The sequence below is a fragment of the Limobrevibacterium gyesilva genome (assembly GCF_025989185.1).
In the GTDB taxonomy this organism is placed as follows: Bacteria; Pseudomonadota; Alphaproteobacteria; order Acetobacterales; family Acetobacteraceae; genus Limobrevibacterium; species Limobrevibacterium gyesilva.
In genome coordinates this window covers 731,857-788,097 of sequence record NZ_JAPDNT010000001.1, presented here as the reverse complement: position 1 = coordinate 788,097, position 56,241 = coordinate 731,857, and the positions used below count along the sequence as shown (strand labels likewise).

Here is a 56,241-nt window from a genome sequence, read left to right as displayed (position 1 = left end):
TTATCGGTCTCTCTGGGTGTTCGGCAGCCCGGACGCGCGGTGGCAGCGGGCCGCAGGCCAGACGATGGCGAGTGCATAGGACGAAGCGCCTGCGGTATAAGCGCCGCGGCGGCACGCCTTCGCGACACATCTGCTGGCGGAGGATGCGGATCTGCGCTCGATCCAGGAACCTGCTGGGGCATACGGGCCTTTCCACCACGCAACGCTCCACGTCGATGGAGACGGAGCAGTTGATGGTGGTTTGGCGGAAGACACATCCGCGAGGGTAACGTCAGCGGCTTTGTCTGATGGCCGCTTCGGGTAACCAGACACTCCAGGGCTGTCGCTGCCTGATCGAGGGTAGTCCGGTCAGCGATAACGAAATCACGAACAATGCACCGCCGATGCGGGCTGTTGGTCAGGCTATTGGGGGAGTACGGACATTGGCTTCGTTTCGACTTGCTCGGACGTACGACCGGTAATCCATGCTTGCCGTGCCACGCCAATCGCAACAGCAGCTACACCGAAGAGCATAATCTGATCTGCTATGCTTGGCATTCGGTCCGCGAACCTTCCACAGAGGAACAGAGCGGATGCACTCAACACCAGAGCCTTACGTGGTAGCGACGTTCGCTCACTGCGCGGTACCCTGAAGAGTGATGCCACAACCACAATGCCGATGACCGAGAGTGCCAACGCCTCGTATTGCAGGATCATCATCGCTGCCTCTTCTGTGCAACGATACCATGACGAAACAGATAGTCCCGTGCAACGTCTCGTGAGGGTTGGACAGGACCTCTGACCGTTGCTTACGCCCGTGCCTTCTGCATCAGGGCCTTCATGTGCTTCACCACCGCGTCCAGCCCGTCGAACACGGCCTGGCCGATGATGAAGTGGCCGATGTTCAGTTCCACCACGTCGGGGATGGCGGCGACGGGGCCGACATTGTCGTAGGTCAGGCCGTGGCCGGCGTGGCATTCCAGGCCCAGCGACGCGGTCAGCCGCGCGGCGGCCTGCAGGCGTTCCAGTTCGCCGGCGGCGCCGTGGGCGTAGGCGCCGGTGTGCAGTTCCACCACCGCGGCGCCGACGGCAGCGCTGGCTTCGAGCTGGGCGGGGTCGGGATCGACGAACATCGACACGCGGATGCCGGCGGCGGACAGCGCGGCCACGGCAGGGCGCAGGGCGGCCTGCTGGCCACGCACGTCCAGGCCGCCTTCGGTGGTCACCTCGGTGCGCTTTTCCGGGACGATGCAGCAGGCATGCGGACGGGTTTCCAGCGCGATGCGCACCATCTCGTCGGTCGCTGCCATTTCGAAGTTCAGCGGCTTGGTGATGGCGGCGCGGATCGCATGCACGTCGGCGTCGCGGATGTGGCGGCGGTCCTCGCGCAGATGGATGGTGATGCCGTCCGCACCGGCGGCGATGGCGGCCTGGGCGGCCAGCAGCGGATCGGGATAGGCGCCGCCGCGGGCGTTGCGCAGGGTGGCGACGTGGTCGACGTTGATGCCCAAACGCTGCGGGATCATGCGGTGGTCTCCTTGCGGGCGGCGAGCTCCGAGGCGAGGTCGATCGAGGCGATCAGGCTGGACGGATCCGCCACGCCCTGGCCGGCGATGGCGAAGGCGGTGCCGTGGTCGGGCGACGTGCGGATGATCGGCAGGCCCAGCGTGACATTCACGCCATGGTGCATGTCCAGCGTCTTCAGCGGGATCAGCGCCTGGTCGTGGTACATGCCCATGGCGACATCGTAGCGGGCGCGCGCGTCCGGCGTGAACATGCTGTCCGCAGCGAGCGGGCCGGTAACGTCCAGGCCCTCGGCGCGCAGCCGCTCGATGGCCGGGGCGATGACGGTGATCTCCTCCTCGCCCATGGTGCCGTCCTCGCCGGCATGCGGGTTGAGCCCGGCGATGGCGATGCGCGGGGCGGCGATGCCCCAATATTCGCGCAGCGCCGCCGCAGTTACGCGGGTGACGGCGATGATGCGCTCGACCGTGATCATCTCCAGCATCCGCCGCAGCGAGGCGTGCACGGTGATCGGCACCACGCGCAGCCCAGGGCTGGCCAGCATCATCACCGGCAGGGGCGTGTGGGTCAGCGCCGCCAGGAACTCGGTATGGCCGGGATAGGCAAAGCCGGCGCCATACAGCGTGGATTTGTGGATCGGGTTGGTCACCACCGCGGCGGTCTCGCCGGCCAGGGTCAGCTTCGTCGCCTGCTCGATCGAGGCGATCACCGCGGCGGCGTTGGCGGGGTCGGCGTGGCCGGGCCGGGCGGGGGCGGCGAGCCGCACCGGAAGCACCGGCAGGGCGTCGCGGAACACGGCGCCGGCGGCCGAAGCGGCATTGACCACGCGCACGGGCACGTCAAGGCCGAGATCACGGGCGATGCCGGCGAGCCTATCGGGATCGTCCAGCGCCACGAACGGCCGGCCGGTGCGCCGCGCCAGCCAGGCGCGGACGGAAAGCTCTCCGCCGATGCCGGCGGGGTCGCCCATCGTCAACGCCAGCGGGCGCGGCGTGTCCACGGCCTAGATGTGCAACGCCCGGCCCTCGACGGCCAGCGCTGCTTCCTTGACGGCTTCGTTCAGGCTCGGGTGGGCGTGGCAGGTGCGGGCCACGTCCTCGGCGCTGGCGCCGAACTCCATGGCGACAGCGAGTTCGGCGATCAGCGTGCCGGCGTCGGGGCCGACGATGTGCGCGCCCAGGATGCGGTCGGTCTTCTTGTCCGCCAGGATCTTCACGAAGCCGTCGGTGTCGCCCATGGCGCGCGCGCGGCCGTTCGCCGTGAACGGGAATTTCCCGACATTGTAGGCAGTGCCTGCGGCTTTCAGCTCTTCCTCGGTCTTGCCCAGGGCGGCGACCTCGGGCCAGGTGTAGACCACGCCGGGGATCACGTCGTAGTTCACGTGCCCGGCCTGGCCGGCCAGAAGCTCGGCCAGCGCCACGCCTTCGTCCTCGGCCTTGTGCGCCAGCATGGGGCCCGCGATCACGTCGCCGATGGCGTAGATGCCCGGCACGTTGGTGGCGTAGTGGCCGTTGGTCTTCACCCGGCCGCGCTCGTCGGTTGCCACGCCCACGTCCTGCAGGCCCAGCGCCTCGGTATAGGCACGCCGGCCGATCGACAGCAGCACGACATCGGCCTTGATCTGCTCGGAGGCGCCGCCCTTGGCCGGCTCGACGGTCAGCGTGACCCCCTCGTTGCCCTTGACCGCGCCGGTCACCTTGGTGGACAGGCGGAACTTCATGCCCTGCTTCGTGAGGATGCGCTGGAAGTGCTTGGCCACCTCGCCGTCATTGCCGGGGATCAGGCGGTCGAGGAACTCGATCACCGTCACCTGCGCCCCCAGGCGGCGCCACACGCTGCCCAGCTCCAGCCCGATCACGCCGCCGCCGATCACCACGAGGTGATCCGGCACCTTGTCCAGCTCCAGCGCGCCGGTCGAGGTGACGATGGTGGTCTCGTCCACATCGACGCCCGGCAGCGGCATGCTCTCGCTGCCGGTGGCGATGACGATGTGCTTCGCCGCGTATTCGGCCCCGTTCACCGCGACCTTGCCGGGCGCGGTGATGCGGCCCGCGCCCTTCAGCCAGGTGACCTTGTTCTTCTTGAACAGGAACTCCACGCCCTTGACATTGGCCTCGACCACTTCGCCCTTGCGCGCCTGCATGCGCGCCAGATCGAGCTTCACGCCGTCGAGCACGATGCCGTGGTCCTTCCAGGCATGCATGGTGGCGTGGAAGTTCTCCGACGACTGCAACAGCGCCTTGCTGGGGATGCAGCCGATGTTCAGGCAGGTGCCGCCCAGGGTCGCGCGCTTTTCCACGCACGCCACCTTCAGGCCCAGCTGGGCGGCGCGCAGGGCGCAGACATAGCCGCCGGGGCCGGACCCGATGACGATGACGTCGAACGTTTCGCTCATGACTACAGGTCCAGCAGGAGGCGGCGGGGATCTTCGACGAATTCCTTGACCCGCACCAGGAACGACACCGCTTCCTTGCCGTCGACGATGCGGTGGTCATAGGACAGGGCCAGGTACATCATCGGCCGGATCTCGATCCTGCCGCCAACCGCCATCGGCCGGTCCTGGATCTTGTGCATGCCCAGAATGGCCGATTGCGGCGGGTTCAGGATCGGCGTGGACATCAGGCTGCCGTACACGCCGCCATTGGTGATGCTGAACGTGCCGCCGGTCAGTTCCTCCAGCTTCAGCTGGCCATCACGGGCGCGGCGGCCGAAATCGCCGATGCTCTTCTCGATCTCGGCGAAGCCCATCCGGTCGGCGTTGCGGATCACCGGCACCACAAGGCCGGCCGAGCCACCGACGGCGATGCCCATATGAACGAAGTGCTTGTAGACGATCTCGTCGCCGTCGATCTCGGCGTTCACCGCCGGGAATTCCTTCAGGGCCACCACGCAGGCGCGCACGAAGAAGGACATGAAGCCCAGGCGCACGCCGCCATGCTTCTTCTCGAAGGCGTCGCGATATTCGGCGCGCAGCGCCATGGCCGCGGACATGTCCACCTCGTTGAAGGTGGTCAGCATCGCCGCGGTGTTCTGGGCTTCCTTCAGGCGGGCGGCAATGGTGCGGCGCAGGCGGGTCATCTTCACCCGCTCCTCGCCGTCCTCCGCGGCGCGCGGCGCCTTAGCCGCCGGGGCGGGTACGGCTGCCGGGGCGGCGGGGCGGCTGAGGAAATCGAGCACGTCGCCCTTGGTGATGCGCCCGTCCTTGCCGCTGCCGGCGCCGATCCGGGCCGCGGACACGCCGCTTTCCTCCAGGATCTTCGCCGCCGACGGCATCGGCGCATGCTGCGCCACATCGACCGGCGGCGTGGCCGGGCGGGCGACCGGGCCGGACGGCGACGGCGGCGGGTTCACGCCCGCGGCGGGGTTGGCGGCGGGGCGCGGCTGCGCCGCAGGGCGCGCCCCGCCAGCGCCATCGGCCACGACGCCCAGCACCGCGCCAACCTCGACCTCGCCGCCCTCGGCGACCGTGATCTCGGCCAGCGTGCCGGCGGACGGGGCGTTCACCTCCACGGTGACCTTGTCGGTCTCAAGCTCCACCACCGGCTCGTCGGCGGCGACGGCATCGCCGGCCTTCTTCAGCCAGCGCGCCACAGTGGCGGTGGTGATGCTCTCGCCCAGAGTGGGCACCTTGATCTCGGTCGCCATGGCGGCAGGTCCAGTCCTTGTTCTGTCTTGAAGGCGGGCTAGCGAAGGCGTGGTCTGTTCGGGTCAGTCGAGCGTGAGCGCCGAGGCGACCAGCGCGGCCTGCTCGGCGGCGTGCGTCTTGGCGAGGCCCGTGGCCGGACTCGCCGCCTCGGGCCGGCCGATATAGGCCGGGCGTTTGGCGCTCACGTCCATCCCGCCCAGCACCGTCTCGAGCCGGCGGTCCATGAACGTCCAGGCGCCCATATTCGCGGGCTCTTCCTGGCACCAGACCACCTGGGCGTTCGGATACGCCGCCAGCACCTTGGGCAGCGAAACGGACGGGAACGGATAAAGCTGCTCCACCCGCACGATCGCCACGTCGTTGACGCCGCGGGCGCGGCGCTCGGCCAGCAGGTCGTAATAGACCTTGCCGGTGCACAGCACGACGCGCTTGACCTGGGCGCCGGCCACCAGTGCGTCGGTCTCCGGTATCACCGTCTGGAACCGGCTGCCCGGCGCGAAATCGGCCAGCGGCGAGAGCGCCAGCTTGTGGCGCAGCAGCGATTTCGGCGTCATCAGCACCAGCGGCTTGCGGAAGTTCCGCTTCATCTGCCGGCGCAGCGCGTGGAAATAGTTCGCAGGCGTGGTCAGGTTGGCCACGATCATGTTCTGCTCGGCGCAGAGCTGCAGATAGCGCTCGGGGCGGGCGGAGGAGTGCTCCGGCCCCTGGCCCTCGTAGCCATGCGGCAGCAGCAGCGTGAGCCCGGACATGCGCAGCCACTTGCTTTCGCCGCTGGCGAGGAACTGGTCGATGATGACCTGGGCGCCGTTGGCGAAGTCGCCGAACTGGCCCTCCCACAACACCAGCGTGCGCGGGTCGGCCAGGGTGTAGCCGTACTCGAAGCCCAGCACGCCCGCTTCCGACAGCAGCGAGTTGTAGATCTCGATCTTGGCCTGCCCCTCGGCGATGTTGTTGAGGGGCACGTATTCGTTCTGGTTGGTCTGGTCGATCAGCACGGCATGGCGCTGGCTGAACGTGCCGCGCTGCACGTCCTCGCCGGACAGCCGCACGCGGTGGCCCTCCAGCAGCAGGCTGCCATAGGCCAGCGCCTCGCCGGTCGCCCAGTCGAGGCCCTCGCCGGTCTCGAACATCGCCCGCTTGGCTTCGAGCTGGCGCGCGATCTTGGGGTTGACGTCGAAATCCCCGGGCACGTGCGAGATGGCCGCGCCGATCCGCTGCAGCGTGGCGCCGTCGACCTCGGTCTTGTCCTCGGTCCACTCCGCTTCGTTGTTGGGCACGGTCAGGCCGGTCCAGTGGCCCTCCAGCCAGTCGGCCTTGTTCGGCTTGTAGGCCTGGGCGGCCTTGTAGGCGTCCTCCAGCGTGGCGGTGAAGGCATCCCACATTGCCTTCGCCTCGTCGGTGGTCGCGACCCCCTCATGCGCCAGCTGCTCCGCATAGAGCTGGCGCGTGGTCGGCCGGTCCTTGATGGCGCGGTACATGATCGGCTGGGTGAAGGCCGGCTCGTCGGTCTCGTTGTGGCCGTGGCGGCGGTAGCAGACGATGTCGAGCACGAAGTCGGTGGCGAATTCCTGACGGAACTCGGCCGCCATCTGCGCGCACCACACCACCGCCTCGGGATCGTCGCCGTTCACGTGCAGGATCGGCGACTGGATCGACTTGGCGACGTCGGTGCAGTACAGCCCGGAATAGGCGTGCGCCGGAACGGTGGTGAACCCGATCTGGTTGTTCACCACCACGTGCACGGTGCCGCCGGTGCGGTAGCCGATGAGCTGGCTCATCGCCAGCGTCTCATAGACCAGCCCCTGGCCGGCGAAGGCCGCGTCGCCGTGCATCAGGATGCCCATCACCGAGCGCCGGGCCTTGGTGTCGCCGGCCATGTCCTGGCGCGCCCGGACCTTGCCGACCACCACGGGATCGACGGCCTCCAGGTGCGAGGGGTTCGGCTGCAGCGACAGGTGCACCAGGTTGCCGTCGATCTCCACGTCGGTGGACGTGCCGAGATGGTATTTCACGTCGCCCGAGCCCTGGACGTCGTCGGGCTTGAAGCTGGCGCCGCCGAACTCGCTGAACAGCGCGGTGTACGGCTTCTTCACGATGTTGACGAGCGTGTTCAGGCGGCCGCGATGCGGCATGCCGATCGCGATCTCGGTCACGCCGGCATTCGCCGCCGTCTGGATGATGGCGTGCAGGGCGGGGATGGTGACCTCGCCGCCTTCGAGCCCGAAGCGCTTGGTGCCGACGAAGCGCTTCTGGCAGAACGCCTCCAGCCCCTCGGCCTCGGTCAGTTGCCGCAGGATCGTCCGCTTCCCGGCCGCGTCGAACGTGGTGCGCCAGGGCGCGCCTTCGACGCGGCGCTGGATCCAGGCCTTCTGGTCGGGGTCCTGGATGTGCATGAACTCGACGCCGACCGGGCCGCAATAGGTCTCGCGCAGGATCTGCAGGATCTGGCGCGGGGTCGCGACCTCCAGGCCCAGCACGTTGTCGATGAACACCGGCCGGTCCATGTCGGCCTCGGTGAAGCCGTAGGTGGCGGGGTCAAGCTCGGGATGCGGCCTGGGCACCTGCAGGCCCAGCGGGTCGAGCTTGGCTTCCAGATGGCCGCGCACGCGATAGGTGCGGATCATCATCAGCGCGCGCAGGCTGTCCTTGGTGGCCGCGCGCACCTGGTCGAGGGTGATGGCGGCCGGCGCCCCGGCGGGCTGGGCCGCCGGCTTCGCGGTGGGCCTGGCCGCTTCCGGCTCGCCGAAATCGTAGCGCCGGGGCGCCCAGGAAGCGCCGGTGGCATCGGTCAGGATCGCCCGCGACTCGTCGTTCAGGGCCGAGAACAGCTCCGCGAAGCTCGGGTCCACCGCGCCCGGGTTCGCCACCCACCGCGCGTACAAATCGGCGATGAACGCCGCGTTGGCGCCATTGAAGGCGGTGGCGAGAATGTCAACGCCTGCCATTTCGGTCCCCTCATCTCAACCCGGGCGGCCATTCAGCACGCCGCCCGCTTAACATAGAACTTGCACCGACACCGCGCAGCGCGGCGAGGGTGCAAGTCCTCTACCTTCAGAATTGCTTCCGCCGCATGGGCGCGGCGGCGTGGATCGGTCCTAGCCGCGCAATGCCTTCACCATCGTGCTGCCCAGCGCCGCCGGACTCTCGGCCACGTGGATGCCGGCCTCGCGCATCGCCTCGAACTTCGCCGCCGCCGTGTCCTTGCCGCCGCTGATCACCGCGCCCGCATGGCCCATGCGCCGGCCCGCGGGGGCGGTGGCGCCGGCGATGAAGCCCACCGTCGGCTTCTTCACGTTGTTGCGGGCCAGGAATTCGGCCGCGTCGATCTCACTCTGGCCGCCGATCTCGCCGATCATGATCACGGCCTCGGTTTCCGGATCGGCCAGGAACATCTCCAGCACCTCGATGAAGTCGGTGCCCTTCACCGGGTCGCCGCCGATGCCCACGCAGCTGCTCTGCCCCAGGCCGGCCGCGGTGGTCTGCGCCACCGCCTCGTAGGTGAGGGTGCCGGAGCGCGAGACAATGCCCACCTTGCCGCGGCGATGGATGTGGCCCGGCATGATGCCGATCTTGCAGGCGTCCGGCGTGATCACGCCCGGGCAGTTCGGCCCGATGAGCCGCGAGGCGGAGCCGGACAGCGCCCGCTTCACCCGCACCATGTCCAGCACCGGGATGCCCTCGGTGATGCACACGATGAGCGGGATCTCGGCTTCGATCGCTTCCAGGATCGCGTCCGCGGCAAAGGCCGGCGGCACGTAGATGGCGCTCGCGTCGGCGCCGGTCTGCGCCACCGCCTCGGCCACCGTGTCGAACACCGGCAGGTCGAGGTGGCGGGCGCCGCCCTTGCCCGGGGTCACGCCGCCGACGACCTTGGTGCCGTAGGCGATGGCCTGCTCGGAATGGAAGGTGCCCTGGGCGCCGGTGAAGCCCTGGGTGATCACGCGGGTGTTGGCGTCGACGAGAATGGCCATTACGCGGCCTCCTTCACGGCCTTGACCACCTTCTCGGCAGCGTCGGCGAGGTTGTCGGCCGAGATGATCGGCAGGCCGGACTTGGCCATGATCTCCTTGCCCAGCTCCACGTTGGTGCCTTCCAGGCGCACCACCAGCGGCACGCTCAGCGACACCTCGCGGGCCGCGGCCACCACGCCCTCGGCGATCACGTCGCAGCGCATGATGCCGCCGAAGATGTTGACCAGGATGCCCTCGACGTTGGGGTCGGACAGGATGATCTTGAACGCGGCGGTCACCCGCTCCTTGGTGGCGCCGCCGCCCACGTCCAGGAAGTTGGCGGGGGAGCCGCCATACAGCTTGATGATGTCCATGGTCGCCATGGCCAGGCCCGCGCCGTTGACCATGCAGCCGATCGAGCCGTCCAGCGCCACGTAGTTGAGGCTGTACTTGGCGGCCTCCAGCTCCTTCGGGTCCTCCTCGGCCTCGTCGCGCAGCTTCTCGACCTCGGGATGGCGGTACAGCGCGCTGTCGTCGAAGCTCATCTTGGCATCGAGCGCGACCACGTCGCCGGCGCCGGTCACGACCAGCGGGTTGATCTCGACGATGGCGCAGTCCAGGTCCAGGAAGGCCTTGTACATGGCGGTGACGAACTTGCCGAACGCCGCGACCTGCTTGCCCTTCAGCCCCAGCGCATAGGCCAGCTTGCGGGCGTGGAACGGCCAGATATCGGCGGCGGGGTCGATCGCCACGCGCAAGATCTTCTCGGGGTGGCGCTCGGCCACCTCCTCGATCTCCATCCCGCCCTCGGTCGAGGCCATGATGGTCACGCGCGAGGTGGCGCGGTCGATCAGCAGCGACAGGTACAGCTCGCGGGCGATGTCGCAGCCGGCTTCGACATAGACGCGGTTGACGCGCCGGCCGGCCGGGCCGGTCTGCTTGGTGACCAAGGTGTGGCCGACCATCGCCTCGGCGGCGGCGCGGACCTCGTCGACCGATTTGGCGATGCGCACGCCGCCCTTGCCGTTGGGGGCATCGGCGAAGCGGCCGGCGCCGCGGCCGCCGGCATGGATCTGCGACTTCACGACATAGACGGGGCCGGGCAGCTTCTGCGCCGCCGCGACCGCTTCCTCGGGCGTCCAGGCAACATGGCCGGGCAGCACGGCGACACCGTACTGCTTCAGCAGCTCCTTTGCCTGGTATTCATGGATATTCATCGACTCAGACGCCCAGCTTCTTGAACGCTTCGATCAGGTCCTTCACCGCGGCGCAGGACTTGTCGAAGGCGGCCTGCTCGTCGGGGTTCAGCTGGATCTCGACGATCTTCTCGACACCGTTCTGGCCGATCACCGCGGGCACGCCGACATAAAGGTCCTTCACGCCGTACTCGCCGCTCAGCTTCACGGCGCAGGGCAGCACCCGGCGCTTGTCCTTCAGATAGGCCTCGGCCATGGCGACGGCGCTGGCGGCCGGGGCGTAGAAGGCGCTGCCGCGCTCCAGCAGCTTCACGATCTCGCCGCCGCCGTTGGCGGTGCGGGTGCAGATGGCGTCGATCCGCTCCTGGGTGGTCCAGCCCATCTTCACCAGGTCGGGCACGGGGATGCCGGCGACGGTGGAGTAGCGGGTCAGCGGCACCATGGTGTCGCCATGGCCGCCGAGCACGAAGGCGGTCACGTCCTCGACCGAGACGTTGAACTCCTGGGCCAGGAACAGGCGGAAGCGGCTGCTGTCCAGAACGCCGGCCATGCCCACCACCTTGTTGGCCGGCAACCCGGATTTCTGCTGCATCACCCACACCATCACGTCCAGCGGGTTGGTGATGACGATGACGAAGGCGTCCGGGCAATGGGTCTTGATGCCCTCGGCCACCTGGGCGATCACGCCGGCATTCTTGGTCAGCAGGTCGTCGCGGCTCATGCCAGGCATGCGCGGGAAGCCGGCGGTGACGATCACCACGTCCGACCCGGCGATGGCCGCGTAGTCGGAGCCGCCGGTCATGAGGCTGTCGAACCCGTCCACCGGGCCGGACTGCATGATGTCCAGCGCCTTGCCGGCGGCCACGCCCCCGAACACGTCGAACAGAACGACGTCCCCAAGCTCCTTGAGGCCGATCAGGTGGGCGAGCGTGCCGCCGATGTTGCCGGCGCCAATGAGGGCGATCTTGTTGCGTGCCATGAAGCGCATCCTTACCGAGGGCCGAGGAGAAAGAGGGGGAGGAGGATCCGTTTCATGGGAAACGGTGCCCGCCGGGCACCCGGCAGCCCGGAAGGCGCCCGTTGCTAGCCCAATGTGCCCAGACCGGCAAGTCGGGGGCGGCAAGTCGGGGGGCAGCAGGTCGGGGGGCAGCAGGTCGGGGGGCGCCCGGCGCGGCTCAGGTCAGATGCGGCAGCGCCAGATAGTCCTGGCTGCGCATCTCCTCCAGCCGCGAGGCCGTGCGCTCGAACGCCTTCGCCCCCTCGCCGCGCTGATAGAGCTGGTCGGGCATGGCCTCGGCCGAGGCCACCAGCTTCACGCGGTGGTCGTACAGCGCATCGATCAGCACGATGAAGCGCCGCGCTTCGTCGTAGTTGTCAGGCGACATGCGGGGAATGCCGTCCAGCACAAGGCTGTGGAAATGGGTGGCCAGGGCCAGGTAGTCGCCGGCGCCCAGGGCGGTGCCGCACAGCGCCTGGAAGTCGAAGCGCGCCACCCCCTCGGCGGCGATCGGCACCTCCAGGGTCCGGCCCATGACGGTCAGCCGCTCCGGGCGCGGCGTGGCGTGGCCGGTCAGCTCGGCGAAAGCGGCATCCAGCGCCCGCTCGGCCCGCCCATCCGGCGGCACATACCAGATGGGCATCCCGCGCAGGCGGGCGCGGCGGAAATCGCGGCCGGTCTCCATCACCAGCACGTCCAGCGAGCGCTTGATCAGGGCGATGAAGGGCAGGAAGGCGTCGCGGCCGGGCTGGCCCTTGAACAGGTCGTCCGGCAGGGTGTTGGAGGTCGCCACCACCACCACGGCGCGGTCGAACAGGGCCTGGAACAGCCGGCCCAGGATCATCGCGTCGGCGATGTCGTTGACCTGGAACTCGTCGAAGCACAGCAGCGCGGCCTCGGCGGCGATGCTGTCGGCCAGCGGCGGGATGGGGTCGTCGCCGTCGGGGTTGGCGCGTTTCCAGGCGAAGATGCGGGCATGCGCGTCCTGCATGAAGCGGTGGAAATGGATGCGCTGCTTGCGCCTGACGGCGGCGGCGGCGAAGAACAGGTCCATCAGCATGGACTTGCCGCGGCCGACCTCGCCGACGAGATACAGTCCGTTCGGCCGCGTCTCGTTGGCGCCCTCGGCCGGCTTGCGGCGCAGGAAGCGGGTCAGCAGCCCGGGGTTGGCGGCGGGCTTCGGCTCAGGGTCGTAGCCGCGCAGCTTCACCCACAGGTCCTGCAGCCGCTCAGCCGCCATCTGCTGGGAAGGGTCGGCCGCCAGCACGCCGCTGGCGACGCGGGCACGATAGGCAGGCAGGGGTCCGCGGGCCAGCTCCGCGGTGTCGATCAGCGCGTCCATGAGGGCGGCGCATAGCGTGCTTTCCGGCCGAGTGGAACTGCCCGGCGTCCCGCTCTATCCTGTGCGGGCCGCTCTGGAGAACCAGAATGATCCGACTTGCCTACGACGCATTCCAGGCCACGCCTGTCGCGACGGACCCGTTCCGCCACGTGGTGGTGCCCGGCTTCGTGCCCGCCGGCGAGCTGGCCGAGGTGGTGCGCGACCTGCCGGCGATGAGCCGCCGCGGCTCGTTCCCCATCGACTCCCTCAGGCTCGGCCCCAAGGCGGCGGCGCTGATGCGCGAGCTGGAGGGCCCGGCCTTCCGCGACGCGGTGGCCGGAAAGTTCGGGCTCGACCTGGCGGGGGCGGCGACCATGGTGACGCTGCGCGGCTGCTCCAGCGAGCGCGACGGCCAGATCCACTGCGATTCCACGGCCAAGCGCGTGACGGTGCTGCTGTACCTGAACCCCGAGCAGGATTCCTGGGCCCGCCAGGAAGGCTGCCTGCGCCTGCTGCGCGGCCCCAAGGACATCGACGACTACGTGGTGGAGGTGCCGCCGGTGAACGGCACGCTGCTGGTCTTTCCCAACGGCGCCGACACGTGGCACGGCCACAAGCGGTATGTGGGCCAACGCTACGTGGTGCAGTTGAACTACATGACCGCGGACAGTGCCGCCCGGTCGGAGCTGCGGCGCCACCGCATCTCCGCCTTCTTCAAGCGGCTGACCACCGCAGCCTGACCGGGATTCGCATGACCGACGCTGAAACGACCATCCGCGCCTATTACGCCGCCTTCAACGCCGGCGACATGGAGGCCTTCCTGGGCCTGATGACCGACGACGTGGCCCACGACATCAGCCAGGGCGGGCGCGAGACGGGGAAGGCCGCGTTCCGCCGTTTCATGGACCACATGAACCGCTGCTACCGCGAACGGATCGCCGACCTCGTGGTGATGACCGACGCCACAGGCACGCGCGCGGCGGCCGAGTTCACCGTGCACGGCACCTATCTCGCCACCGACCCCGGCGTCCCCGCCGGCACGCCCCCGGCCAGCGGCCAGACCTACACGCTGCCTGCCGGCGCGTTCTTCACGCTGCGCGACGGGCGGGTGGCGCGGATTTCGAATCACTATAATCTTGGCGATTGGGTGCGGCAGGTCGGCGGGAAGTAAAACGAACGGCTTCACGCGATGCGGCAGAGCCTCTGCCGGCCATTCTACCTGCGCCCTATCTGATGACCGCTTTGGGTGGAGAGCCGACATGAAGCGCATGTTGGAAGAGAGGCTGCTTTGCGCCCACTCCGGTCATCCAGCCGCCTTGGCCGGCGCCCCAGAAGCGGACATACCCGGCGGGATTGGCGGACGTCGGTTGACCCGGATCAATGACCGCCCGCGTCAGCGCGCGCGAGAAATTGAGGGGGGCGGGGTCTGCGAAGGCGTAAAACAATTAAAACAATAACGAGGAGGCGAGGATGACATCCTCCGGCCCCAACCGCCGCAGCCTCTTGACCGGCATGGCCGCGGTGCCGGCGCTGTCCGCCGCGCTGCTGCCAAGCGTGGCGAACGCGCAGACCCAAAGCGGCGCCTTCTCCTTCGCCGCCTGCGGCGATTCGCGGCCGATGATGTATTTGCCGTACAAGGATGGGCGTCCCGACCTCGTGCGCCTGTTCGTCGAGATGTTCGGCCTCGTCATGCCCGAGCGCGTCGCTGAGGAAGTGGTCAAGCGCGACGTGAAGTTGATGTTCGATCCGGCCACTAACGAACTCACCCAGGTCATCATGCCATTCATGAGCCGCAGCGAGGTGATGACGCTGTCGGTGGACCAGGGCTGGGTGACGCGTGCCACCGTCGAAGACGTCAAATTGCTGCCCGGGGTCCATCGCGAGATCTTCCAACTGCAGGGCGGCGAATGGGTGGCGCGTGAGATCGTGCGGCACGTCCAGGGCGGCCGCGCGAAATTCGTCATCAACAGCGGCGACGTGGTGTGGTGGGGCAACCAAGGCCACCTGATCGACGACAGCCCGTACTGGAAGCGCGTTAACGACACCATGCTCAAGCTGCTGCCGCCGCCGGATGACGAAATGCGCGCGGCCGGGCTGGATGGGCGCTGGTACATTTCCGTTGGTAACCATGAGGTTTGGGGCGATCCCAAGATCGAGGGGACGCTGGCTGCCGTGCCGTACCTCAAGAAATTCGGCGTCACGCCCGAGCGGCTGATCTACACGTTCGATTTCCGAGACGTGCGTTTCATCTTCCTGTGGACGGGAAAATACGATTATCGCTCGCCCTCGCTGTGGGACGGCGACCGGCCGAAATACGCCGAACAGATGGTCCAGATGCAGCGCTGGCTCGACGACGCGAAGGCGAAGGGCATGAAGAAGGCGTTCATTGTCTTCCACTACCCAGTGTTCGGCCGCGCCGGCCTCGGCCCGATCCCCGAGCCGGACAACCCGCACAAGCTCATTGCTGCCTACGCCAAGGACATGGAGGTTGTGGTGTTCAACGGCCACGTTCACACCACCGAGCTGTACGACGTGGACGGTGTCAAATACCTTATGCTCGGCGGCGGCGGCGCCGAACAGGACCCGATCCTGCCCGGCCGCACCAGCATCAAGGTCCCGGCCGACTATCCGCCGGACCTCTACTGGAAAGGCAAGCCGCCGCAGGAGGAGTACAACTACGTCCTCGTCGATGTCGTGCCGAGTGAGAAGACGAGATTCACCCTCAGCCGATTCCGCCCGACCTCGGCGGAGCCGTTCGCGAGCGAGGCGCTGTTCACGTAACCTCGTGATCACGGCACTTCTGATCGTCCACGGTCTGATTGCGGTGGCGCTACTCGGCGCGATCACCCACCAGACGCTGGCGGCATTGGCACCGGCCGGTGCAGGCACGCATTCCTTCTTTGCCCGCTTCCGCCGCGTGCCACCGGCATCTTTCGCGAATGCTTTCGTGGTGCTTTATCTACTTTCGGTGCTGCTGGGGTCGGTCATTTACTTGCAATTCCGGACCGATGTCCGCCCGATTCTGGAACGCGACCGCGAGTGGCAGGCAATCGGCCTGTTCGACCTGAAGGAGCATTTCATCACCATCGGCCTTGGCCTGCTCCCGGTCTACTGGGTGTGCTGGCGCCGGCCGATGCCAAATGACTCCGGCCGCACGCGCACGGCCGTGACTGCGATCTTCGCGTTCATCGTCTGGTGGGGCTTCCTGATGGGCCATGTGCTAAACAACATCTTGGGCTTCGGTGGATGACCTCCGCCCGCGCGTTCCGCCGCTTCGCCTTCACGTTCGGTGGTGTCGTGCCGGTGCTCTACGTCGTCGCCCTGTTCCGGGACATTGCCCTGTTCACCGTCTATCCGTCGCTCGGATTGGTCATGCTCGGCACCCACCACTCGCGCGACGTTGCCGACCCCGCGCTCGGCTTCCTCGCGCCGGAAATGTACTGGTACGGCTGGACAGCCACCGCGACGCTCGGCGGGCTCGCAGCCGGCTTGGCTGCCACGTTAGTTCCCGATCGATGGACGCAGCGACTTGGATCGGTGTGGGTATGGGTGCTCCCATTGCTGGGAATCCTAGGGTGCGTGTACTTCGAACTTCCCTGGTTTCGGCGCTGACGCCGCCTGCGGCAACAGCCGGCAGACGGTCCGGAATCCAATAGCAGGAGTCGATAACATATCCCCGGATGATGTCCGCTTCCGAGCGCCGCCGCGTTGGACCGTAACGAGCTGGACGGGCGCAATCCTGGCGGTGAAGTATCACGGCAACGTCTGCTTTCGGGAGAAGGTCGGTAGCCGCCCGATGACAGACTTGGGTCGGTAGTTGCCGAAGCACTTGCCCTACGTCAGAGTCCGCTTTCCCTCGTTGCGCGCCCGAGAGCGGACAGGCGGCTTCCGGCCAACACCTGACGTCGATCGCGGTCGCCTGCGTGTCCGAGAAGGGTCGAGACCGGCTATTCAATAGGGCCGCTTGGGGCACACAAGCGCGTGCCCTTCGCGAACGTGTCGGAGCGACCCGGCGGCGCGCCGCTTGCGCAACAACGACAAGCCCTCGCCGCCCCTCACGCCGCCCCCCGCTCCACCCGCCCGCGCGCCTCGGCCAGATGGTCGAACCGGCGCCGGAACGTGCCCAGGCCCAGGGTCTGGGAGCGCAGCTCGATGATCAGGTCGTGCAGGTCCGCTTCCGGTACCAGCGCCTCGACATCGTCCCAGCCCGGCCGGTCCGGCGCCTCGGCGTAGCCGAGGATCTGGCCCTTGCGGCCCGTCAGCAGGCGTTGCGCCTTGGCGGTGAACTCGTTGGGGACGGAGATGGTCACGTGGTCGATCGGCTCCAGCAGGATCGGTTCGGCGCGGCCGAGCCCTTCGGACATGGCCAGCCGCGTCGCCGTCTTGAACGCCATGTCGGAGCTGTCCACCGAGTGGAACGTGCCGTCCACCAGGGTCACGGCGATGTCCACCACAGGGAAGCCGAGCGGCCCCTTGCGGGCGGCTTCCTCGGCGGCCTCGCCGACGGCGGGGATGTATTGTTTCGGGATGGCACCGCCGACGATGCGGTCGGTGAACAGGAAGCCTTCGCCGCGGGCGCGCGGCGCGATATCGATCTTCACGTCGGCGAACTGGCCGTGGCCGCCGGTCTGCCGCTTCAGCCTGGCATGCTGGTGCACGGCGTGGCGGATCGTCTCCTTGAACGCCACGCGCGGCGAGGCGGTGGTCACCTTCAGGTTGAACGCCCTGGCGAGCCGATCGACCGCCGCACCCAGATGCATCTCGCCCTGGCCGTGCAGCACGGTCTGGCCCAGTTCCGCGTCCTGGGTCACGCTCAGCGACGGGTCTTCCTCCACCAGCTTCTGCAGCACGCCGGACAGCTTCACGTCGTCGGCGCGGTCGCCGGTGACGATCGCCAGGGAATAGACCGGCGGCGGCGGTTCCGGGGCGGGCAGCGGTGTCGCGGGCGCGCCGCCGGAGACGGTGGCGCCGGTGGGGATGCCTTCCAGCCGCCCCAGCCCGACCAGCTCGCCGGCCTCGGCCTGGGCCACCTTCACCGGCTCGCCGGCGGGCATGCGGAACACCCCGCCGATCCGCGCCCCGTTCAGGCTCGCGCCGTCCCTGGCGGCGCCGCGCCACACCCGCGCATACGACAGCTTGCCGCCATGCCCGGCATGCTGGGTCTTGAACACCTGCACCAGCGTGTCGCCTTCGGCCGGGATGCTGCGGCGCGCGGCGGTCTCGGCGGCATCGGGCGTGTCGTGGCGCAGCGCCTTCCACAGCCGGCGCACGCCGTGGTCGTGCTCGGCCGCCCCCAGCAGCACCTCGACCACGTTCTCCTCGGCCAGGTCCTTGCGCAGCTGGCGATAGATCTCGTCGGTGCCGGGGGCGATGTCCTCGATGATCTTCTCCAGCAGCGCGTCGTCATGATCGGCCAGCGCTTCCAGCAGCGCGCCGCGCGCCTCCTGTCCGCGCGCGCGCATCTCCGCCGGCAGCGTCATCAGCTCGGAGGGCTGGCCGCGGCGGTAGCGGTAGGCGCGCTCGCTGACCACGTCGACATAGCCGGCGACCGTGCCGCCTTCGCGCATCGGCACCTGGCGCAGCACCAGCGGCGCGTGCGCATAGGCCTGCAGCGCCGCCAGCGTGTCGCGCACGCTGCCTTCCAATGTGTCGATCTTGTTGACAAAGACGATGTGCGGCACCCGCTGCTCGGCCAGCGTGCGCAGCAGCGGTGCCACGGTCAGCGCGCGCTGGGGCACCGGCTCGCACACCACCACGGCGAGATCCACCACGGCCAGGGCGCAAGCGGCCTCGTAGGCGAACTCGACCGAGCCGGGGCAATCCAGGATCGACCAGGAATCGCCGAGATAGCTGCAATGGCCCAGCCGCATCTCGGTGCCCATGCGGCGCGTCCGCGGATCGCCGCGCTTGATCGGCACACCGGCCGCGAGCATCAGCGCATCGAACAGCGCCGACTTCCCGCTGCCATACGGGCCGACCAGGGCCACGGAGCGGGGGGCAATGGAACGGGGCCGGTCTTGGCCAACCCCCGATGTGGATGTCGACACGATGACGCCTCCCTTCGGGCCGCTCTGCGGCCTCGTGCTCGGATCGGCGCCTCACGACACCCGGGATGCGCGTCCATAGGGCGCCCGGACCGATGGTAGACGAGAATCGGGGAAGGACGAGTCTTCCTTGATGCCGATGCTCGCATGAACGTGCGGACGGCGCCGCCGCTCTTGCCGTACGAACCCACATCGCGCACACCCGCGTACCATGCTGCACCTGATGAAGCTCTGCGTCGGCATCCGCGACATCGCGCATCTGCGCGAGGTGCAGGCCGCGCGCCTGAAGACCGATCCGCCGCTGCGCCACTACACCCGCAACTTCCCGCGCCGCGCACAGGAAATCGTCGACGGGGGCTCGATGTACTGGGTGGTCGCCGGCGCCATGGTGGTGCGCCAGCGCGTGACCGCGATCGTGGAGGACACGTGGGACGACGGCACCGCCTGCGCCCGGATCGAGCTGCACAAGCAGCTGGTTCCCGTGGCGGGCCGGCCGACCAAGCCGTTCCAGGGCTGGCGCTACCTGGCGGCCGACGCCGCGCCGCCGGACCTCACCCGGTCCGCCCGCGCCAAGGGCGAAGCGGAGCTGCCGGCCGATCTGCAGAAGGAATTGCGCGCGCTCGGATTGCTGTAGCGCCGAGGGCGGGTAGAGTAACGAAATATCTTGCTTTCGACTCGCGGCGTCTGCATAGCTATTTCAGGTAGGTAGCGTTCGTTGCTCGACTCCTGCCTGAGCCGCAACCCCGTGTCCCCCGGAGCGTCCGCCGTGATCCTGAACCGCAGAACCCTGTTGGCGTCCCTCGGCCTCGCGCTGCCGGCCGCCGCCGCTGAAGCCGCCACGTCCGGCAAGAAGAAGAAGCCGGCACACCCGACCCACAACACCAAACCCGTCAGCAGCAAGTCGCGCCGTACCCGCTCGCACCCGGCTCCGGTCAAGCCAAGCTGAGCCGGCGGGCGTCGGAGGAGCGGGAGGCAGGCGGGGATCTCGCCTCCGTCTCTCGTCTTTTCACCGGCTTGACGAGAAACGGGCCTGCCGCCGAGCGGCAGGCCCTTTCTTTGTGCCGGTCGCCGGCGCCTACCGGCGCAGCGGCAGCAGGCAGCCGAGCACCGCGAAGGACACCAGCCCGAGGGCCGCGAACATCCAGCTCGCCGGCACGTTGTCGATCAGCGGCGCCAGCAGGGTGGGGGTCACGGCCTGGGCGACCAGGCTGGGCAGCGCCAGCCGGCCCAGCAGGCTCGCATAGCCCGCCGGCCCGAACACGTGCATCGGCAGCGTGCCGCGGCTGATCGTCAGGATGCCGTTGCTCATGCCATAGGCCAGGGCGAACACCAGCGCCGGTGCGCCGCCGAGCAGCGCGGCCACGCCCAGCGGCAGCAGCGCGGCGCCGAGCCAGCTGGACGTGACCGGGCTGAGATTGCGCGCGAACCGCCAGTCGATCACCCGGCTGGCCACCTGGGCCGGGCCGATCATGGCCGCGGTGAACACGGCCTGCTCCGCGGACAGGCCAATCCCCGCCAGCAGCGTGAGCGCATGCACCGAGATCAGCGAGCTGATGGCCGCCCGCGCGGTGAAGAACACCGCCAGCAGAATGAACGCCGCCCGCAGCTTCACGTCGCCGTCGGCCGCTTGCCTGGCAGGCGAGGGCGGCGCCTCGGCCGGGGCCGGCGGGACGAACAGCAGCACGATCGGCAGGATGGCGACGACCTGCACCGCCGCGAACAGCATGACCGCGATCCGCCAGCCGTATTCGTGCACCAGCCAGCTGCCGGCCGGCCAGCCGATCGTGCTGGCGAAGCCGGCCATCATCGTCACGCCGACGATGGCCGGGCGAGCCTGCGAACCCAGCAGGCGGCCGATGGTGGCGAAGGCCGTGTCGTACAGGCCCAGCGCCATGCCGACGCCCAGAATGGTCCAGGCGAAATACCACATGGGCACGTTGGCCGACGCGGCCAGCGCCAGCAGGCCCGCACAGGTGATGACGGCCCCGGCTGCCAGCACCGGCCGGCCGCCATTGCGGTCGATGAAGCGGCCGATCCGCGGCGCGCACACGCCCGCCACCAGCAGCGACCAGGAGAACCCGCCGAGCAGCACCGTGCGGGAAACCCCGAAGGACTCTGTCGCGGCCGTCACCATCGTGGCGGGGATGTAATAGGTGGTGGCCCATGCCAGCGTCTGCGTGGTGCCCAGGGCCAGGGCCAGGCTTCGGGGAGTGGCACTCATTTGCGCGAGCATGCCCCGGCGCGGCGCGCCAGGACAGCCCTCGGGGCGTTCAGGCGAGCGGAAATCCCGTCGCCACCACCAGGCCTTCGGCAATGCCGGGGGCCGCAGCCATGATCGGGTTGCCTTCGGCCAGGCCGTTGCCGTCCAGGAACGGCGACACCGTGGCACCGGCTTCCTGCAGGATCGCCAGCGCGGCGGCGACGTCCCACAGGTTGATGTGCAGCTCGATATACGCGTCGATCCGCCCGGCCGCGACATCGGCCAGCCCCAGCGCGCCGGAGCCGCCGGCGCGCAGCATCGCGCCGGTTCCCATCACCCCTTCGACCAGCCGGAAATACGCCCCGTTCGGCCGTCGCGGCGACCAGCCGCATTCGACCATGGCGCGCGACAGGTCGGTGGTCGCGGCGGCGCGGATCGGCGCGCCGTTCAGCGTGGCGCCGGCGCCCCGGCGGGCCGCGAAGGTCTCGCCCATCGCCGGCGCCACCAGCACGCCCAGCAGCGGCGTGCGGTCCTCGATCAGCCCCAGCGAGACGCAGAACCGCGCCGAGCCGCGGGCGTAGTTGGAGGTGCCGTCGATGGGATCGACCACCCAGCGCAGCGTGCCCGAGCGTGCCCGGCCGGTTTCCTCGCCCTGGAAGCCGTCCTCGGGGAAGCGCTCGGCCAATTGTCGCGACAGGAACTCCTCGACCGCGCCATCGGCTTCGGTCAGCCAGTCCTGCGCACCCTTCAGGGTGGCGACGGGCGCACCCGGCGGCGGGCGCAGGCGGAGCGCGAGCCGCCCGGCCTCCTCGGCGAGTTGCACGGCAGTGTCGAGGCGACGGGCGAGGGCAGTGCTGGCGAATGCGGTCATCGGATTCCTGCGCGCATGAAACTCTGCACGAACTGCCGCTGGAACAGCAGGAAGGCGATCAGCAGCGGCCCGCTGGTCATCAGCGTCGCCGCCGTGATGATCGACCAGTCGATCCCCTGATCGGTGGAGGCGAAGATCGACAAGCCCACCGTCAGCGGCCGGGTGGTGACGGAGTTGGTGATCACCAGCGGCCACAGGAAGTTGTTCCAGTGATAGCTCACGCTCACCAGCCCATAGGCGATGTAGGTCGGTTTCGCCAGCGGCACGTAGACGCGCCACAGCCGACCCAGCAGCGAGCAGCCTTCCAGCCGGGCGGCGTCGTCAAGCTCCTGCGGCACCATGCGGAAGGTCTGGCGCAGCAGGAAGATGCCGAAGGCGGAGCCGAGATAGGGCAGCGCGATCGCCAGGATGGTGTCGACCAGGCCCAGATGAACCATGGTGCGGTAGTTGCCCACCAGCAGCACGTCCGGCATCACCATGAGCTGCAGCAGCACGATCGCGAACACGAAGTCGCGGCCCGGGAACTCCATCCGTGCGAAGGCGAAGGCGGCGGGGGTGCACAGCACGAATTGCGCCACCAGGATCAGCGTGACGAGGATGGTGGTGTTGAGGAAGTAGCGCGCGAAGGGTGCGGCTTCCCAGGCGAGCTGGATGTTGTGCAGCGTCAGCGGCGCGAACAGGTCGAAGCGCGTGGCGTAGGCAGCGGGATGGAACGCCGTCCACACCGCATAAAGCAGCGGCAGCACCCAGATCAGCCCCAGCATCCAGGCGCCGACGATCTCGAGCCACCGCGTGCCGATGGGGGCCATGCCGATGGCGCGGATACGTGCCGGCTGGAGGCCGATCGCGCGCCCGCTCATCGGTAATGCACCCGGCGGCCAAGCACGCCGAACTGGAAGATCGCCAGCGTGCCGAGCAGGGCCAGCAGCACCACCGTCAAGGTCGCGGCCATCGCGGTATCCCAGAAGCGGAAGCCGGTTTCGTAGATGTAATAGAGCAGCAGCGTCGTTGCGTTGTCGGGGCCGCCGCGCGTCATGACCACGACGTGATCCACCAGGCGGAAGGCGTTGATGACGGCGTTGACCAGCACGAAAAGCGTTGTCGGCATCAGCAACGGCAAGGTCACGCGGCGGAAGAAGTTCCAGCGCGACGAACCTTCCAGCGACGCCGCCTCCTTCAGGTCGGGCGGCATGGCCTGCAGTGCCGCCAGGTAGAAGATCATGAAGAAGCCGGCTTCCTTCCACACCGCGACGGCCATCATCGCCGGCAGCGCGGTGGCGGCGTCGCCCAGCCAGTTGTGCCGCCCCATGCCGAAGACGCCGACGATGCGGTCGAACAGGCCGTAATCCGGCGTGAAGAAGAACAGCCAGATATTGGCCACCGCGATCATCGGCAGCATGGTCGGGGTGAAATACGCCATGCGCAGCAGCGGGCGCCCCGGCAGGGCGGTGTTGACGGCAAGTGCCATCAGCAACGCCAGAACCACCGATGCCGGAATGGTCACCAGCGCGTAGACGGCGTTGTTGTGCAACGCCCTCCAGAACACCGGGTCATCCATCAGCGCGACGTAGTTCTCCACGCCGACGAAGCGTGGCGGGCGGCTGCCCTTCGGCGTGGTGTAGAGGCTGTCCACCAGCGTCGCCACCGCCGGCCAGTGGGTGAACGCCACCAGCAGCACCAGCGCCGGAAGAATCAGCGCCCAGGCCTGCAGGGTTTCGCGCCGCACGCCCGCCATCCGCAAGGTCAGGCCCGCTTGTACGGCTTGAGGATGCGGTCGGCTTCGGCCTGCGTGTCCACCATCGCCTGCGCCGCCGACTTCGCCCCGTTCAGGCAGGCCTGGATGTTGTCGGTCAGCGCCTTGTAGACGCGCTGGTTCTCGAAGGTGGAAAGCTCGCCGACCGCCACCGGCAGGAACCCACGCGCAACGTCGGCGGGCGGGAACTTGGTCACGTATTCCTTCAGCGCCGGCGTCTCGTACGCATCCGGGCGCGTGCCGATATAGCCGGTGCGGATCGACCAGTCGGCGGCGCGCTCGGGCGCACTGAGGAAGCGTGCGAACTTCAGCGCCGCGGCGCGCTCGGCGGCATTGGCCTGCTTGAAGAAATACAGGTTGCCGCCGCCGACGACGGTGCGCGGCCCTTCCTTGCCCGGCAGGCCGGCGACGCCGAACGGGAAGCCGGCTTTGTCGCGGACGTTGGTGAGATTCCCCGTGGTGTGCTGGATGATCGCCGCGTTGCCTTCGAGGAAATCCGGCGAGAGCTGCGGCCAGGCGGAAATGCCTTCCGGCGTCGCCTTGTGCTCGAAAGCCAGCGAGCGCCAGAACGCCATCGCCTCGATCGCTTTCGGATGGTTGAAATAGGTCTCCGTCCCCGCCTCGTTCATCAGGATATGGCCGGCCTGGTTGGCGAGCGCGCCGAAGGTCCACTGCGCGTTGCCGGCGTCGCTGGCCAGCTTCACGCCCCAGCGCACCACGCGCCCGGATGCGTCGCGCTTCGTCAGCTTCGCCGCCGCGGCCGCGAGCTCGGCCCAGGTGCGCGGGAACTTGTCAGGATCGAGGCCGGCTTCCGCGAAGGCGGCCTTGTTGTAGTACATGATGGCGGTGGAGCGCTGGAACGGCACCGACCAGGTCTTGCCGTCCACGCGGCTGTTGGCGAGAAACGCGGGATAGAATCCCTCGACCCATTTCCTGCCCTCGGCATCGAGACCGAGCTCGTCCAGCGACACCAGGATGTCCATGTCCTGCAGGCTGTGCATCTCGGCCGCCAGCAGCACCGCGAGTTGCGGGCCGGTGCCGCCCCTGATGGCCGTCACCGCCTTGGTCATGGTCTCGCCGTAGTTGCCGGCATAGACGGGCGTCACCTCGATGCCGGTCTGCGTCTGGAACTCCTTGCAGTAGCCGTCGATGATGGCCGGGATCGGCCCGCCCACGGCGATCGGATAGTAGATGCTCAGCTTGGTGACGCCCTGCGCCTTCGACACCGCAGGTGCGGCGAGCGCGGCGGCGGAGGTGGCGAGCAGCGTGCGACGACGGATCATTGGCGGTCTCCGTGGTTCGGGGTGTTGCTTATCGGGCGTAGGGGCGCAGCAGGCGGGTGCCCGCGGCCTGGGCGTCGTCCAGTGCGGCCTTCGGCGCCTTGCGGCCGGTGAGCGCGGCCTGCAATTCGTCGTTCAGCGCCTGGGTCACGCGCTGGTTGTCGTGCGTGGACAGCTCCGCCACCGCGAACTCCAGCTGGTCGCGGGCGACGGCGGCGGCGGGGAAGCCCGCCACATACGCCTTCATCGCCTCGGTCTGCCAGGCGTCCGGCCGGGTCGCGACATAGCCGGTGTCGATGCTCCATTGCGCCGCGCGGGCGGGCGACGTCACCCATTTCAGGAAGCGCAGGCAGGCGGCCTGCTGCGCCGGGGTCGCGCCCTTGAACAGATGGAAGTTGCCGCCGCCGGTGGGGCTGCCGCGCCGCTTCTGCGCCGGCAGCATCGCCACCCCGAACGGGAACTTCGCGTTGGCCTTGATGTTGGAAAGGTTGCCGGTGGTGTGCCAGATCATCGCCACCTTGCCTTCCAGGAAGTCGCGTGGCGTGGTGCCCCAATCGACGATCCCCGGCGGATGCGCCTTGTACTTCGCGGTGAGGTCGATCCAGTACTGCAACGCCTCCACGCAGGCGGGATCGTTGTAGTTCACCTTGGTGCCGTTGGCGTTCGCCAGCTCCGCCCCGGCCTCGATCGCCAGCGCCTGGAACAGCCAGTAGGTGAAGCCGGTGCCGGGGATCTGCACGCCCCAGCGCGTGGTGCGGTCGCCCTCGCGCTTCGTCGTCTTCTCGGCGAAGGCGGCGTGCTCGGCCCAGTTCGCGGGTGCCTTGTCGGGATCGAGGCCGGCGTCCTTGAACGCGTCCTTGTTCCAGTACATCACGATGGTGGAGCGCTGGAACGGCACGCCCCAGGTGTGGCCGTCGATCTGCCCGTTGCGCAGGAAGGCGGGGTAGAAACTGTTCAGCCACGCCTTGTCCTCGGCGCCGGTGGCCAGCGTGTCGAACGGCAGGATCAGCTCGTCGTCCACCAGCGTGTAAGCGTCGACCGCCAGCAGCACCGCCATCTGCGGCCCGTTGCCGGCCTTGGTCGCGGTCACCGCCTTGGTCAGCGTATCGACATAGCTGCCGGCATAGATCGGGCGCACCTTCACGTCCGGGTTTTCGCGCATGAAGTCGGCGGCGTAACCATCGACGATCTTCGTGATCGGCCCGCCGACCGCGACGGGGAAATAGAACTCGATCTCGCTCACCGCCTGGGCGCGGGCGATCGCCGGCATGGCCAGCCCGGCGGCGCCGGCCAGAAGGGTGCGTCTCGTCGTCCTCGGTGTGCGCATGGTGGCCCTCGTGTCAGGCGGGTTGCGGGATGCGGTGCCCCGTCGCGGCATCGAACAGATGCAGGTCCGCGGGGCCGAAGTCGAAATGCACAAGCGCGCCGTCGGCGATGGCCACCCGGCCGGGCAGGCGGGCCAGCAGCCTGCCCTCGGCGCCGACGCTGCACACCATCACCGTGTCCGCGCCGAGATACTCGGCATGGGTTACTTCGGCGGGGATACCATGGTCGGACAGGCGCAGCGCCTCCGGCCGGATGCCCGCCAGCGTCGCCGCCGCGCGCGGCGGGCCCAGTACCGGGCCGCCGGTGCCGGGCACCATGCCTTCGTGCGACAGCTTCAGCAGGTTCATCGGCGGCGTGCCGATGAAGCTGGCGGCGAAGCTGGTGGCCGGGCGGGAATACATGTCGGCCGGCGGCGCGTCCTGCTCCACACGGCCGTCGCGCAGCAGCACCACCTGGTCGGCCATGCCCATCGCCTCGGTCTGGTCGTGGGTGACGTAGAGCATGGTGATGCCGAGGCGGCGCTGCAAAGCGAGGATCTCGCGCCGCATCTCCGCGCGCAGCTGGGCGTCGAGGTTCGACAGCGGCTCGTCCATCAGACACACCGGCGCCTCGGCCACGATGGCCCGGCCCAGCGCCACGCGCTGCTGCTGGCCGCCCGAAAGCTGGCCGGGGCGGCGTGCCAGCAAATGGCCGATGCCCAGGATCTCCACCGCACGATCGAGCCGCCTCAGGCGATCGGGCTTGGGCACGCTGCGCGCCTTCAGGCCGAACATGATGTTCTCCGCCACCGTCAGATGCGGGAACAGCGCGTAGGACTGGAACACCATGGCGACCCCGCGCTGCGCCGGCGGCAAGGCGGTCACGTCGCGGCCGCCGATCTCCACCACGCCGGCGCTGGCCTGCTCCAGCCCGGCGACGATGCGCAGGCAGGTGGTCTTGCCGCAGCCGGACGGGCCCAGCAGCACGCAGAAGCTGCCGGCGCGCACATGCAGCGATATGCCGGACAACGCGGTGGTGGCGCCCCAGCTTCGGGCGACCCCATGCAGGCGCACATCGGCGCCCGATTCATTCATTTGGTTTCGGATCGTCATGTCTCCCTGACCATTACCTTCGCACGACCTCGCATGCATGTGACAGTTCTATGCTTGCGGTCCTCGCGCAATTCCGCCCGGGCGCCGGGGGTTGCGCCTGCGCCGGCCGGCATGCTCATTCCCGGACATGCGTGGAAGGGGATGCCCATGGAGGTGATCGGCCTGACCGGCGGCATCGGCATGGGCAAGTCCACCGCCGCCGCCGCGTTCCGCCGCGCCCGCATCCCCGTGTTCGACGCCGACGCGGCCGTGCACGCGCTGCAGGCGCCGGGCGGCCGCGCCCTGCGCGCCATCGGCGCCGCGTTTCCCGGCACGGTGAAGGACAACACGCTCGACCGCGCCGCCCTGCGCAGCGCGGTGCTGGGCCGGCCGGATGCCCTGGCACGGCTGGAAGGCATCATCCACCCCATGGTCCGCGCCGACGAGCGTGCGTTCCTCGCCCGCGCCCGGCGCCGCGGCGCCCGGGCCGCCGTGCTGGACATCCCGCTGCTGCTGGAGACCGGCGGGCAGGCGCGCGTGGATCGCGTGGTCGTGGTTTCCGCCCCCCGCGCGGTGCAGGTCGCCCGCGTGCGCAAGCGCCAACGCATGGATCAGGCGCAGATCGACGCGGTCATCGCCCGGCAGATGCCCGACGCCCGCAAGCGCCGGCTGGCCGACGTGGTGGTGCGAACCGGCCTGTCGCGGCATCATGCACTGCGCACCATCCGCCGCCTTATCCGGGAGCTTCAGGCATGACCCGCTCCGTGCTGTTCGACACCGAGACCACCGGCCTCGACCCGCTGACCGGCGACCGCGTCATCGAGGTCGCGGCCCTGGAGCTGGAGAACGACCTGCCGACAGGCCGGCACTTCCACCGCCTGATCCACCCGCAGCGCGACATTCCCGACGACGCGACGCGAATCCACGGCATCACCCTCGACAAGCTGCGCGACGCGCCGCGGTTCGAGGAAGTGGTCGACGACATCATCGCCTTCCTGGGCGACGGTCCCCTGGTCGCGCACAACGCGCCGTTCGATTTCGGCTTCCTGGACGCCGAGTTCGCCCGCGCCGCCCGCCCTGCCCTCGACCGCGCGCGCATGGTGGACACGCTGGCGCTGGCGAAGAAACGCTTCCCCGGCATGCCCAACAGCCTGGACGCGCTGTGCCGCCGCTTCGGCATCGACCTGTCCGAGCGCACCACCCACAACGCGCTGCTGGATTGCCGCCTGCTGGCGGAAGTCTATGTGGAACTCACCGGCGGCCGGCAGCGCGGCCTGTCGCTGGCCACCGAAGGCCAAAGCGAGATCCCGGTCGCCGTCTACACCGCCTCCGGCCCGCGCACGCCGCGCCCGATGGTGCCGAGCGCGGAGGAACTGGCGGCGCACGCGGCGTTCGTTGCGCGGCTGAAAGAGCCGCTCTGGACCACGCCGTAACGAAAGGGCGGGGCTTTGCCCCGCGCCCCAGCAAAGGCGGAGCCTTTGCAATCCCGGACCCCCTTGGCTGCATCAGCGACCTTCAGTTGATATCAACCGAGGGAAGCTGATGCAGCCAAGAGAGTAACGGGTTTGCAAAGGCCCCCGGCCTTTGCCGAGTCCAGGGCAGAGCCCTGGCCTTCGCTAAGCCGCCTTCAACGCCACCGCCTTCACGTCGTCCCCGACATGCTCGGCGAAGGCATGAAAATTCTTCTCGAAGCGCCCAAGCAGGTCGCGGGCCGTCGCGTCATAGGCGGCCTTGTCCGCCCAGGCCTGGCGCGGGTCCAGCACCTCGGCGGGAACGCCCGGCACGCTTTCCGGGATCATCAGGCCGAAGAACGGGTCGCGGCGGAACGCCACCTTGGCGAGCGAGCCGTCCAGGGCCGCGCGCAGCAGGGCGCGGGTGTGGCGGATCGCCATGCGGCTGCCCACGCCGTATTGGCCGCCGCTCCAGCCGGTGTTGACCAGCCAGCAATCGGCGCCGTGGCGCGCGATCAGGTCGGACAGCATCTGGCCGTAGACTTCCGGCCGGCGCGGCAGGAAGGGCGCGCCGAAGCAGGTGCTGAACGTCGCCTGCGGCTCGGCGCCCATGCCTTTCTCGGTGCCGGCAACACGGGCGGTGTAACCGGAGAGAAAGTGGTACATCGCTTGCGCCGGCGACAGCTTCGCGATCGGCGGCAGCACGCCGAACGCATCGGCCGTCAGCATCACCACGTTGCGCGGCATGCCGCCGCGGCCCGACAGCACGGCGTTCGGGATGAAGTCCACCGGGTAGCAGCTGCGGGTGTTCTCGGTGTGGCGCTTGTCGGCCAGGTCCAGGCGGCCATGCGCGTCGCCCACCACGTTCTCCAGCACTGCGCCGAAGCGATGGCTCGCCGCCCAGATCTCGGGCTCTGCTTCCTGCGACAGGTTGATCACCTTGGCGTAGCAGCCGCCTTCGAAGTTGAAGACGCCGTCGGGCCCCCAGCCATGTTCGTCATCGCCGATCAGCGGGCGTGCGGGGTCGGAGGAGAGCGTCGTCTTGCCGGTGCCGGACAGGCCGAAGAACAGCGCCACATCGCCGTCGGCGCCGATATTGGCGCTGCAATGCATGGGCAGCACGCCGGCGGGCGGCAGCTTCCAGTTCATCACCGTGAAGATCGACTTCTTGATCTCGCCCGCGTACTCGGTGCCGGCGATCACGATCAGCCGCTGCGCGAAGGACAGCGCGATGGCGGTCGAGGTCCGCACGCCGTCGATGGCCGGGTCGGCATGGAACTGCGGCGCGTGCAGGATGACGTAGTCGGGCTCGAAATCCGCCAGCTCAGCTTCCGGCGGGCGAATGAACATGTTGCGGGCGAACAGCGCCGCCCAGGCATAGGTGGTGACCAGGCGCACGCGCACGCGCCGCGCGGGATCGGCGCCGGCATACAGGTCCTGGATGAACAGTTCCTGGCCCTGCAGATAGGCCTGTACCCGCGCCGTCAGCGTGGCGAACTTCTCGGGCGCCAGCTTGCGGTTGATCTTGCCCCACCAGATGTCGTTCGTGGTTTGCGGCTCGTCGGCGATGAACTTGTCCTCCACCGAGCGGCCGGTATGCACGCCGGTGCGGACCATCAGCGCGCCGTCGGCGGACAGCGTGCCCTCGTGCCGGCGCAGTGCCTCCGCGACCAGCGCGGGGGGTGTCAGGTTGGCATGGACCTTCCGCCCGGCACGCACGCCGGTACCGTGCAACGGGTCGGCGTGGTGCGGTTTGGCGATGGCGGAGTCAAAACTCATGGGCACGTTTCCTCGCGTTTGGCGGCCACTCTCGGGTGGATCCGCGCAGTGGCCGGCCGCTCATACTGGGCGCGAGGAAGCCGGTCCAGAGCCTTCCCGGGCATGTTATCATGTTATCGAAATCATGCGCCGCGGCCGGCGCGGGCGAGCGCCATCAGTTCCGCCCGCACGCCGCCCGGCCCGTCCACCGGCGCGGACCAGGCGACGCGCAGCACTGCCTCGCCCTGCGCGAGGTCGCAGCCATCGACATCGACCGCAACCATCCGCCACGCGCCCGGCCGGCCCGCAATCGCCGCCAGCGCGTCGGCGTGGTCGGCGTTGCAATGGCCGATGATCGCGGCCTCGGCCGCGGCGACGGCGGCTACGGCGCCGGGGTCCGGGGCCAGGTCGGCCTGGCGCAACCGGGTGGCACGGGCGAAGCCGCCGACCAGCAGGCCGGCGCGGGGACGGACGCGCCACAGCGAGAAATCGGCGAAGGCCGCATACAGCGCGGCATAGGGATGGATCGCGAGCCAGCGCGCCTTCAGCGCGGGATCAGGATCGGGCTCGGCGATCCCGGTCACGGTCACCCGCGGCGCGGTCTGCGGGTTCGCGGTCTCCGGCGGCCCCGCCACCATCACCGCGCAGCGCGGGTCGGCGCGCAGATGGCGGGTGTGCTCGGACAATCCGGACAGGAACAGCAGCACCGACAGGTCGCCGGCACAGGCCGGCGTCACCAATGAGGCGAGGGGCTGGCCATCGGCCGTGGTGGCCAGCGTGCCGGCGCGGGCGGCGCGCAGCAGCTTGCGTGCCTGCCACGCGGGGGCATCCGGCTCGGCGGTATCGGTTGCGGACGGGGAGCTTGCCATGATTCGTTCACTCTCCATCCCCGGAGGGGTATCCTGGCCGCATTGCGTCACAATGTTGCGCCACAATTGAGAGCCATATACCTCCTGCGCCATCCCCGGCCCCAGGGGATGTCAACCGGAGACGCCACAGATGAAGCAGACAATCGCCCTGGTCGACGATGACCGCAACATCCTGACCAGCGTGTCCATGACCCTTGAGCAGGAGGGCTTCCAGGTCCGCACCTACACCGACGGCGAAAGCGCGCTGCAGGGCATCACCGCGCGCCCCGTGGACCTCGCCGTGCTCGACATCAAGATGCCGCGCATGGACGGGATGGAGCTGCTGCAACGCCTGCGCGCCCGCACCTCTCTGCCGGTGATCTTCCTGACCTCGAAGGACGAGGAAGTGGACGAGTTGATGGGCCTGCGCCTGGGGGCCGACGACTACATCACCAAGCCGTTCAGCCAGCGCCTGCTGATCGAGCGCATCCGCGCTTTGCTCCGCCGCAACGAGACCAGCCGCGCCGAGGGCTCGGGTGCCGCGCCGACCGGCGTGATGGTGCGCGGCGAGCTGGTGCTGGACGAGACCAAGCACCAGTGCATCTGGAAGGGCGAGGACATCCAGCTCACCGTCACCGAGTTCCTGCTGGTGAAGGCGCTGGCGACGCGCCCGGGCATGGTGAAGTCGCGCGACCAGCTGATCGACGCGGCCTACGGCGAGAACATCTATGTCGACGACCGTACAATCGACAGCCATATCAAGCGGGTGCGCAAGAAATTCCGCGCCAGCGATGACGACTTCAACGCCATCGAGACGCTGTACGGCATCGGCTACCGCTACAAGGAAGCCTGAGAGGCAGCGCCATGCCCGATAGCGGCGTCCTGACGGCCGGGCTGCAACCCACCGCGGTGTCGGCCGAGGCGCGGATACGCCCGCGCTGGGTTTCCCCCCTGCTGCGCCGGATCCTGCTGGTCAACGCACTGCCGCTGGCGCTGCTGCTGGCCGCCCTGCTCTATCTCGACCAGTACCAGAACGGGCTGCTGCAGGCCGAGGTCACGACGCTGCGCGAGCAGGCCCGCATCTACGCCGGCGCGCTGGGCGAGGCGGCGGTGCGCGAGGACGACCCCGACAACCCGAAACTGGTGCCCGACCAGGCGCGGCCGTTGCTGCGCCGCCTGACCGAGCCCACGCCGAACGCCCAAGCGCGGCTGTATGCGCCGGACGGCCAGATCGTCGCCGACAGCCGGGTGCGCGAGGGCGCCGGCGGCGCGGTGGCAACCGAGCCGCTGCCGCCCGCCGTCGATCGAGGGTTCCTCCTCGGCACGATCGGGCGGATCTACGACCGCATCCTGTCGTTCCTGCCGCATGGCGGCGAGGTGCCGCTGCTGGACACCGGCCCCTCGGCCGCCGGCCTGGACTGGCAGCCGGACGTGCGCGAGGAATTGCGCCTGACCGGCTCCAACCAGAGCCGCGAGATGCCCCCCTATATCCGGCGCACGCAGGAGAACCGGCTGCTGGTGACGGTGGCCGAGCCGGTGCTGCGCAACCGCCACTCCGTGGGCATCGTGCTGCTGACGCGCGAGGCCCGCGAAGTGGACGACAGCCTGCTGGCCGTGCGCCTGTCCATCCTCGCCTTGTTCACGCTGGCGTTGGGGCTGACCGTGATGCTGTCCTGGTACCTGTCGCTCACCATCGCCCGCCCGATCCTTCGCCTGGCGGGGGCCGCGGCCGGCATGCGCGAAGGCAGCGGGCGCAGCGGCGAAATGCCCGAGGGGCTGCTGGCGCGGCGCGACGAGATCGGCGAGCTGGCGCATGCCTTGTCGGAATCCGCCCGCGCGTTGTGGGCCCGCATGGATGCGATCGAGCGCTTCGCCGCCGACGTGGCGCACGAGATCAAGAACCCGCTCTCGTCCATCCGCAGCGCCATCGAGACGCTGCGCCGGATCGAGGACCCCGAGAAGCAGCGCCGCCTGCTGGCGATCATCGCCGAGGACGTGGGCCGGCTGGACCGCCTGATCAGCGATATCAGCGACGCCTCGCGCATCGACGCCGAGCTGTCGCGCGTCGCCACCGAGCGGGTGGACGTGGCGCCGATCCTGTCCACGCTGGCCGAGATCAACGAGGCCACGCGCGGTGAAAGCGGCCCGCATGTGGAGCTGGCCGCCCCCGACGGCCGGCTGGTCGTGCAAGGGGTGGAAGACCGGCTCGTGCAGGTGCTGCGCAACCTGATCGGCAACGCCCAGTCCTTCTCGCCGCCGAACGGCCGCATCTCCCTGCGCGCCCGGGAAACCGGGAACGTGGTCGAACTCAGTGTCGAGGACGAAGGCCCCGGCATCCCCGAAAGCAAGCTCGAACACATCTTCGACCGCTTCTACTCCGAGCGCCCGCAAGGCGAGCGTTTCGGCCAGCACTCCGGCCTGGGCCTGTCGATCAGCCGGCAGATCGTGGAGGCGCTCAAAGGCCGCATCAGCGCCGAGAACCGCCGCGACGAGCGCGGCCGCGTCATCGGCGCCCGCTTCGTGGTGCGGTTGCCGAAGGGGTAGCGCCCATCGGCCGGCGGGGCGCGAAAGCAGGCAGGACCCGGACCCGCCCCTCACGCCCGCCGGAATTACATCCTGTCACGTTCCTTCACGTTCCGAACCGCCATGGGTGGTAGCGCCCCCGGCCGGCGCCTTGCAGAGTACGCCGGCTCGATGCCCGGATGCTTTGTTGCCACGAAAGGCCCCTCCCCATGCGTTCGATTCACGTTCTTCTTCTGTTGCTCGCGGGGGTGGCGTCGGTCCCCGGCCCCGCGCGGGCGCAGATCGCCGACGGTCCGACGCTCGCGGCGGTGAAGGCCAAGGGCTTCGTCGATTGCGGTGCCGGCCTGGGAACGCCCGGATTCGGCTACACCGACAGCAAGGGCATCTATCGCGGGCTCGACGCCGATTCCTGCCGGGCCATCGCCGCGGCGGTCTTCGGCGATCCCGCAAAAGTGCGCTTCACACCGCTGAACAGCGCGCAACGCCTGCCGGCGCTGCAGACCGGCCAGGTGGACGTGCTGATCCAGACGCTCACCTGGAGCCATTCGCGCGAGGCCGCCGCGGGGCTGGAGTTCGCCGCGGTCAATTACTATGACGGCCAGGGCTTCCTGGTCCGCCGTTCCGCCGGCCTGACCAAGGCGGCCGAGCTGGACGGCGCCTCGATCTGCACCACGGCAGGCAGCACCAGCGAGCTGAACGTGGCCGATTGGGCCCGCCATGCCGGGGTGACCTATCGCGCCGTCGTGTTCGAACGGAACGACGAAAGCCGGGGCGCCTACGAGAAGGGCCGCTGCGACGCCTACTCCACCGATGCCAGCCAGCTCGCGGCCCTGCGTTCCACCTTTCCGACCCCGGACGACCACATCATCCTGCCCGACATCATCAGCAAGGAGCCGCTGGGCATCGCCGTGCGCAAGGGCGACGACCAGTGGCTGGATATCGTGAAGTGGACCAGCTACGCCCTGATCGAGGCCGAGGAGCAGGGCATCACCCAGGCCAATGTGGACGGGTTCCTCACCAGCCAGGTTCCGGTGGTGCGCCGGATGCTGGGCGTCACCGGGGATCACGGCAAGCTGATGGGCCTCGACAACCGCTGGGCCTATTGGGCGATCAAGGCCGTCGGCAATTACGGCGAGGTGTTCGAGCGCAATCTCGGCGAGGGCAGCCCGCTGAAGCTGGCGCGCGGCCGCAATGCGCTGTGGTCGAAGGGCGGGCTGATGTACGCGCCGCCGATCCGGTAGCGGACCTCAAGCCGGTGGTCATTCCTCATGACCGCCGGCTTGATCAGGCGTCCTGCGGCAGCGGCGGCACATACCAGGCGGGCCGCCGCTTCTCGCGGAATGCCGCCGTGCCTTCCCGCCCCTCGGCGGAGTTGCGCTGGGTCCAGCTTTCATGCGCCAGCATCGCCATCGCGCGGGCGTCCAACGTCAGGCCATTGGCAGCCAGGAAGCTGCGCTTGGTGGCGGCGATGGCGCCGGGGGCGGACAGGAACACCGCGTCCAGCACGTCGGCCACGCGCTGCTCGATCGCCTCGGGCGCCACCACCTCGTGCACCAGGCCGATCCGGCAGGCTTCCGCCGCGTCGAAGCGTTCGCCGGTGAGCGCATAGCGGCGGGTGTGCCGCAGGCCCATGGCGTGGACCATGTGGGTGGAAATCGGCGTCGGCGCCACGCCCACGCGCACTTCGGTGAGGCCGAAGATCGCGTCCGGTGTCGCCAGCGCCACGTCGACGCAGCAGACGATGCCGCAGCCGCCGCCGAAGCAGGCGCCGCGCACCACCGCCATGGTGGGCTTGGAGAACTCGTTCAGAAGCTGCATCGCCCGCGTCGTCGCCATCGACGCGACGAACGCCTCCTCGGGCGGATACTCGGCGGCACGGGCCAGCCAGTTGATGTCCGCTCCGGCCTGGAAATGCCTGCCGGCGCCGCGGATCACCAGCGCCCGCACCGCAGGGTCGCCCTCCAGCCGCACCAGCCCCTCGATCAGCGCCGTCAGCAGGTCGGCGTCGTAGGCGTTGCCCAGCTCGGGCCGGTTCAAGGTGACCGTCGCCACGCCGCGAGCATCGACTTCGAGGAGGACGGGTGCGGCCATCACACCACCGTCGCCGGATCGGCGTTGGAGCCGCAGACCAGTACGCCGACCCGCGCGCCGGGCGGCGGCGTCCAGGCGCCGGAGGTCAACGCCGCGAGCGCCGTGGCGCCGCCGGGTTCGGCGACCAGCCGCATGCGGTCCCACAGCAGGCGCTGCGCGGCCCGGATGGCGTCGTCGGAGACCAGCACGGCATCGCTGACATAGGCGCGCGCGATCGGGAACATCAGCCCCCCGACCTGGCGCGCGCCCAGCGCATCGGCGGCGACGCCGCCGACGGCGGCAGCGACCGGGGCGCCCGCCGCCAGCGCATCGTGCAGCGCCGGGCACGCGGCCGGCTCGACGCTGACGATACGGGCCCGGCCGGCATACCAGGCGGCCATGCCGCCGATCAGCCCGCCGCCGCCGGTGGCGACCAGCACATGGGTCAGCTCCGGCGCGTCCTGCTCGAACTCCTTCGCCGTCGTGCCCTGCCCGGCCAGCACCGCCGGATGGTCGTAGGCGTGCACCTCCATGGCGCCGGTCTCGGCGGCGCGGGCACGGCTGGCCTCCAGGGCCTCGGCGTAGGTGGCGCCGGTGCGCACCAGCCGCGCGCCGAGGCTCTGGATGCGGGCGCGCTTGGCTTCGGTGGTGAGCTCGGGGACGAAGATCTCGGCCGTAAGGCCGAGGGCGCGGGCGGCATAGGCCACCGCTGCACCGTGGTTGCCGCCGGAGGCCGCGATCACCCCGGCCGGCGGCAGGTCGCCCGCCTCTTGCGCCGACAGGATGCGGTTGAACGCGCCGCGCGGCTTGAAGCTGCCGGCATGCTGCAGCAGTTCCAGCTTCAGCGTGACCGGGAAAGCGAGGTCGAGGTCGCCGGCGGCGAGCCGCAACAGCGGGGTGTGGCGCACATACGGCGCGATGCGCGCCGCCGCGGCATTGATGTCGGCTGGATCGGGTGTCATGCCGGCAACGCTGGCATGGGCGGCCGGCCAGGACAAGACGGCACGCAGAGCAGAGCCGGGAACGCAAGATTGCGGGGCGAAACCGGCACAAGATGCTTGGTTTGACCGCACGGACGCGCCATGTTCCCGTGTCATGCAGGTACATGCGAGCTGCGTGGCCCGGGACGGAGACGGAGTCCTCCTGGTGGGGCCACCCGGATCCGGAAAATCGGACCTGGCACTGCGGCTGCTCGATCGCGGATTCGTGCTGGTGGCGGACGACAGGGTGGACATCATCAAAGGGATGGCACGACCGCCGGCAATGCTGGCCGGACTGCTGGAAGTCCGCGGCCTCGGCATCCTGCGCCTGCCGCATGCGCCGGAGGCCCGGCTGGCGCTCGCCGTGCAATTGGGGCGTGTGGACGTGCGGCTGCCCGAGCCGGCGCGGCACCCTTCGCTCGATTTGCCGATGGTCACGCTGGACGGCGCGGGTGCTTCCGCGCCACAACGTGTCGCCCTGGCGCTGGACTGCGCGCTTGGGCGGCTTTCACAGTTGGCTGGGGCCTTCGCATGAACGGGCTGTCGCATGATAGGGCGTTCGCGTGATGGCTGAGCAAGCCGTTGCGCCCACGCGCCAGCCGGTGGTGCTGGTCAGCGGCCTGTCCGGCGCGGGCAAGGCGTCGGTGCTGCGCGCGCTGGAGGACATCGGCTTCGAGGCAGTGGACAACCCGCCCCTCGACTTCATCGAGGACCTGGTCTGCGGCGCCGATGGCGGCGTCCGCCGCATCGCCGTCGGCGTGGATGCGCGCTCGCGCGGGTTCGACGCCGAAGCGGTGCTGGCGACGCTGGCACGCCTGCGGCTCAATCCCATGCTGCGGCCCGAGCTGATCTTCGCCTGGGCGGACGAGGCGGTGCTGCTGCGCCGCTTCACCGAGACGCGCCGGCGCCACCCGCTGGCGCCGCAGGGCCGGGTCAGCGACGGCATCGCCGCCGAGCAGCAGCTGACCGCCCCTCTGCATGGCGCGGCCGACCTTGTTATCGATACCTCGGACCTGCCGCTGGCGTCGCTGCGCCAGCTCATCGAACGCAAATACGGCCCCGACGCGCCTGACGACCCGCAGGTCGGCCTGTCCGTGTCGCTGGTGTCCTTCGCGTTTCCCGCAGGTCTGCCGCGGGAGGCCGACATCGTGCTGGATGCGCGGTTCCTGCGCAATCCGCATTACGATCCGCTGCTTAGGCCACGAACCGGATACGACGTGGAAGTTGCCGCGTATGTCGAGGCCGACCCGGACTTCCCGGCGTTCTTCGCCCGTGTGACCGGCCTGCTGGACCTGGTCTTGCCGCGCTTCGTACAAGAGGGCAAGAAATACGCGACCATTGCGGTCGGCTGTACGGGTGGGAGGCATCGCTCCGTGATGATCGTCGAGCGTTTGGCGTCCCACTTGTCGGAATCAGGCTGGCGTGTGAGCAGCACGCATCGTGAACTCGCCCGCGACGGCTCCTTGGCGCGCGCGGCATATCGCCGCGCGACAGGAAGCGGCGCGACTGGAACCGGCGATCGACCCGGTCAGGCACAGGAGGCCTGAAATCAGAACATGATCGGTCTCATACTGGTCACCCATGGCCGCCTTGCAGAGGAGATGCGGGCGGCGATGGAGCATGTCGTGGGTGCGCAGCGGAATGTCGCGACCGTCTGCATCGGCCCCGATGACGACATGGACGGAAGACGTGCCGAAATCCTTCGCCGTATCGAGGAAGTGGACACCGGCGACGGCGTGGTGCTGCTGACGGACATGTTCGGCGGCACGCCCAGCAACCTCGCCATCTCGCAGATGGACCGCAAGGGCGTCGAGGTCATCGCGGGCATGAACCTGCCGATGCTGGTGAAGCTCGCCAAGGTGCGTTCGAGCCTGCCGCTTGCCGACGCCGTGGATTGCGCGCAGACGGCCGGCCGGAAATACATCGCCGCCGCCTCCCATGTCCTGCCGCACAGCAAGCTCAACGGGACCTGCGGATGAGTCCTGCTGACGGCCCGCCGGACGGGCCGCCCGGTGATCCATCGTCAGACGACCCCCCGGCCGGGAATGCGGTCCCCAACGAACCAGCGACGCCGGGCTCCGGCGGCACGGTTCTCAGCCGCGTGCTGACCATCTGCAACCGCCGTGGCCTGCACGCGCGGGCGGCGGCGAAATTCGTCGCCATGGCCGAGCGGTTCGGCGCCTCCGTGGACGTCTGCAAGGACGGGCAATGCGTCTCGGCCCACTCGATCATGGGGCTGATGATGCTGGGGGCTGGCATGGGTTCGGAGATCGAGCTGCGTGCCGAGGGCTGGGACGCCAAGGAGGCGATGGACGCCCTGGCCGCCCTGGTCGAGGCCGGCTTCAATGAGCAGGACTGACGAGCCCGCTGAATCGCGGCGGGCGCGCGAGGCCGGGCGGGCCCGGCCGGAGCGGCGGCTGATCGGCATCCCGGTCTCCGCTGGGGTTGCCATCGGCCCGGTGTTCGGCGCCGCCGAGCCGCCGGCGGTCGTCACCCGCCAGAAGATCCAGGCCGCCGACATCGAGGCGGAGACGTCCCGGCTCGATGCCGCCATCGTGCAGTCGCGCAAGCAGTTGCAGAAGCTGCGCGCCCGGCTGGGCGTGCTGCCCGAGGACAGCCAGGCCGAGATCGCCCCGCTGCTCGACGCCTATCTGCAGATGATCGGCCCGTCCCGGCTGGTGCGCGGCGCCCGCCGCCGCATCGCCGAAATACTGGTGTCGGCCGAAACCGCGGTGCTCGACGAGAGCGAGGCGATCGCTGACGCCATCCTGGCGACACCCGGCGACCAGGACCCGGCCGGACGCAAGCGCCGCGCCGAGGAAGTCCGGGAAATCTGCCGCCGCCTGGTGCGCAACCTGACCCATGCACCGTTCCGCAGCTTCCTGGCCCTGCCCGAGGGGGCCGTGCTGGTGACCGAGACGCTGCGCCCGGCCGACGCTGCCCTGCTGGATCCTTCGCGCGTCGCCGGGGTCGCTGTCGACGAAGGCGGGGCCGAAGGGCACACCGCCATCATGCTGCGCGCCCTGGGCGTGCCGGCCGTGCTGGGGGCCGCCGGCCTGGCGCACGCGGTCAAGCCCGGGGACATCGTCGTGGTGGACGGGGCGGCAGGCACGGTGGTGCTGAATCCCTCGCCCGTCACGCTGGCCGCCGCGCGCCGCGCCGTGACCGCGTTCGCCCGCGAGCGCGCGCGGCTCGGCCGGTTGCGCCGCCTGCCGGCCGTGACCGAGGACGGCGAGACGATCGAGCTGCAGGCCAACCTGGAAATCCCGGCCGAACTGCCACTGATCGCCCAGTCCGGCGCCGCCGGCATCGGCCTGCTGCGCAGCGAGTTCCTGTTCATGAACCGCGAGACGCTGCCCGACGAAGCCGCCCAGTTCGAGACCTATCGCAGCGTCATCGAGGCGATGGGCGGCGACCCCGTGACCATCCGCGTGCTCGACTGGGGCGGCGAGAAGGACATAGAGGCGTTGCAGGGCGAGGGCATCGTGCCCGAGGTCGCCGACCGCAACCCCGCGCTGGGGCTGCGCGGCATCAGGCTGCTGCTGCGCCAGACCGAGCTGTTCGAGACCCAGCTCGCCGCCATCCTGCGCGCCGCCACGGCCGGCCCGACGCGGGTGCTGTTGCCGATGGTCACCACCGTTGGCGAGGTCCGCACCGCCCGCGAGGTGTTCGACCGCGTGGTCCGCCGCCTGCGCCGCCGCGGCGAGCGGCTGCCCGACCCGCTGCCGCCGCTGGGCATCATGATCGAGACGCCCGGCGCCGCGCTGTCGGCCGATGCGCTGGCGCTGGAGGCGGATTTCTTCGCCATCGGCACCAATGACCTGTCCATGTACACGCTGGCGGTCGATCGTGGCGAAACCGATGTGGCGGATCTCTACGACCCACTGCATCCGGCCGTCCTGCGCCTGGTGCAGTTCGCCACCGAGGCGGCGCTGCGCATGCGCATGCCGGTTTCGGTCTGCGGCGAGATGGCGGCCAATCCCCGCCTGACGCCTCTGCTGGTCGGGCTTGGCCTGCGCAGCTTCAGCATGAACGCCTCGGCCGTGCCGCGGGTGAAGCAGGCGGTGCGGGCGTTGAACATCGACGACTGCGCCCGCTTCGCCCGCAAGGTGATGGAGCAGTCGGACCCGGCGATCATCCAGGAAATGGTGCTCGGCCAGTCCCCGGGCGCCGCTTCCCCCTGATCGGAACGGCGATCAGAGCGGCGTGCCGTCCTTGCGGGTATAGCGCCAGATCCCGTCCGGGCCGTGGCTGCCGGCCAGGTCGTCGTCGGGATAGGTGACGGAGTCGCCGAGGCTGCGGTCGCCGACCTCGAGGTAGACCACATCCGCTTCGCTGCGGTTCACCAAGGTATGCGCATCCCCCGTGCCCGCCCGGAAGCCGGCGCAACTGCCGGGTTGCAGGGCCGTCTCCCCGGCATCGGTCACCAGCGTCGGCGTGCCTTCGAGGATGTAGACGAACTCGTCCTGGCGCGCATGGGCATGGCGCAGGGAGGACGCGGCCCCCGGCGGCAGCCGCGTGAGATTCACGCCGAAATTGGTCAGCCCGAACAGGTCGCCCAGCGGCCGCTTCTCGCGTCCGCCGATCTTGGCCATGAGATCCGCGGGATAGCCGCTCAGGCGCGGGCGTAGCGGGGCCTCGGCGGCCAGGATGGCGATGCGGGTGGGCATGCTTCTGTCTCCGTCAGCGCGAACGTGCCGCGCGGCGTTCGGCGGCAATGGCATGAAACATCCCGCTGCGCCGGTCCTGCAAGACAATATCAATCGCGGTGCCGGGCGCGGCGATGCCGTTGCCCCCGGTCCAGGATCGGCGGCGCTTCCTATTCGGCCTTGAAGCCGCGCCTGGCGAAAGCGGCCTTGGCCTCAGGGCCGGCCAGGAAATCGAGGAACGCACGGGCCTGCGGCGTGTCGCCTGCGCGGGTGACGGCGAACGGGTAGGTCACGGGCTCGTGCGTGTCCGCCGGGAAGGTTCCGGCGATGGCCACGCCGGGCGCCACCGCGGCATCGGTGGCATAGACGATGCCGGCCGGAGCCTCGCCGCGTTCGACCAGCAGCAGCGCGCTGCGCACGCTGTCGGAGCGGGCCAGGCGCGGCTCGGCCTGCGCCCATAGCCCCAGATGCGTCAGCGCCTGCCTGGCATAGATCCCGGCGGGAACGTTGGCGGGATCGCCGGTGGCGAGCCGGCCGTCGGCGCCAAGCAGCGCCATCAGGTCCCAGCCCGGGCCGATCTGCACCGGCCGCACCCGGTCCTTCGGCATCACCAGCACCAGCGTGTTGCCCAGAAGGGTGCGCCGGGTGTCCGTGGCGATCAGATTGCGCTGCTGCGTCCAGTCCATCCATTGCTGGTCGGCCGACGCGAACACGTTGGCCACCGCGCCCTGGTCCATCTGGCGCGCCAGCGCCGAGGACGCGGCGAAGTTGAAGCGCAGCTTCGCACCCCCCTGGCCCTCCCAGATCTTCCCCACGTCGCGCAGCGCCTCGGTCAGGCTGGCCGCGGCGAAGATGGTCAGGTCCTGCGCCATCGCGCGAAGCGGCAGCAGCAGCAAGGCAACGAGGACGAGATAACGCATCGGGCCCCTCCGGCGATTGCCGGCACGATATATCCGTTCGGATATAACGAACAAGACGCCTCGTACCAGCGGCCATGAAGAATGGCCGCTGGTACGAGGCGTTATTTTGCGCGCCGCCGCCCACCAAGCCCGCGACAGGCACGCGCTTGCGTGCCGCAAGCGGATCGGCGCGCGATACCAACGGCCCTTGACGATGGAAGGGTCATCGTCAAGGGCCGTTGGTATCAGCCGTTGTGGCCGCTCATCTCTGTCGCCGCCGATCGGGGCATGAACAAGGACAGCGGGGCCGCCGTCAGCGAGATGAAGGACACGGCAATGAACGCCCAGGAGAAGTCCGGCAGTTGTGGCGCCTCGTTGCCCGACAGCGCCATCGAGATCACCAGCGCGCCGGCGCCGGCCGAGACGCCGAAGGTCAGCGAGACCTGCTGGATGGTGCTGTACAGGCTCGTTGCCGCACTCATGCGCTCGCGAGGAACGTCGGCATAGGCCAGCGCGTTGTAGGCGGTGAACTGCAGCGAGCGAAAGAAGCCGCCGCTCAGCAGCACGACATAGATCGCGAACAGCGGCCAGGACGGCCGGAACGCGGCCGACAGCGCCAGCAGCAGCGCCGATATGACGGCGTTCACCAGCAGCGTGTCGCGGAAGCCGAAGCGTCGCAGCGCCGACATCGCCGCCGGCTTCATGACGATGGCGCCGGCGGAGCTGGCGAACGTGATCATGCCGCTCTGCGCCGCGCTCTTGCCGAAGCCGAGTTGCAGCATCATCGGCAGCAGGAACGGAATGGCGCCGATGCCGATGCGGAACACCGTGCCGCCGGCCACCGAGACCATGAAGGTGGGGATGCGCAGCAGGGTGAAATCCAGCAGCGGCGCGGGGTGGCGGCGGGCGTGCAGCCAGTAGAGCAAGGCGCAGAGCACGCCGACGCCGATCATCGCGGCCGTCAGCGCCGGCGGCACGACGCCACGGCCCGCCGTCTCCATCCCGAACATGAAAGACGACAGGCCGATGCCGGACAGCGCCAGCCCGCGGAAGTCGAACTTCGCCGAAGTCGGCTCGCGGACATCCTCGACGAACAGGGTCACCAGGGTGATGCCGAGGATTCCGATCGGAACGTTGATGTCGAAGATCAGCGGCCAGGAAAAATAGGTGACGATGAAGCCGCCCAGCGGCGGGCCGACCACGGGCCCGATCAGCGCCGGCGTGGACAGCCAGGCCATGGCGGCGACGAGCTCCGACTTGGCCACGGTACGCAGCAGCAGCAGCCGGCCCACCGGCACCATCATCGCCCCGCCGATGCCTTGGAAGACACGGGCAACGACCAGGAACGTCAGCGAATCCGCCCGGCCGCAGAGCACGGAGCCCAGCGTGAACACGGCGATCGCGGCGCGGAAGACCGTGCGCGTGCCATAGCGGTCGGCCATCCATCCGCTCGCGGGGATGAACACGGCGAGGCTGAGCAGATAGGATGTCAGCGCCACGTTCATATGCGTCGGATCGGCGCCGAAGGCCGTCGCCATCGTCGGCAGCGCGGTGGCGATCACCGTGCTGTCCAGGTTCTGCATGAACAGCGCGCAGGCCACGATCAGCGCAGTCAGCCTGGTGCGCCGTGCAACGGCGCCCCGCGACTCCGCCGCGGCTGCCGGCACGGGTGCGGCAGGCGCGGGCACGGTGGCGGGTGCTGGTGTTGATTCGTCCATTTGCGCCAGCATTGTCCGGTGCAGCCTTCGCGAAAAGGCTGCGCACCTGGATTTGTCGTGTCTGGATTCCGGCGCGGCGATTATCTCGCGCCGCGCCGGCGTTATCGGATTATGGCAGCAGAACCGTGCTGCCCGTGGTCTTGCGCGCTTCCAGCGCCACATGCGCCGCGGCCGCGTCGCTGAGCGGGAAGCTCTGGTTGACCCGGATGGTCACCGCGCCCTTCTGGACGACGTCGAACAGGTCGGCGGCGGTGCGTTCCAGGTCGGCGCGCCTGGCGGTGTAGGTCGCCAGCGTGGGGCGGGTGACGTAGAGGCTGCCCTTGGCGCTGAGCAGACCGAGATCGAGCGGCGGCACGGGGCCCGAGGCATTGCCGTAGCTGACCATGAAGCCCAGCGGCGCCAGGCTGTCGAGGCTGGCCATGAACGTGTCCTTGCCGACGCTGTCATAGACCACCGGCACCATCGCGCCGCCGGTGATGCGCTTCACCTCGGCCGGCAGGTCGGCATAGCCGATGATGACGTGCGCGGCGCCGTTCGCCTTCGCCAGTTCCGCCTTCTCCGGGGTCGAGACCACGCCGATGACGGTGGCGCCCAGATGCTTCGCCCACTGGCACATGATCAGGCCAACGCCGCCGGCCGCGGCATGCACAACGATGGTCTCGCCGGCCTTCACCGCATAGGTGCGGCGCAGCAGGTATTGCGCGGTCATGCCCTGCAGCATCATGGCAGCAGCGGTCTTGATATCGATCGAATCCGGCAGGACCACCAGCCGGTCGGCGGCGATCACGCGCTCGGTGGCATAGGAGCCCAGGGGGCCGCCGGCATAGGCGACGCGGTCGCCCGGCTTCACGGTGGTGACGCCGTCGCCGACAGCGAGGACGGTTCCGGCGCCCTCCACGCCCAGGGTGGCCGGCAGGGTGGTCTTGTAGAGGCCGGTACGGAAATAGACATCGATGTAGTTCAGGCCGATGGCGGCGTGACGGATCAGGGCCTCGCCGGGTCCCGGCTCAGGCGTGGGCACATCCTCCCAGCGCATGACCTCGGGACCGCCAGTGGTGTGGATGCGGATGGCCTTTGTCATGGGTGATCCATTTGGCTGCATTGGTGAATCGAGGAGGTCCCTCAGCCCTGCCCCGGAAGCGGCGCCTTGCGGGCGCGCGCCTGAAGGGCACGGGTTTCGAGGGCGAGGAGATAGCGTTTGGTCGGGAGCCCGTCGCCGCCCGAATAGCCGCCGATGCCGCTTCCGGCAACGACGCGATGGCAGGGGATCAGGATCGGGATCGGGTTGCAGCCGTTGGCGCCGCCAACCGAACGCGGGCTGCCGCCCGCGCTGCGGGCGATGTCGCCATAGGTGCGTGTCTGCCCCGGCGGGATCCGGCACAGCGCATCCCACACGCGGCGCCGATAGGCGGTGCCGGCGGGGGCCAGCGGCAGGTCGAACTCCAGAAGCTCGCCGTCGAAATAGGCGTTCAATTGCGCACGGGCACGCAGCAGCAGCGGTGTTTCGGCCTGGTCGCGGCCCCAGCCCCAATCGAGCGCAACAATGGCCCCGTCCTCCTCTGAGACAGTGATGTCGCCGACCGGGGTATGCAAGGAAAGCTGGGGCACGAGTTGCGGTTCCACAAGGCAGCCCGGACCCTGAGCACGGATTCCGGAGCATGCCACGCACGGATGGCACCCCCAGCCGCGTCTGCTGTCAAGTCAGGGGGGCGGGGCGATGGCGCGCCGACAAGAAAGGCCCCGGCGCTACCGTCATCACATAAGCCACGCGCCGGATAGCCTTCCCGGCCGCGCCAGCAACACCCGCCCCATATCCGATCTCAACTGAGGGCTTTTGATGCAGCCAAGAAAGTAACGGATTGCAAAGGCTCCGCCTTTGCTGGGGTCCAGGGGCAACGCCCCTGGTCTTGACTTTTGCCGATAGGAAACCCGAGCCTCACCCGAGCGGACTCAACACCGGGGCACGAGCCTGCAACCGGCGGGTGAGCTCGGCGGGGTCGGTCAGGGGCAGGCCGCACACGCCGCCACGGCACAGATAGGCCGCCGCCTGCCCTCCCGTGGCCTTGCCATAGGCGGGGTGGGTGCTTGGCACCGCATCGGGGGTGCCGGCGCGAAGAACGGTCACGGCCGGGTCGGGTGCCGCGAGTGCCGCCGCCAGCAGGGCCTGGGTCGCGGGGGCGTTGGGCGCTCCGGTGACCACCACGGTGGCGCCGTCCTCCAGCAGGTCGGCCGCGGCCAGCAGCGTGGGCGCCGCGGAGAGGCTGTCACCCAGGCCACTGAATGCCGTCAGCGCTGCCTCGGCGCGGTCGCGCCAGCGCGTCTCGCCGGTGAGGTGATAGAGGCGCGCCAGCACCTCGGCCATCAGGCCATTGCCGGAGGGCGTGGCGTTGTCGGCCGGCGTGCGCGGCCGGCCTTCGGCGCCGAACGGCACGTCGGCGGCATCGCTTGCGGTCGTGAAGTAGCTGGCGCCGGCGTCGGCGAACCAGGTCTCGGCCGCCTCGACGATCGCGCGGGCCTGATCGAGGCGGACGACATCGCCGGTGGCTTCATGGAGTGCCAGGGCCGCCCGGGCCATCGCGGCCTGATCGTCGAGCATCCCCGCGGCAGTGACGTGACCGAGGCGCCAGGCATGCTGTATCCGCCCGTCTCCGGTCGACATATGCGCATGGATGAAGTCGAAAGCGCCGGCAGCGAGCTGCAGCCAGTCGCCGTGGCCGAACACCGAAGCGGCACGGGCCAGGGCGGCGATGGCGAGGCCGTTCCAGTCGGCCAGCACCTTGTCGTCCCAGCCGGGCCGGACGCGCGTCTCGCGGGCCGTGCGCAGCACCGCCCGTGCGCGTGCCAGGCGTTCCTCGGCCGCGGCATCACCGGGCGGGGTGACGCGACGCAGGATCGTGTGCCCCTCCCAATTGCCCGCGGCGGTCACGTCGTAGGCGGCCTTGAACGCGGGCGCATCGGGGCCGAGCTGCGCGTCCACTTCGGCTTCGGTCCAGACGTAGAACTTTCCCTCCTCGCCTTCGCTGTCGGCGTCTTCCGAGGCGGCGAAGGCCGAGAGCCCACCGATCGCCTGGGCGCGCATATTGCGCACCAGCCAGCCGACCGTCTCGGCGGCGCGGGCGGCGTAGAGCGGGTCGGGCGAATGGGCGTGCGCCAAGGCCAGCAGTTCGAGGAGCTGGGCGTTGTCGTAGAGCATCTTCTCGAAATGCGGTACCAGCCACTCGGCATCGGTGGCATAGCGGGCATAGCCGCCGCCGAGATGGTCGTAGATGCCGCCCTGGGACATCCGTTGCAGCAGCAGGTGCACGGCGTCCTGCCCAGGCTGCATCCCGGAGCGGAAGGCATTCTGCCAGAGGAAGCGGAAGATCGACGCATTCGGGAATTTCGGCGCGCCGCGCAGGCCGCCATGCACGGGGTCGTTCAGCAGCAGCAAGGTCGCGGCGGCGCGGTCGAGCGCCTCGGGGCCGATCATGGCGCCCGGACGCGCGGCCGAGGCGGCCGCCAGCGTGCGACGCAAGGCCCCGACATTCTTCTGAATGGCCTCGTTCTGCGCGTGGTAGGCGTCGGCGACACCGTGCAGGACCTGGCGGAAGGATGGACGGCCCCAGCGCGGTTCCGGCGGGAAATAGGTGCCGCCCCAGAACGGGTCGCCATCGGGGGTCAGGAACATGGTCAGCGGCCAGCCCCCCTGCTCGCCCAGCGCGTGCAATGCGGACATGTAGAGATGGTCGATGTCCGGCCGCTCCTCGCGATCCACCTTGATGTTCACGTAAAGCGCGTTCATCACCGCGGCAGTTTCGGGATCCTCGAAGGATTCATGGGCCATGACGTGACACCAGTGGCAGGCGGCATAGCCCACGGAAAGCAGGATCGGCCGGTTGGTGGCGCGCGCCTCAGCCAGCGCATCGGCCCCCCAGGGGCGCCAGTGCACGGGGTTGTCGGCGTGCTGCAGCAGATAGGGCGACGTCTGCTGCCGCAACAGGTTGTCCGGGGCGGCCATGGTGTGTCCTTGCGTCCTGTGTCGGCATCGCAGATAGGGTCGGCGGCGGAGTACCGATAGGTGCGCGGTCGCGATCGGTCGCTCGGCAGCAAGTGCACGGGCGGATTTTTTTGTTTCACGTGCGAGGACGAACGATGATCAGTTCGAGGCGGCCCGAAGATCCGCCGCTCTACTACGACGCCCACCTGTTCGTGTGCTGCAACCGCCGACCGGACGGGCATCCCCGCGGATCATGCGCCGCCAAGGGGTCGGAAAAGTTGCGCGACTACATGAAGGCGCGCGCCAAGGAAATGGGCCTGCAGCGGCTGCGGGTGAATACGGCGGCATGCCTCGATCGCTGCGCGCTCGGCCCCTGCATGGTGATCTATCCGGAGGGCATCTGGTATAAGATCGAGACGACCGCGGATGTCGATGCTGTTCTGGAGCGGCATGTGCGCGATGGCGGGCGGGCGGCGGAACTGATGCTGCCGGCGACCTGATCGTTTTATGATCGTATTTACTAACGAGACCGATACGATCTTCGCCGTCGCGTCCGGTGCCGGGCGCGCGGCGTTGACGGTGCTGCGGATCAGCGGTCCGGGCAGCGGCGCCGTGCTGGAGGCGCTGTGTCGGCGCCGCCCGGAGCCGCGCGTCGCCACGCTGCGGGTTCTGCGCGGCACCGACGATGCGGTGCTGGATCGGGCGTTGGTTCTCTGGTTCCCGGGGCCTGGCAGCTATACCGGCGAGGACAGCGCGGAACTGCATCTGCATGGTGGCCGTGCCGTGCTGGCCGCGGTGGCCGATGCGCTGGTGACGCTGGGCGCCCGGCCGGCCGAGCCCGGCGAATTCACGCGCCGTGCCTTCCTGAACGGGCGGATGGACCTGCTGGAGGCCGAAGCGGTCGCGGACCTGGTGGAGGCCGAGACGGCGGCGCAGCGGACCCAGGCATTGCGGCAGCTCGAAGGTTCGCTGGGTGGGGTGTATCGCGGCTGGACGAGCCGGCTGACACGGTTGCTGGCGCAACAGGAGGCGTTGATCGACTTTCCGGACGAGGACCTGCCGCCGCAGGTTGAAGCGGGAATTCGCGCGGAGATTGCGGCGCTTGCGGGCGAGGTCGGCGCACATTTGGATGACGGCCGGCGGGGCGAGCGGCTTCGCGACGGGTTGGTGTTCGTGATCGCGGGCCCTCCGAACGTAGGAAAATCCACACTTATCAATAGATTGGCTGAGCGCGACGTCGCCATCGTGTCACCGGCGCCGGGCACCACACGCGACGTGCTGGAGACGCGGGTAGACCTGGGCGGCGTTCCCGTGACCCTGCTGGACACCGCGGGATTGCGCGACAGCGCGGACGCAATCGAAGCCGAAGGGGTGCGGCGGGCGCGGGCGCGGGCGCAAGCGGCCGATGTCGTGGTGGTCGTGCAGGATGCTTCCTGCCCCCCGACTGCGCCGGGTATCGACGGCGCGCAAGGAGTGGTGATCCGCGTGGCGAACAAGATTGACCTTGCGCGGCCGGTCGGGGAGGACGTCGTCGGGATCAGTGCGCTCACGGGCGAAGGTCTGGATCAACTGCGGCAGGTATTATGCGATACCGCGCGGCAACTGACGCAGGCTGAGGGCCCCCCACCCCTCACCCGCGCGCGACATCGCAAGGCATTGCACGAGGCCCGATCGCGGTTGCAATCGGCCGGAGAGGCGGAGTTGCCGGAATTGCGCGGCGAGGACCTGAGGCTGGCGCTGCGCAGTATCGGCCGCATCACCGGGACGGTCGGGGTCGAGGACATTCTTGATTCCGTCTTCGGTCAGTTCTGTATAGGCAAATAGGCCGCCGCACGGGCGGCTATTGGCGAGGTAGAAAATGCGCTTCGATGTCGTCGTCATCGGCGGCGGGCATGCCGGTTGCGAAGCTGCGGCGGCATCCGCGCGCGTGGGCGCCCGGACGTTGCTGCTGACGCATCGGCGCGACAGGATCGGGGAGATGTCCTGCAACCCCGCCATCGGCGGGATCGGCAAGGGACATCTGGTGCGCGAGATCGACGCGCTGGACGGCCTGATGGGGCGTGCGGCCGATCGCGCCGGCATCCATTTCAAGCTGCTGAACCGCAGCAAGGGGCCGGCAGTGCGCGGGCCGCGTGCGCAGGCCGATCGCGGGTTGTATCGCCGTGCCGTCCAGGACCTGCTGGCGGAACAGCCGGGCCTGGAGATTCGCGACGGCGCCGCCGAGGACATCGAGATCGGGCCTGACGGGCGGCTTGCGGCTGTGATCTGTGCCGATGGCACGCGGATCGCCTGTGGCGCCATGGTTCTGACGGCCGGGACGTTCCTGCGCGGCGTGATTCATGTCGGCCATGCGAGCCATCCGGCCGGGCGGGTCGGTGAAGCGCCCTCGCTTGGGCTGGCGCTGGCGCTCGCGCGGCTTGGCTTGCCGCTCGGGCGGCTGAAGACGGGCACGCCGCCTCGGCTGGATCGGCACAGCATCGACTGGGACGGGCTCGGCGCCGATTGGGGCGATGCAGAACCCGAGCCGTTCAGCCTGCTGACCGCCGCGATCACCAATCCGCAGATTGCCTGCGGCGTGACCGCCACAACGCCGGCGACCCATGACGTCATCCGCGCCAACCTGGAGCGCTCGGCCGTGTATGGCGGCCAGATCGCCGGACGCGGGCCGCGCTATTGTCCGTCCATTGAGGACAAGGTCGTGCGCTTCGCCGAGCGTGAGCGCCACCAGATATTCCTGGAGCCGGAAGGGCTGCCCGGCAGCGCGGACGGCGACATCATCTATCCGAACGGCATTTCGACCAGTCTGCCGGAGGATGTGCAACGACAGCTATTGCAGACGATTCCTGGCCTGGCGCGGGCGCGCATGCTCCGGCCAGGCTATGCGGTGGAGTACGATTTCATCGATCCGCGGGCGCTGTCGCCGTCGCTGCAGCTCAAGGCCCTCCCCGGCCTGTTCCTGGCCGGCCAGGTCAACGGCACCACCGGATATGAGGAGGCCGCGGCCCAGGGGATCATGGCGGGAATCAATGCGGCACGGCAGTGCGGCGGCGCAGCGTCGGTCGCCCTCGACCGGGCCGAGGCGTATATCGGCGTGCTGATCGACGATCTGGTGACGCAGGGCGTGACGGAGCCTTATCGGATGTTCACCTCGCGCGCCGAATACCGACTGACCCTGCGCGCCGACAATGCCGATCTGCGGCTCACCGAGCGGGGCATGGATTGGGGGTGCGTCGACAGCGCCCGCGCCGCGGCGTTCGAGCGTGACCGGCGGGCGTTGGCGGATGCGCTGTCACGGGCGCGGACGGAGGGGCTTACCCCCACCGCTCTGCAGAAATTCGGCGGCTCGATCCGCGCCGATGGGCAATGGCGGACGGCGCTGGATCTGCTCGGGCATCCACAGGTTCCTGCCGAGGTGGTCGAGGCCGCGTTCCCCTGGCTGAACGATCTTGCCCCACGCATCCGCTCTCTGCTGGAGACCGAGGCGCTGTACGCGGGGTATCTCCACCGGCAAGAGGCGGATATCCGCGCCTTCCGACGGGACGAAGCCGCGGCGCTCAGTGCCGACCTCGATTATCGACAGATCGGCGGGCTTTCGACCGAGCTTCGGGAGAAGCTGAGCCATGTCCGACCCGCATCGCTCGGGGCGGCGGCGCGCATCCAAGGCATGACGCCGGCGGCTCTGGCCGCGCTGGCCGCTCATATCCGCAAGCATCACGCGCCGTCAGAGGCTGAGGCCTGTTTCACGTGAAACACCAGAATTCGACGCCAGTGGGTGTTTCACGTGAAACAGTCGAGCGTCTTCGTATCTATGCCGACCTGCTGCTGCGCTGGAATCGCACGATCAACCTGATCTCTCGCAAGGACGAGGGAGTCGTCTGGGACCGCCATATCGCCGATGCGCTGGCCCTGCTGCCTCTGCTCCCGCCCGACTTCTCGCACGCCATCGATCTCGGATCCGGCGGCGGATTGCCCGGGCTGGTTCTGGCCATCGCCAGCGGCCGCCCGTTCCACCTCGTCGAATCCGACCAGCGCAAAGCTGCGTTCCTGCGGGAAGCCGTGCGCGCCGCCGACGCGCCGGCAACCGTCCATGCCAGCCGCATCGAGATGGTCCGACTGCCGCCCGCACCCGTTGTCACTGCCCGCGCCCTCGCACCGCTGGCCACCCTCCTCGATCTGGCGGCGCCGCTGCTCGCCCCCGGGGGTTTTTGCCTGTTTCCGAAGGGCCGCTCCGCATCTGACGAATTGACGCAGGCCGCCGCCCAATGGCACATGCATGTCGACCGGATGGCCAGTCCGACGGACCCGGCCGCCTCCATCCTCCGAATCAGCGAGATCAGCCGTGTCGGACACAAGTCTTGAGGCAGAGCCGCACCCCGGTCCGCACCCGATTGCCGCAAGGGGCCCGCGAATCCTGGCCATAGCTAACCAGAAAGGTGGCGTCGGCAAGACCACGACCGCCATCAACCTGGCCACCGCCCTCGCCGCCACCGGCGAGAACATCCTGCTCGTGGACCTCGATCCGCAGGGGAACGCCTCGACTGGCCTCGGCCTCAGCCGCAGCGATCGCGGCGCCGGGACCTACTCGCTGCTGATCGAGCAGGTTGCTCCACACACCGTCGCCCGCAAAACGTTCGTGCCGAACCTGTCGATCATCCCGGCCGAACCCGACCTCGCTGGAGCGGAAATCGAACTGGTGGGCGAAGACAAGCGGGAATACCGGCTCCGCCGCGCCCTCCGCCCGGAGGCTGGTCACGCCGAGGACTATTCCTACATCCTCATCGACTGCCCGCCCAGCCTCGGCCTGCTCACCCTGAACGGGCTCGTCGCCGCCGACGCCGTACTGGTGCCGCTGCAATGCGAGTTCTTCGCCCTCGAAGGAATCAGCCAGCTCACCCGCACGATCGAGATGGTCAAGCGCGCGCTTAACCCCACCTTGCGGCTGCAAGGCATCGTCCTGACCATGTTCGATCGCAGGAACAACCTCTCCGACCTGGTCGCCGCCGACGCCCGGGGATTCTTCGGCGAACAGGTCTATGAAACCGTCATCCCCCGCAATATCCGCGTCTCCGAAGCCCCCAGCCATGGAAAACCCGTGATCCTCTACGATTTCCGCTCCCCCGGGGCGCAGGCCTATGTGCGTCTTGCCAACGAGCTGCTCCGCCGCGAGCGTGCCCGGCCGGCCGTCGTCGCATGAGCGCGAAGGAAGTCGGCCCCCGTCTCGGCCGTGGCCTCGCCGCGCTGATGGGCGATACCGCCGGCGCTGGTCCTGCCACATCGGCGGTCGTCGGAACCGCCTCCATCGCCATCGAGCTGCTCGAACCGAGCCCTTACCAGCCACGCGTGGCCATGGACCCGGAGGCGCTGTCAGACCTCGTGGAATCCATCCGCGCCCGCGGCATCCTGCAGCCCTTGCTTGCCCGCCCGCACCCCCAGGCCCCCGGCCGCTACCAGATCATCGCCGGAGAGCGGCGCTGGCGCGCGGCGCAGGCGGCCGGTCTGCATGAAGTGCCGGTGCTCGTGCGCGACCTCGGCGACGCCGAGGCCATGGCCGCCGCCCTGGTTGAGAACCTGCAGCGGCAGGACCTCAATGCCATCGAAGAGGCGGAAGGCTATCGGCGCCTGCTCGATGAGTTCGACATGACGCAGGAAGCCCTCGCGGAAGCCGTCGGCAAGTCCCGCAGCCATGTCGCGAACACAATCCGCTTGCTCAACCTGCCGTCCACTGTGCAGGCCGAGGTCAAGAAAGGCGCGCTCACCGCCGGCCATGCACGCGCCCTCCTGGCCCACCCCGAACCCGCGAAAGCGGCCCTGGCCGTAATCGCCAAAGGACTCAATGTCCGGCAGACCGAAGCACTCGCCGCCCATAAGCCAGACACGGCCACGGAGCGAGCCGGGCGCCGGAAAGACCCCGAAACCGCCGCTCTGGAACGCGATCTGTCCGAGCGTCTTGGCCTGAAAATCGAGATCGGCTTCGACGGCAAGGGCGGCACCATGCGCATCCACTACCGATCACTGGACCAGCTCGATGGCCTGATCGCCCTGCTCAACCGCGACTGATACCAACGGCCCTTGACGATGACCCTTCCATCGTCGAGGGCCGTTGGTATCGCGCGCCGGGTTGGTGGGCAAAGGCGCGCAAAATAACGACGCGTACCAGCGGTCATTCTTCATGGCCGCTGGTATGAGTGGTTCAGAGAAGGGGGCCTGGGGCGCAACGCCAGCCTGGTCTCCCGTTGCGCGCCTGTCTGCTCACCGGCGCCGGGCAGCCGCTCCGCGCTGGGCCAGGCCGATGACGGCGTTGCGGCAGATTGTCTCCGCTGGAGCGCCGGTTCGTTTGCAGGCGCGCTCGGCCTCCCAGGCACGAATGCACGCCTGATCCAGCGCCGCGGACGACCACAGGCTCAGCGCCCGAACAAAGGCGGCCTCGCGCCGGAAGAACACGGGCGGCCGGGCCGCCTTTGCCGCCTCGGCGGCGGTCATGCCGCCGGCCATCGCGGCCCGCGCACGTTGCAGCCGTTGCAGATGCCCCAAAGCGGCCCGCAAGACCCCCACCGGGGCCACGCCCTCCGCCATCGCCAACTCCAACGCGCGATCGGCCGCAGGCACATCCCCGGACGTCGCGGCGAACAGCGCGTCGTCCAGCGACAGGCCCGCCAGATCACCCACGCACATCCTGGCCGCCGGCAGGTCCACACGCCCGTTCTGGCCGGCATACAAGGCAAGCTTCTCGACTTCACTGAGCGTCACTGCCTGATCCGCGCCAAGCTGGCCACTCAGCCATTCCAGCGCATCCTGGTCCACCGCGATCTTGAACTCGGACAGCGTGCTCCGGATTGTCTGCTCAAGCGCGCGGCCCGCCACTGGATAGCAGGCGATCGCCACGGCATCGGCCGCACGCTCGATCAGGGTCCGCAGCTTCCCCCGCGCGGCAAGGCCGGGGGCCTCCAGCACCAGGAACCCCTGTCCCCGGCCGCCCAGCGCCGTCTGCACCGCGACTGTGGCGGCATCGGTCGCGTCACGGACCCGCACCACCCGCCGTCCGCCGGTCAGCGAGAGGGATGCCATCTCGTCTGCGATCAACGAGAACGAGTCCCGCTCCAGTTCGACAACGCGAAATGGATCGTCAATCGCCCCCGCCACCGCCCGCACCAGACGCGTCGCGCGGTCACGGATCAGGCCGACATCATCGCCATGCAGCAGCACCGCGCGGGCCGTGCCGGGATCGCGCAGGAAAGCCTCGATCCGGCGCGCTTCCAGCTTCATCGCGGCCGAGTGTCCTGCCGCCGACGTTCGCCGCAGCTTACGGCGGATGAAGGGGATAAGCAGGTCACTGAAAACAAAGAGAGAGTGTCCTGAAGCCGAGGCTCGCCGCCTATGGCAAACCTCGGCTTCAGGACACGAGCTCTTGCCATCGGTCTATCCGGCCACGACGAAATTGACGATCCGGCCCGGCACATAGACGCGCTTGACGATCCGGCGCCCTTCCAACAGGCCGGCCACGTGCGCCTCGTTGGCCGCGGCCGCCAACACGCTTGCCTCGTCGGCATGCGGCGCCACCTCGATCGTGCCGCGCAGCTTGCCCATGACTTGCACGGCGATCGTCACGGTTTCGGCCACCGCCAGCTCGGCATTCGCCTCCGGCCAGGGCAGATCCGCCACCAGCTGCCGCGAGCCGGGATGCAGACGCGCGTGAATCTCCTCGGCCAAATGTGGCATCATCGGCGAGATCAGCCGCGCTGTCGTCTCCAATGCCTCGAACAGGGCCCGGTTCAGCCCGGCGTCGTCGCTCCCGGCCGCTGCCTTCTCGGCATCCGTGATCGCATTGGCCAGCTCATAGATGCGGGCCACCGCGACGTTGAACGCAAACCCCTCCAACGCCTCCGTCACCGCCAGGATCGAATGATGGGTTGCCCGGCGCAGGCTTCGCGCCGCCGGCGAGAGTGGGCTTGTTGTGAACGAATCAAGAACACGCCCGGCTGCCGCCGTTTCGCCCAGGCCTTCCACCAGTCGGAACAGCCGCTGGGTGAACCGGTACGCCCCGACCACGCCGGCTTCCGTCCACTCCATGTCGCGTTCAGGCGGGTTGTCCGACAGGATGAACCAGCGGGCCGTGTCCGCCCCGAACCGCGCGATGATCTCACCGGGATCAACAGTGTTGCGCTTCGACTTGGACATCGCCTCGACGCGGCCGACCGTCACCGCCTCGCCGGTT

53 protein-coding genes (2 of these 53 cut by a window edge) are annotated in these 56,241 nt (G+C 69.1%); 24 read left to right on the top strand and 29 right to left on the bottom strand.

Annotated features, from left to right (window positions below):
- On the top strand, positions 1-79 hold the final stretch of the coding sequence (locus OL599_RS03825) for a nuclear transport factor 2 family protein (RefSeq protein ID WP_264712271.1). Its footprint begins 260 nt before the window's first position; 79 of the gene's 339 nt are visible here — the last part of the coding sequence; the start codon falls outside the window, past its left edge; it ends in the stop codon at positions 77-79.
- Between the two features lie 709 nt (positions 80-788).
- Here OL599_RS03825 and OL599_RS03815 read toward each other — a convergent pair.
- From OL599_RS03815 to zapE, 9 genes are all read right to left on the bottom strand, one after another.
- On the bottom strand, positions 789-1,505 hold the full coding sequence (locus OL599_RS03815; RefSeq protein WP_264712270.1) for a pyridoxine 5'-phosphate synthase: 717 nt from the start codon (positions 1,503-1,505) through the stop codon (positions 789-791).
- A complete protein-coding gene (pdxA, locus tag OL599_RS03810; RefSeq protein ID WP_264712269.1) occupies positions 1,502-2,503 on the bottom strand; it encodes a 4-hydroxythreonine-4-phosphate dehydrogenase PdxA in 1,002 nt (333 codons plus the stop codon). Before pdxA ends, OL599_RS03815 begins: the two co-directional genes overlap by 4 nt.
- Positions 2,504-2,506: 3 nt before the next feature.
- Positions 2,507-3,898: a dihydrolipoyl dehydrogenase gene (gene lpdA / locus OL599_RS03805; protein WP_264712268.1), complete on the bottom strand. Its 1,392-nt coding sequence runs from the start codon at positions 3,896-3,898 to the stop codon at positions 2,507-2,509.
- A gap of 2 nt (positions 3,899-3,900) precedes the next feature.
- The gene (gene odhB / locus OL599_RS03800; RefSeq protein WP_264712267.1) at positions 3,901-5,148 is read right to left on the bottom strand and encodes a 2-oxoglutarate dehydrogenase complex dihydrolipoyllysine-residue succinyltransferase; all 1,248 of its coding nucleotides are present in this window, start codon (positions 5,146-5,148) and stop codon (positions 3,901-3,903) included.
- Between the two features lie 63 nt (positions 5,149-5,211).
- Complete coding sequence (locus tag OL599_RS03795) at positions 5,212-8,094, bottom strand: 2-oxoglutarate dehydrogenase E1 component (protein WP_264712266.1); 2,883 nt, start codon at positions 8,092-8,094, stop codon at positions 5,212-5,214.
- Between the two features lie 150 nt (positions 8,095-8,244).
- Complete coding sequence (gene sucD, locus OL599_RS03790) at positions 8,245-9,120, bottom strand: succinate--CoA ligase subunit alpha (protein WP_264712265.1); 876 nt, start codon at positions 9,118-9,120, stop codon at positions 8,245-8,247.
- Entirely contained in the window at positions 9,120-10,316 is a 1,197-nt protein-coding gene (gene sucC, locus OL599_RS03785; RefSeq protein WP_264712264.1) for an ADP-forming succinate--CoA ligase subunit beta, read from the bottom strand. Before sucC ends, sucD begins: the two co-directional genes overlap by 1 nt.
- 4 nt (positions 10,317-10,320) lie before the next feature.
- A complete protein-coding gene (gene mdh, locus OL599_RS03780; protein WP_264712263.1) occupies positions 10,321-11,274 on the bottom strand; it encodes a malate dehydrogenase in 954 nt (317 codons plus the stop codon).
- Positions 11,275-11,470: 196 nt separating this feature from the next.
- Positions 11,471-12,634: a cell division protein ZapE gene (zapE, locus tag OL599_RS03775; RefSeq protein WP_264712262.1), complete on the bottom strand. Its 1,164-nt coding sequence runs from the start codon at positions 12,632-12,634 to the stop codon at positions 11,471-11,473.
- Between the two features lie 86 nt (positions 12,635-12,720).
- Here zapE and OL599_RS03770 point away from each other — a divergent pair, with 86 nt between their 5' ends.
- The 5 genes from OL599_RS03770 (at position 12,721) to OL599_RS03750 (ending at position 16,225) form a co-directional block, all read left to right on the top strand.
- On the top strand, positions 12,721-13,353 hold the full coding sequence (locus OL599_RS03770) for a 2OG-Fe(II) oxygenase family protein (RefSeq protein ID WP_264712261.1): 633 nt from the start codon (positions 12,721-12,723) through the stop codon (positions 13,351-13,353).
- 11 nt (positions 13,354-13,364) lie between these two features.
- Entirely contained in the window at positions 13,365-13,784 is a 420-nt protein-coding gene (locus OL599_RS03765; RefSeq protein ID WP_264712260.1) for a ketosteroid isomerase-related protein, read from the top strand.
- A 341-nt stretch (positions 13,785-14,125) separates the two neighbouring features.
- Positions 14,126-15,394, top strand: a complete 1,269-nt coding sequence (locus OL599_RS03760) for a metallophosphoesterase family protein (RefSeq protein ID WP_264712334.1) — start codon at positions 14,126-14,128, stop codon at positions 15,392-15,394.
- Positions 15,395-15,398: 4 nt separating this feature from the next.
- On the top strand, positions 15,399-15,863 hold the full coding sequence (locus OL599_RS03755) for a hypothetical protein (protein WP_264712259.1): 465 nt from the start codon (positions 15,399-15,401) through the stop codon (positions 15,861-15,863).
- Entirely contained in the window at positions 15,860-16,225 is a 366-nt protein-coding gene (locus OL599_RS03750; RefSeq protein WP_264712258.1) for a hypothetical protein, read from the top strand. Before OL599_RS03755 ends, OL599_RS03750 begins: the two co-directional genes overlap by 4 nt.
- 443 nt (positions 16,226-16,668) lie before the next feature.
- Here the strand turns inward: OL599_RS03750 and OL599_RS03745 are convergent, their stop codons facing one another.
- Positions 16,669-18,600 (bottom strand): elongation factor G, encoded by a 1,932-nt coding sequence (locus OL599_RS03745; RefSeq protein WP_264712257.1) that lies wholly within the window; start codon positions 18,598-18,600, stop codon positions 16,669-16,671.
- Between the two features lie 280 nt (positions 18,601-18,880).
- On the opposite strand from OL599_RS03745, the gene OL599_RS03740 reads away from it, so the two are divergent.
- Complete coding sequence (locus tag OL599_RS03740) at positions 18,881-19,291, top strand: DUF1489 family protein (RefSeq protein ID WP_264712256.1); 411 nt, start codon at positions 18,881-18,883, stop codon at positions 19,289-19,291.
- A 132-nt stretch (positions 19,292-19,423) separates the two neighbouring features.
- Positions 19,424-19,603: a hypothetical protein gene (locus tag OL599_RS03735; protein ID WP_264712255.1), complete on the top strand. Its 180-nt coding sequence runs from the start codon at positions 19,424-19,426 to the stop codon at positions 19,601-19,603.
- Positions 19,604-19,732: 129 nt separating this feature from the next.
- On the opposite strand, the gene OL599_RS03730 is transcribed toward OL599_RS03735, so the two are convergent.
- The 7 genes from OL599_RS03730 to OL599_RS03700 are packed head-to-tail and all read right to left on the bottom strand — an operon-like array spanning position 19,733 to position 27,160.
- Positions 19,733-20,878, bottom strand: coding sequence for an MFS transporter (locus OL599_RS03730; protein WP_264712254.1), 1,146 nt, complete (start codon positions 20,876-20,878; stop codon positions 19,733-19,735).
- A gap of 49 nt (positions 20,879-20,927) precedes the next feature.
- A complete protein-coding gene (locus tag OL599_RS03725; RefSeq protein ID WP_264712253.1) occupies positions 20,928-21,728 on the bottom strand; it encodes an inositol monophosphatase family protein in 801 nt (266 codons plus the stop codon).
- A complete protein-coding gene (locus OL599_RS03720; protein WP_347403179.1) occupies positions 21,725-22,588 on the bottom strand; it encodes a carbohydrate ABC transporter permease in 864 nt (287 codons plus the stop codon). Before OL599_RS03720 ends, OL599_RS03725 begins: the two co-directional genes overlap by 4 nt.
- The gene (locus OL599_RS03715; protein WP_408886906.1) at positions 22,585-23,454 is read right to left on the bottom strand and encodes a carbohydrate ABC transporter permease; all 870 of its coding nucleotides are present in this window, start codon (positions 23,452-23,454) and stop codon (positions 22,585-22,587) included. The genes OL599_RS03720 and OL599_RS03715 overlap by 4 nt, the downstream gene beginning before the upstream one ends.
- A 17-nt stretch (positions 23,455-23,471) precedes the next feature.
- Positions 23,472-24,764 (bottom strand): ABC transporter substrate-binding protein, encoded by a 1,293-nt coding sequence (locus OL599_RS03710; protein ID WP_264712251.1) that lies wholly within the window; start codon positions 24,762-24,764, stop codon positions 23,472-23,474.
- Between the two features lie 28 nt (positions 24,765-24,792).
- Entirely contained in the window at positions 24,793-26,088 is a 1,296-nt protein-coding gene (locus OL599_RS03705) for an ABC transporter substrate-binding protein (RefSeq protein WP_264712250.1), read from the bottom strand.
- A 13-nt stretch (positions 26,089-26,101) separates the two neighbouring features.
- Entirely contained in the window at positions 26,102-27,160 is a 1,059-nt protein-coding gene (locus tag OL599_RS03700; RefSeq protein WP_264712249.1) for an ABC transporter ATP-binding protein, read from the bottom strand.
- 165 nt (positions 27,161-27,325) lie between these two features.
- On the opposite strand from OL599_RS03700, the gene coaE reads away from it, so the two are divergent.
- On the top strand, positions 27,326-27,913 hold the full coding sequence (gene coaE / locus OL599_RS03695; protein WP_264712332.1) for a dephospho-CoA kinase: 588 nt from the start codon (positions 27,326-27,328) through the stop codon (positions 27,911-27,913).
- Entirely contained in the window at positions 27,910-28,590 is a 681-nt protein-coding gene (dnaQ, locus tag OL599_RS03690; protein WP_264712248.1) for a DNA polymerase III subunit epsilon, read from the top strand. Before coaE ends, dnaQ begins: the two co-directional genes overlap by 4 nt.
- Before the next feature lie 183 nt (positions 28,591-28,773).
- Here the strand turns inward: dnaQ and OL599_RS03685 are convergent, their stop codons facing one another.
- Both OL599_RS03685 and OL599_RS03680 read right to left on the bottom strand, forming a co-directional pair.
- Complete coding sequence (locus tag OL599_RS03685; RefSeq protein ID WP_264712247.1) at positions 28,774-30,387, bottom strand: phosphoenolpyruvate carboxykinase; 1,614 nt, start codon at positions 30,385-30,387, stop codon at positions 28,774-28,776.
- 122 nt (positions 30,388-30,509) lie between these two features.
- A complete protein-coding gene (locus OL599_RS03680) occupies positions 30,510-31,235 on the bottom strand; it encodes a HugZ family pyridoxamine 5'-phosphate oxidase (RefSeq protein ID WP_264712246.1) in 726 nt (241 codons plus the stop codon).
- Between the two features lie 130 nt (positions 31,236-31,365).
- Between OL599_RS03680 and OL599_RS03675 the strand changes: the two genes are divergently transcribed.
- The 3 genes from OL599_RS03675 (at position 31,366) to OL599_RS03665 (ending at position 34,978) form a co-directional block, all read left to right on the top strand.
- On the top strand, positions 31,366-32,067 hold the full coding sequence (locus OL599_RS03675) for a response regulator transcription factor (RefSeq protein WP_264712245.1): 702 nt from the start codon (positions 31,366-31,368) through the stop codon (positions 32,065-32,067).
- 11 nt (positions 32,068-32,078) lie between these two features.
- Positions 32,079-33,758, top strand: a complete 1,680-nt coding sequence (locus OL599_RS03670; RefSeq protein ID WP_264712244.1) for a stimulus-sensing domain-containing protein — start codon at positions 32,079-32,081, stop codon at positions 33,756-33,758.
- Positions 33,759-33,946: 188 nt separating this feature from the next.
- Positions 33,947-34,978, top strand: a complete 1,032-nt coding sequence (locus OL599_RS03665; RefSeq protein WP_264712243.1) for an amino acid ABC transporter substrate-binding protein — start codon at positions 33,947-33,949, stop codon at positions 34,976-34,978.
- A gap of 43 nt (positions 34,979-35,021) precedes the next feature.
- On the opposite strand, the gene OL599_RS03660 is transcribed toward OL599_RS03665, so the two are convergent.
- Positions 35,022-35,828, bottom strand: coding sequence for an enoyl-CoA hydratase-related protein (locus OL599_RS03660; protein WP_264712242.1), 807 nt, complete (start codon positions 35,826-35,828; stop codon positions 35,022-35,024).
- Complete coding sequence (locus OL599_RS03655; protein WP_264712241.1) at positions 35,828-36,769, bottom strand: serine/threonine dehydratase; 942 nt, start codon at positions 36,767-36,769, stop codon at positions 35,828-35,830. Before OL599_RS03655 ends, OL599_RS03660 begins: the two co-directional genes overlap by 1 nt.
- Here OL599_RS03655 and OL599_RS03650 point away from each other — a divergent pair.
- From OL599_RS03650 to ptsP, 5 genes are read left to right on the top strand one after another with little or no spacing between them, the layout of a single operon-like run.
- Positions 36,768-37,322 (top strand): HPr kinase/phosphorylase, encoded by a 555-nt coding sequence (locus OL599_RS03650; RefSeq protein ID WP_264712240.1) that lies wholly within the window; start codon positions 36,768-36,770, stop codon positions 37,320-37,322. The two genes, OL599_RS03655 and OL599_RS03650, sit on opposite strands and share 2 nt — an antisense overlap.
- 31 nt (positions 37,323-37,353) lie before the next feature.
- On the top strand, positions 37,354-38,334 hold the full coding sequence (gene rapZ / locus OL599_RS03645; protein WP_264712239.1) for an RNase adapter RapZ: 981 nt from the start codon (positions 37,354-37,356) through the stop codon (positions 38,332-38,334).
- A 9-nt stretch (positions 38,335-38,343) separates the two neighbouring features.
- Complete coding sequence (locus OL599_RS03640) at positions 38,344-38,766, top strand: PTS sugar transporter subunit IIA (protein WP_264712238.1); 423 nt, start codon at positions 38,344-38,346, stop codon at positions 38,764-38,766.
- Positions 38,763-39,146, top strand: a complete 384-nt coding sequence (locus OL599_RS03635; RefSeq protein WP_408886905.1) for an HPr family phosphocarrier protein — start codon at positions 38,763-38,765, stop codon at positions 39,144-39,146. The genes OL599_RS03640 and OL599_RS03635 overlap by 4 nt, the downstream gene beginning before the upstream one ends.
- A complete protein-coding gene (gene ptsP, locus OL599_RS03630) occupies positions 39,133-40,971 on the top strand; it encodes a phosphoenolpyruvate--protein phosphotransferase (protein WP_264712237.1) in 1,839 nt (612 codons plus the stop codon). The genes OL599_RS03635 and ptsP overlap by 14 nt, the downstream gene beginning before the upstream one ends.
- Before the next feature lie 12 nt (positions 40,972-40,983).
- Here the strand turns inward: ptsP and OL599_RS03625 are convergent, their stop codons facing one another.
- The 6 genes from OL599_RS03625 to OL599_RS03600 form a co-directional block, all read right to left on the bottom strand.
- Positions 40,984-41,457, bottom strand: a complete 474-nt coding sequence (locus OL599_RS03625) for a cupin domain-containing protein (protein WP_264712236.1) — start codon at positions 41,455-41,457, stop codon at positions 40,984-40,986.
- Between the two features lie 149 nt (positions 41,458-41,606).
- A complete protein-coding gene (gene modA / locus OL599_RS03620; RefSeq protein ID WP_264712235.1) occupies positions 41,607-42,356 on the bottom strand; it encodes a molybdate ABC transporter substrate-binding protein in 750 nt (249 codons plus the stop codon).
- A 224-nt stretch (positions 42,357-42,580) separates the two neighbouring features.
- Positions 42,581-44,053 (bottom strand): DHA2 family efflux MFS transporter permease subunit, encoded by a 1,473-nt coding sequence (locus tag OL599_RS03615; RefSeq protein WP_264712234.1) that lies wholly within the window; start codon positions 44,051-44,053, stop codon positions 42,581-42,583.
- 109 nt (positions 44,054-44,162) lie between these two features.
- Entirely contained in the window at positions 44,163-45,134 is a 972-nt protein-coding gene (locus OL599_RS03610; RefSeq protein ID WP_264712233.1) for a quinone oxidoreductase family protein, read from the bottom strand.
- Positions 45,135-45,175: 41 nt separating this feature from the next.
- Positions 45,176-45,661, bottom strand: coding sequence for a methylated-DNA--[protein]-cysteine S-methyltransferase (locus OL599_RS03605; RefSeq protein WP_264712232.1), 486 nt, complete (start codon positions 45,659-45,661; stop codon positions 45,176-45,178).
- Between the two features lie 328 nt (positions 45,662-45,989).
- A complete protein-coding gene (locus OL599_RS03600) occupies positions 45,990-48,050 on the bottom strand; it encodes a thioredoxin domain-containing protein (protein WP_264712231.1) in 2,061 nt (686 codons plus the stop codon).
- A gap of 134 nt (positions 48,051-48,184) precedes the next feature.
- Here OL599_RS03600 and OL599_RS03595 point away from each other — a divergent pair, with 134 nt between their 5' ends.
- From OL599_RS03595 to OL599_RS03570, 6 genes are read left to right on the top strand one after another with little or no spacing between them, the layout of a single operon-like run.
- Entirely contained in the window at positions 48,185-48,529 is a 345-nt protein-coding gene (locus OL599_RS03595) for a (2Fe-2S) ferredoxin domain-containing protein (RefSeq protein WP_264712230.1), read from the top strand.
- A gap of 7 nt (positions 48,530-48,536) precedes the next feature.
- Entirely contained in the window at positions 48,537-49,853 is a 1,317-nt protein-coding gene (gene mnmE, locus OL599_RS03590) for a tRNA uridine-5-carboxymethylaminomethyl(34) synthesis GTPase MnmE (RefSeq protein WP_264712229.1), read from the top strand.
- A gap of 34 nt (positions 49,854-49,887) precedes the next feature.
- Positions 49,888-51,777: a tRNA uridine-5-carboxymethylaminomethyl(34) synthesis enzyme MnmG gene (gene mnmG, locus OL599_RS03585; RefSeq protein ID WP_264712228.1), complete on the top strand. Its 1,890-nt coding sequence runs from the start codon at positions 49,888-49,890 to the stop codon at positions 51,775-51,777.
- On the top strand, positions 51,774-52,388 hold the full coding sequence (rsmG, locus tag OL599_RS03580; RefSeq protein ID WP_264712227.1) for a 16S rRNA (guanine(527)-N(7))-methyltransferase RsmG: 615 nt from the start codon (positions 51,774-51,776) through the stop codon (positions 52,386-52,388). Before mnmG ends, rsmG begins: the two co-directional genes overlap by 4 nt.
- A 28-nt stretch (positions 52,389-52,416) precedes the next feature.
- Positions 52,417-53,223, top strand: a complete 807-nt coding sequence (locus OL599_RS03575) for a ParA family protein (protein WP_264712330.1) — start codon at positions 52,417-52,419, stop codon at positions 53,221-53,223.
- Positions 53,220-54,086, top strand: coding sequence for a ParB/RepB/Spo0J family partition protein (locus tag OL599_RS03570; RefSeq protein WP_264712226.1), 867 nt, complete (start codon positions 53,220-53,222; stop codon positions 54,084-54,086). Before OL599_RS03575 ends, OL599_RS03570 begins: the two co-directional genes overlap by 4 nt.
- 192 nt (positions 54,087-54,278) lie before the next feature.
- On the opposite strand, the gene holA is transcribed toward OL599_RS03570, so the two are convergent.
- Together holA and leuS are read right to left on the bottom strand one after the other, a co-directional pair.
- On the bottom strand, positions 54,279-55,292 hold the full coding sequence (gene holA, locus OL599_RS03565; RefSeq protein ID WP_264712225.1) for a DNA polymerase III subunit delta: 1,014 nt from the start codon (positions 55,290-55,292) through the stop codon (positions 54,279-54,281).
- Positions 55,293-55,445: 153 nt separating this feature from the next.
- On the bottom strand, positions 55,446-56,241 hold the final stretch of the coding sequence (gene leuS, locus OL599_RS03560) for a leucine--tRNA ligase (RefSeq protein ID WP_264712224.1). 1,898 nt of this gene lie beyond the right edge of the window; only the last 796 of its 2,694 coding nucleotides appear in the window; the start codon falls outside the window, past its right edge; the stop codon is at positions 55,446-55,448.

Bases quoted from the DNA above. Each gene is read 5' to 3' on its own strand.
- OL599_RS03815 (WP_264712270.1), bottom strand. From the start codon at position 1,505: ATGATCCCGCAGCGTTTGGGCATCAACGTCGACCACGTCGCCACCCTG.
- lpdA (WP_264712268.1), bottom strand. From the start codon at position 3,898: ATGAGCGAAACGTTCGACGTCATCGTCATCGGGTCCGGCCCCGGCGGC.
- odhB (WP_264712267.1), bottom strand. From the start codon at position 5,148: ATGGCGACCGAGATCAAGGTGCCCACTCTGGGCGAGAGCATCACCACC.
- OL599_RS03795 (WP_264712266.1), bottom strand. From the start codon at position 8,094: ATGGCAGGCGTTGACATTCTCGCCACCGCCTTCAATGGCGCCAACGCG.
- sucD (WP_264712265.1), bottom strand. From the start codon at position 9,120: ATGGCCATTCTCGTCGACGCCAACACCCGCGTGATCACCCAGGGCTTC.
- sucC (WP_264712264.1), bottom strand. From the start codon at position 10,316: ATGAATATCCATGAATACCAGGCAAAGGAGCTGCTGAAGCAGTACGGT.
- mdh (WP_264712263.1), bottom strand. From the start codon at position 11,274: ATGGCACGCAACAAGATCGCCCTCATTGGCGCCGGCAACATCGGCGGC.
- zapE (WP_264712262.1), bottom strand. From the start codon at position 12,634: ATGGACGCGCTGATCGACACCGCGGAGCTGGCCCGCGGACCCCTGCCT.
- OL599_RS03770 (WP_264712261.1), top strand. From the start codon at position 12,721: ATGATCCGACTTGCCTACGACGCATTCCAGGCCACGCCTGTCGCGACG.
- OL599_RS03765 (WP_264712260.1), top strand. From the start codon at position 13,365: ATGACCGACGCTGAAACGACCATCCGCGCCTATTACGCCGCCTTCAAC.
- OL599_RS03760 (WP_264712334.1), top strand. From the start codon at position 14,126: ATGGCCGCGGTGCCGGCGCTGTCCGCCGCGCTGCTGCCAAGCGTGGCG.
- OL599_RS03750 (WP_264712258.1), top strand. From the start codon at position 15,860: ATGACCTCCGCCCGCGCGTTCCGCCGCTTCGCCTTCACGTTCGGTGGT.
- OL599_RS03740 (WP_264712256.1), top strand. From the start codon at position 18,881: ATGAAGCTCTGCGTCGGCATCCGCGACATCGCGCATCTGCGCGAGGTG.
- OL599_RS03730 (WP_264712254.1), bottom strand. From the start codon at position 20,878: ATGAGTGCCACTCCCCGAAGCCTGGCCCTGGCCCTGGGCACCACGCAG.
- OL599_RS03725 (WP_264712253.1), bottom strand. From the start codon at position 21,728: ATGACCGCATTCGCCAGCACTGCCCTCGCCCGTCGCCTCGACACTGCC.
- OL599_RS03720 (WP_347403179.1), bottom strand. From the start codon at position 22,588: ATGAGCGGGCGCGCGATCGGCCTCCAGCCGGCACGTATCCGCGCCATC.
- OL599_RS03710 (WP_264712251.1), bottom strand. From the start codon at position 24,764: ATGATCCGTCGTCGCACGCTGCTCGCCACCTCCGCCGCCGCGCTCGCC.
- OL599_RS03705 (WP_264712250.1), bottom strand. From the start codon at position 26,088: ATGCGCACACCGAGGACGACGAGACGCACCCTTCTGGCCGGCGCCGCC.
- OL599_RS03700 (WP_264712249.1), bottom strand. From the start codon at position 27,160: ATGAATGAATCGGGCGCCGATGTGCGCCTGCATGGGGTCGCCCGAAGC.
- coaE (WP_264712332.1), top strand. From the start codon at position 27,326: ATGGAGGTGATCGGCCTGACCGGCGGCATCGGCATGGGCAAGTCCACC.
- dnaQ (WP_264712248.1), top strand. From the start codon at position 27,910: ATGACCCGCTCCGTGCTGTTCGACACCGAGACCACCGGCCTCGACCCG.
- OL599_RS03685 (WP_264712247.1), bottom strand. From the start codon at position 30,387: ATGAGTTTTGACTCCGCCATCGCCAAACCGCACCACGCCGACCCGTTG.
- OL599_RS03680 (WP_264712246.1), bottom strand. From the start codon at position 31,235: ATGGCAAGCTCCCCGTCCGCAACCGATACCGCCGAGCCGGATGCCCCC.
- OL599_RS03675 (WP_264712245.1), top strand. From the start codon at position 31,366: ATGAAGCAGACAATCGCCCTGGTCGACGATGACCGCAACATCCTGACC.
- OL599_RS03670 (WP_264712244.1), top strand. From the start codon at position 32,079: ATGCCCGATAGCGGCGTCCTGACGGCCGGGCTGCAACCCACCGCGGTG.
- OL599_RS03665 (WP_264712243.1), top strand. From the start codon at position 33,947: ATGCGTTCGATTCACGTTCTTCTTCTGTTGCTCGCGGGGGTGGCGTCG.
- OL599_RS03660 (WP_264712242.1), bottom strand. From the start codon at position 35,828: ATGGCCGCACCCGTCCTCCTCGAAGTCGATGCTCGCGGCGTGGCGACG.
- OL599_RS03650 (WP_264712240.1), top strand. From the start codon at position 36,768: ATGCCGGCAACGCTGGCATGGGCGGCCGGCCAGGACAAGACGGCACGC.
- OL599_RS03655 (WP_264712241.1), bottom strand. From the start codon at position 36,769: ATGACACCCGATCCAGCCGACATCAATGCCGCGGCGGCGCGCATCGCG.
- rapZ (WP_264712239.1), top strand. From the start codon at position 37,354: ATGGCTGAGCAAGCCGTTGCGCCCACGCGCCAGCCGGTGGTGCTGGTC.
- OL599_RS03640 (WP_264712238.1), top strand. From the start codon at position 38,344: ATGATCGGTCTCATACTGGTCACCCATGGCCGCCTTGCAGAGGAGATG.
- OL599_RS03635 (WP_408886905.1), top strand. From the start codon at position 38,763: ATGAGTCCTGCTGACGGCCCGCCGGACGGGCCGCCCGGTGATCCATCG.
- ptsP (WP_264712237.1), top strand. From the start codon at position 39,133: ATGAGCAGGACTGACGAGCCCGCTGAATCGCGGCGGGCGCGCGAGGCC.
- OL599_RS03625 (WP_264712236.1), bottom strand. From the start codon at position 41,457: ATGCCCACCCGCATCGCCATCCTGGCCGCCGAGGCCCCGCTACGCCCG.
- modA (WP_264712235.1), bottom strand. From the start codon at position 42,356: ATGCGTTATCTCGTCCTCGTTGCCTTGCTGCTGCTGCCGCTTCGCGCG.
- OL599_RS03615 (WP_264712234.1), bottom strand. From the start codon at position 44,053: ATGGACGAATCAACACCAGCACCCGCCACCGTGCCCGCGCCTGCCGCA.
- OL599_RS03610 (WP_264712233.1), bottom strand. From the start codon at position 45,134: ATGACAAAGGCCATCCGCATCCACACCACTGGCGGTCCCGAGGTCATG.
- OL599_RS03600 (WP_264712231.1), bottom strand. From the start codon at position 48,050: ATGGCCGCCCCGGACAACCTGTTGCGGCAGCAGACGTCGCCCTATCTG.
- OL599_RS03595 (WP_264712230.1), top strand. From the start codon at position 48,185: ATGATCAGTTCGAGGCGGCCCGAAGATCCGCCGCTCTACTACGACGCC.
- mnmE (WP_264712229.1), top strand. From the start codon at position 48,537: ATGATCGTATTTACTAACGAGACCGATACGATCTTCGCCGTCGCGTCC.
- mnmG (WP_264712228.1), top strand. From the start codon at position 49,888: ATGCGCTTCGATGTCGTCGTCATCGGCGGCGGGCATGCCGGTTGCGAA.
- OL599_RS03570 (WP_264712226.1), top strand. From the start codon at position 53,220: ATGAGCGCGAAGGAAGTCGGCCCCCGTCTCGGCCGTGGCCTCGCCGCG.
- holA (WP_264712225.1), bottom strand. From the start codon at position 55,292: ATGAAGCTGGAAGCGCGCCGGATCGAGGCTTTCCTGCGCGATCCCGGC.